This is a genomic window from Thalassospira xianhensis MCCC 1A02616, from assembly GCF_003326475.1.
GTDB lineage: Bacteria > Pseudomonadota > Alphaproteobacteria > Rhodospirillales > Thalassospiraceae > Thalassospira > Thalassospira xianhensis.
In genome coordinates this window covers 1-57,671 of the sequence record NZ_JPWA01000021.1, presented here as the reverse complement: position 1 = coordinate 57,671, position 57,671 = coordinate 1, and the positions used below count along the sequence as shown (strand labels likewise).

Genomic DNA, 57,671 nt, shown 5'->3' with positions numbered 1-57,671 from the left:
CTGATTGATTTCGTAGGGATGCTTGCCGGTCAGAACTTCATTGCCCAACAACACCCGCCCGCGATTTGGCGCCAACCGGCCGACAATGACGTTAAGCAGGGTTGATTTACCCGCCCCGTTCGGGCCAATGATGGCATGAACCGTTCCCTCCTTGACCCGAAGATTGATGTCGGACAGGGCACGCAGGCCACCGAAATTCTTGTCGACATCGGTGACATCAAGAATGTAGTCGGACATCGATCAGACCTCCCTCGTCGAAGGTTGTTGTTCTTTTTTATTGCCATCAAACGATGTCGTTCGGCTCCGAACCAGACGCCAAAGACGTGTGATCCCCTCCATCACGCCACCCGGCAGGAAAATCACGATCAGCATGAAAACAAGACCAAGGGTCAGGTGCCAGCCGTCCCCAACGAACAGACCTGCAACCGATGCCACCGCATGGCCAAGCCAGTCGGGCAGGAAGGAAAACGCATTTTGCAGAACCTGATCGTTAAAGGCCGAAAAGATGTTTTCGAAATACTTGATGATCCCCGCACCCAGAAGCGGCCCGATCAGTGTTCCCGCACCACCAAGAATGGTGATCAGAACAACCTCGCCCGACGCCGTCCACTGCATGCGCTCCGCCCCGGCCAGCGGATCGGTCACCGCCAGAAGCGATCCGGCGAGGCCGGCATACATGCCCGAAATGACAAAGGCGGTCATCAGGTAGGGCCGGGTGTTATATCCGGTATACCCCATGCGGTTCTGGTTCGACTTAATCGCGCGCAACTTCAACCCGAAGGCGGATCGGAAGATACGCAGATAGATAAAGAACGAAATGATCAGAAGAACCGCGCAGATGTAAAAGCCGGAATATCCGATCCCCTCTATTCCGAACAGGTTCGGGGTCGGCAATGCCGCCGATGCTTCGATCCCGGCCATTCGGTCAAGAACTCTTGCATCACCCTGCGTCAGTTGCAGGCCGGTTTCACCGTTCGTAATCGGTGTCAGAACCGAATAGGCCAGATTGTAGGACATCTGCGCAAAAGCCAGCGTCAGGATCGAGAAATAAATCCCCGAACGACGCAACGAGACATAGCCGATCAGAAGGGCAAACAGCCCCGAAAGTGCAACGGCAAAGATCATTGCCGGCAGGACATTCATCGACAGCAGCTTGAATGACCAGACGGCGGTGTAGGACCCGACGCCCAGAAACGCCGCGTGACCGAAGGAAAGATAGCCGGTCAGGCCAAACAGGACATTGTAACCGATGGCAAAGATGCCAAAGATCATGAACTTCTGCATCAGATCGGGATAGGCCGCACCGAAAGGCTGCAACCAGATCGGCATGGTCAGGACCACGACCGACAGAACCACCATATAAATCAGGTCCTGCTTGGGCGAGACGATTTGAGTATTTGACATATCAGCTCTCCATCACGCCCCGTCGACCCATCAGACCACGCGGACGGGTCAGCAGAATCACGACGGCAACAAGGTAGATGATGATCTGGTCGATACCGGGAAAGATGTCTTTCACTTCGGTCATCGACGAGAAGGATTGCAGGATACCAAGCAGGAAACCCGCCAGTACCGCTCCGGGAAGCGACCCCATGCCGCCGACAACGACGACGACAAAGGACAGGACAAGGAAGTCCATCCCGAGATGGTAATCAGGCGGCAAGACAGGTGTGTACATCACACCGGCAAGCCCTGCGACCACTGCAGCCATGCCAAACACGATGGTAAAGCGACGTTCGATATTGATGCCAAGCAGCTCGACCGTTGCACGGTCCGCCATACCGGCCCGCACCACCATTCCATATGTCGTGAAATGCAGGAACGAGAAAACAAGACCGATGATAATCGTCGAGAACAACAGATAAATCAGACGCCACCATGGATAAACCACAGATTCTCCAAGGCCGATCCATGCCCCGATATTGGCGGAACCGGCAACAATTTCCGGTGCACCTTGCGGGATCGGGTTTGCCCCGAAGAAGGATTTGATCAGTTCCTGCAACACGATCGCCAGACCGAATGTCACAAGGATCTGTTCGGCGTGGGAACGTTTGTAGAAATGCCGGATCAGTGCGCGCTCCATAATCACGCCAATCGCCAGCATCACCGGAATGGCAAGGATGATCGATAACGGTACAGACCAGTCAATAATCGCCGTGCCGGTATCGCCAAACCAGACTTCGAGATAAGGCGTTTCCTTGTAAGCGTCAAAGAAGGTGACTGACTCATCCTTGACCCGGACAGACAGCGTCAGGATTTTTTCCAGCGTCACCGCACAAAAGGCGCCGATCATGAAGATGGCACCATGGGCAAAGTTCACCACGCCAAGCGTGCCGAACACCAGGGTCAGACCAAGGGCAATCAGCGCATAAGCGCCCCCCTTGTCCAGACCATTCAGGATTTGAAGAAATATAGCGTCCATTGATTATCCGCCGCGTGTTCAAAAGGGCTTAACGAACAGAAAGCCAAAGCATTGGCCAAAAGCATTGCCCATCGGGGCAGTTGGGCCGACCGTCAGATGACAGTCGGCCCAGCCTGTTACGTTACAAGGGGATCAGACCTGATACGGACCGAGTTCCCCGCCGAACATGTCGGCCGGATATTCGACCTGTGCGCGCGGAACCTCTTTGACCACTTCAAGAAGGTCGAAGTTGGACTGCGGCTCCTGCTTGCCACGCACGACCAGAACGTCTTTGAAGCACTGGTGATCTTCTGCGCGATACAGGGTCGGGCCGTTGCCCGCACCATCGAACTCGAAACCTTCAAGCTGCTTGATGACTTCCCAGGGCGCGAAAGTACCGGCCATTTCGCAGGCATTTGCATAAAGCAGCGCCTGGACATAGCAGGTGTGTGCAGCCTGTGACGGCGGGAAGCCGTATTCCTGACCGAACGATTTCACAAACGCCTGCGAACCGGCATCCTGCAACGACCAGTGCCAGTTGGTGGTTCCTAGAATGCCTTTTGCGGCATCACCGGCACCCTGCGCCATCAGACGGGAATACAGCGGAACGACGATCTCGAAGTTCTTGCCGTTCACCTGCTTGTCACGCAGACCGAACTGAACCGCCTGCGTCAGCGAGTTGACCATATCCTTGCCATAGTGGTTCAGGATCAGGACATCCGCGCCAGAGTTCAGAACCGGCGTGATATACTGCGAGAAGTCACCCGCACCAACCGGGGTCCGGACCGTGTTGACGGTTTCCCAGCCGATATTCTCGGTTGCGGCCTTGATCGATTCTTCCTGGGTCCAGCCCCAAGTGTAATCGGCCGTCAGGTGATAGGCACGACGATCGGTGCCATATTCTTCCTTCAGGATCGGCGCAATCGCCTGACCGGACATGTAAGCGTTGAAGAAATGACGGAAGCCATAACGTTTTTTGTCCTTGCCAGTGGTGTCATTCGAGTGGGTCAGACCGGCCATGAAGATCACGCCCATTTCCTGACACAGCCCCTGAACGGCCACCGCCACACCGGACGATGAACCGCCGGTGATCATTGCGACATTGTCTTTTTCGATCATGCGCTTTGCCGAAGCACGCGCCGCATCGGATTTGGTCTGGGTGTCACCGGTCACGAATTCGACCTTCTTGCCCAGAACGCCGTTCCCCTTAAGCTCCAGCGGCTTGATGGTATTGAGCATACCGCCATCGCCTTCGCCGTTCAGGTGTTTCACAGCAAGCTGATAGGCGCGCAACTCATCGGCACCTTCGTCAGCATACGGACCGGATTGCGGAACGTTAAAGCCGAACTTGACACTGCCCGAGCTACCCGGGTCGCCCCGGAAAGTCTGTGCATGTGCATTTTTGATGAAATGCATCGGGAATGATGCGCCGATCAGCGCAGCCCCTGTCGTCGCAGCCGTTCCTTTAAGAACCGTACGACGGGATACATTTCGGGTGTTCTTGGTCTCCGACATGGTTTTCCTCCCCAATGTCTTGGGATGCGTTTCAGAAAAATCTGAGGCCGCGTTTTTTGATTAATGTTTTTGTCGACCTGTCAAAACAATGGGGACTAGTTGAAAATGAATCAATATGTGATTGAACAAGAACAGTTTTTTTGTAAATATATGAACAACTCAAATGAAAATTTGTAAATTTTGTCAAGAAAAGGGCACACCATGTCCCGTCAGGCACCCATCGGACACCGTATTCGCGGACGCCGCAAAGATATCGGTCTGACGCAGAATGCCCTGGCCAAGGCCGCGGGGATTTCTCCCTCGTATCTCAATCTGATTGAACATAACCGCCGGGCGATTGGCGGTGGATTGCTGCTGCGTTTGGCAAGCGCGCTTGAAATTCAGCCCCACGCCCTATCAGGGTCGGAAGAAAGCCGCTTGCTTGCCGATCTCGGCGAAGCTGCAACCGATCCGGTATTTCGTGAAACGCCCCTGATACCGCGCGAATTTCCGGCAATGATCGCCGCAGCACCGGGCATGATTTCCGCCTTCCTGTCGCTTTATCGTGCCTATCGCAACGGGCTTGAGGAAATCGACAATCTGTCCGAACGGCTCAGCCACGATCCGTTCTTGGCCGAGGCCAGCCATTCAATCCTGACCCGCATCACATCAATCCGGACAGTTGCCGAAATCTTTGACGATTACGATGACCTGCCTGCCGAACAACGGGCGCGCTTCAACGCCACACTGGTGCGGGAATCCCAAAGACTGGCAGAATCAGCAACCGAGATTTTCAGCTTCCTTGAACGCGGTGATGCCGGGCGCCCTGCCGCCAGCCCCGCCGAGGAAGTCGACGACCTGCTTTATGACAATGCCAACTATTTCCCGACACTCGAAGATCGGGCGGATGAAATGCGGGCTGTCATTGATCCTGCAGGCGGGTTGTTTCTGACCGACCTGATCAAGCATCTGGAACGACGTCATCAAATCCGGGTTGATCGTTTGCCACCCGAAGATTTGCCCGCATCGGGGTTCGACTGGAACCGCGCGGATTCCCATCTCAGATTTTCGCGCGCGATGCCGATCACCTCGACACGCTTTCATGCTGCACGGATCATTTGCCGACTGGAAGGCGAGGATACGGTCAATGACATCCTGGACCGCGCCAACCTTGGCACCGATGCCGCCCGCCAACGCGCAGGCGAGGCCCTGATATCCTATTTCGCAGCGGCCCTTCTGTTCCCCTATGACAGCTTCCGGGCCGAGGCCCAGATTTTGCGGCATGACATCGAATTGCTGCAGCAACGCTTTGCCGCAAGCTGGGAACAGGTCTGCCACCGCCTGACGACCTTGCGCCGCCCGGGTTCAGAAGGCATTCCTTTCCATTTCATGCGCACCGATATTGCCGGCAACATTTCCAAACGCTTTTCGGCATCCGGCCTGCAATTGCCGCGTTATAGCGGCGCCTGCCCCCGTTGGGTGGTCCACGAAGCCTATTTGACGCCAGAACGGGTAATACCGCAATTTGTTCGCCTGCCCGATGAAAGCGAATATCTTTTTATTGCGCGTGCGGTGCGTACCGGCGCCGGAGGGTATCGGGTGCCGCAATCGGTTTATTCCGTTATGATCGGTTGCGACACGGCCTTTGCCCGTGACATTGTTTATGCGGACGGATTGCCGCTTGATACCCCGCAGGCAGCCGTTCCGGTTGGCATTGGGTGCCGACAATGCCCACGTGAAGAATGCATGCAGCGCGCCTATGCGGTTGCCGATACAGGGCACGAGATCCATACCACCCCAAAGTAGCATTAAAACTCGCGCAATAACCGGTTAGGATCGAATATATAATAATTCGAATATTGGGGAGAACGTCCGTGACGGAGAGACCGAAGGTCCTGATAGCCGAGGACGAGGAAACCATCGTCGAATCGCTTAGCTTTCTGATGGAAAAGGAAGGCTATGACGTCAGCGTTGCAACCGATGGCCAGATGGCCATCGCAATGATTGTGCGCGACCTTCCTGACATGGTTCTGCTTGATGTCATGATGCCGGGCTGTGACGGCTTTGATGTTGTCCGCGCCGTTCGCGAAAATCCGCAAACCCGTCCCGTTCCGATCATGATGCTGACGGCCAAAACCCGTGAGGTCGACCGACGCAAAGGACTTGAGCTTGGCGTTGACGACTTTGTCACCAAACCGTTTTCCACCCGCGATGTGGTTTCACGCGTCAAAGCCATGCTGGCTGGCGACCGGAACTAGGCGCAAAAAAGCGGGAGCTGGCCAATGACCCCACCCCGGAAACTTACCGAACGCGCCTTTGTTCTTGCCCTTGTTGCGTTCTTTGCATGGATCCCGCCTTTGGTCGGGGTCTTTTCGCTCGAAGGAACGCTGTTCGGGTTACCCATCCTGTTCGTTTATTTCTTTGCCGGCTGGGCCTTGCTTATCGGCTGCTGTGCGCTCATCACACGCGCCCTTCGTCACAGCATCCAGGCGGAGGAAAGGGAATAGGCATGCTGTCCTCCGAACTGGTGATCACGGTTTCGCTTGCTTATGTCGGATTGCTTTATGCCATCGCATGGTGGGGGGACAAACGGGCACGCGACGGACGATCATGGGTGCGCAATCCGACTGTCTACACCCTGTCCATTGCGGTCTATTGCACATCCTGGACATTTTATGGCGCGGTCGGGTCGGCTGCACGAAACGGCCTTGAATATCTGACGATCTATCTCGGACCGACAGTCATTTTCCTTGGATGGTGGTTTTTGCTGCGCAAGATGCTACGCATCTCCAAGGCGCATCGCATCACATCCATCGCCGATTTCATTTCATCGCGTTATGGCAAAAGCACGCAATTATCGATGCTGGTTACCCTGATCACGGTGATCGGAACAACGCCATATATCGCGCTCCAGCTTAAGGCGATTGCCACCAGTTACACCGTTCTGACCGTCTGGGGCGGGGCGATGACCGGCCCGGTCGTCAATCAGGTGCCCATGCTTGCCGATAGCGGCTTTTGGGCGGCCCTTGGTCTTGCCCTGTTTGGCATTCTGTTTGGCACCCGGTTTATTGACGCGGATGAACATCACGAAGGCATGGTCGCAGCCATCGCCTTTGAAAGCCTTGTCAAAATGTTCGCCCTGCTTGCTGTCGGCATTTTTGTCTGCTTTTTCATGTTTGCCGGATTGGGCGATCTGTTTGATCAGGCCGCGGCAAATCCACAAACCGCATCCTTGCTGCAACTGCCTGAAAACGGCAGCGCACGCTGGATGACGTTGATGATGCTGTCCATGGCGGCAATCCTGACATTGCCGCGGCAGTTTCAGGTCATCATCGTCGAAAATGTCGATGAACGCCACCTGTCGACCGCAAGCTGGGCCTTTCCGCTTTATCTGCTGGCGATGAATTTGTTCGTCCTGCCAATTGCCTTGGCGGGCCTTGGCGTTTTGCCAAGCTGGGCCGATCCGGATTTCTTCGTGATTTCCGTACCCCTTTTTGAGGGCCATTCGCTACTGGCCCTGATTGCCTATGTCGGTGGATTATCCGCCAGCACCAGCATGGTGATTGTTGCAACGATTGCGTTGTCGACCATGGTCTGCAACGACCTTGTCGTTCCCGCGTTGCTGCGCATTCGCTGGCTGCGCGTCACCGAACGCGATGATCTTACCGGCCTTCTGATCTTCATCCGGCGCGCTTCCATCGTGCTGGTCGTGTTTATGGGCTTTGCCTATTACCGGTCAGCCGGGGCCAGTGATGCATTGGCCGAAATCGGCCTGATATCCTTTGCCTCCACCGCACAATTCATCCCGATCATGATTGGCGGCCTTTATTGGAAGGGGGGCACCAAAACCGGTGCGCAAGTTGGCCTTGTGATCGGTTTTGCCATCTGGGCCTATACCCTGCTGCTGCCATCGCTTGCCGATAGCGGCTGGATGAACCCGACACTGATCGAACATGGCGCTTTTGGTCACCCCTGGCTTCGACCGGAAAGCTTGTTTGGCTTAACCGGGTTCGAGCCACTCACCCATGCCCTGATCTGGTCAATCACACTCAATACAGCGGCCTATGTCCTGATCAGCCTGTTCACATCGCCAAGCGCGTTGGAACGCATTCAGGCCACCCTGTTTGTCGATGCGTTTCTGCGCAAAGGTCAGGAAACAGTTATCTGGCGGTCATCAGCAACGATTGACGATCTATATGAACTGGTTGAACGTTTTCTGGGCCGTGAACGTGCGTTTCATTCCTTTCGCGATTTCGGCTGGACGCGCGAAACGCCCTGGCGCGGCAAAGGCGAAGCCAATGCCGACATGATCGCCTTTACCGAACGGCTGCTTGCCGGGTCCATCGGGGCGGCGTCTGCGCGCGTAATGGTTTCCTCTGTCGCCAAGGGGGAAATGGTCAGTCTTGATGAAGTCCTCGAAATTCTCGAGGAAACGTCGCATGTGATCGAATATTCCCAGCGCCTTGAACAGAAATCGCACGAATTGGAACGTGCAGCGGCCGAACTTCGCGCTGCCAATGAACGGCTTAAGGAACTTGATCGCCTGAAAGACGAATTCCTGACCATGGTCAGTCACGAATTCAGAACACCGCTGACCTCGATCCGGTCCTTCTCCGAAATCCTTGTCGATACACCGGAACTCGATCCGGAACGCGCCGAACATTTCATGGGAATTATCGTACGCGAAAGCGAACGCCTGACCCGTCTGATTGACGACCATCTTGATCTTGCCAGGCTTGAGGCCGGTCATTCCGACTGGCGCCCGGAAAATGTTGATCCGCGGTCCGTCCTTGACGAAAGCGTCGAAGCAATCAAAGGGTTGCTCGACAACAAGGGGGTTGATCTGGAACTCGACTTGTCGCCCGCGACTGTCACGCTGCATGTGGATCGCGACCGGCTTACACAGGTCTTTATCAACCTGTTGTCGAACGCCGCAAAATTCTCCGCAGCCCGTGATCCCAGCGTAACGGTCCGCGGTGAAGTCATGGATGGCGGTTATCTTGTTTCGATCACCGATAACGGAAACGGCATCACCAAAGACGAACAGGCGGTAATCTTCAATAAATTTGCCCGTGGCGGCAAATACCCCGATGACAAACCCCGCCCGTCCGGTTCCGGCCTTGGTCTGGCTATCGCCAGACATGTCGTGGAACACTGCAAAGGCAAGATCTGGGTTGAGAGTCCACCGGGTCGTGGTGCGACCTTCAGGGTGTTTGTTCCCGCCGCCTGATTGCCTGCCCACCCCTCATTTTAACCATTCCAATTGGCGTTTACCCATCGGTTACCCCCGCTCATCAGAAGATAAATCACTGTTTATCGAGAGAGATGAGGCGGTCATGCAGTATCAGCTAAAAATAAACGGAGAATCCCGTACCGTCGAAGCAGAACCTGGCACCCCGCTATTATGGGTTCTGCGTGACGGACTGGAACTTACCGGCACCAAGTTTGGATGTGGCGTTGCCTATTGCGGCGCCTGTACCGTTCACATTGACGGGTACCCGACCCGTTCCTGCCAGACCTTTATTGAAGACGCTGTCGACAGCGAAATCACGACGATTGAAGGCGCAACCGACAAGATCGCCCAAGCGGTTCAGGCCGCATGGCGCGAAAAGGACGTCGTACAATGTGGCTGGTGTCAATCCGGACAGATCATGTCGGCCATCGGCCTTCTGACCGAAAATCCGAAACCGACGGACGATGAAATCAAGGAATACATGTACGGCAATGCGTGCCGTTGTGTGACCTATGTACGCATCAACGAAGCCATCAAACTGGCCTCTGAAAAGCTGGAGGCATAAGTCATGACAATCAATGTATCACGTCGCGGCTTCATGATCGGATCAGCCGCCGGTACCGCCGCCCTTCTGGTCGGCGTCAATGCCAAAGGCGTTCTTGCAGCAGGCAGCGGTGTGGCTGCCGCAACCGACCTTAACCCGTTTGTCAAAATCGATGCCGATGGCACGGTAACCGTCATCATCAAACATTTTGAAATGGGCCAAGGCACGACCACCGGCCTGACGACACTGGTTGCCGAGGAACTCGACGCCGATTGGGCGACGGTTCAGACGGCATTCGCCCCTGCCGACAATGAACGTTATGCCAACCTGTTCTTCCATGCACAGGGAACCGGTGGCTCAACATCCATCGCCAATTCCTTCATGCAATATCGCGAAGCCGGTGCTGCAGCGCGTGATCTTCTGGTCCGTGCGGCTGCCCAGAACTGGGGTGTCGATGCCAGCAGCATCACCGTTGAAAACGGTATGCTGAAATCCGGTGGCAATTCCGGTCATTTCGGAGAATTTGTTGCGATTGCAGCAACCCTTGAGGCGGTTGAAAAACCAACCGTTAAAACCCCGGATCAGTTCAAGCTGATTGGCAGCGACAAACTGCATCGCAAGGACAACACCGACAAGACGAACGGCACCGCAATCTTTGCAATGGATGTCAATCTGCCGGGGATGATCTATGCCGCGATCATGCGCAGCCCGAAATTCGGTGGCACCGTCACCTCCTTTGACGACTCTGCGTCCAAAGATGTTGCAGGGTTCATTGCTGCACAAATTCTGCCGAACAAGGCAGGAGTTGTGGCGTTTGGCAAAAACACCTGGGCTGCGTTTCAGGCACGTGATGCCCTTTCTGTTGAATGGGATTTCAGCCAGGCCGAAACACGCAGCACGGATGCCATGATTGCCGATCACAAGGCACTGCTTGATGCGCCGCAGTTTGACGCCAATCATGAAGTCCCGCTGGCATCCGTTGAACCGCTTCTGGCCAATGCCACCAAAACCATTGATGCAGAATTCACCTTCCCGTTTCTGGCCCATGCACCGCTGGAGCCGGAAAACTGCATCATCGAGCCAACCGAAAATGGCGTTCGCCTACATGATGGCTGCCAGTTTCCGACCCTGACCCGGCCAATGGTCGCAGCCGCCCTTGGACTGGAACCGTCACAGGTCGAGATCAGAACGCTTTATGCCGGCGGTTCGTTCGGTCGTCGTGCCAACGGCGCCTCGGACTATAATGTCGAAGCCGCCATGGCCTTTGCCGTTTCGGGCCGCAAGGTTCCGGTCAAACTGGTCTGGAGCCGCGAAGACGATATTCGCGGCGGTTATTACCGCCCAATGGCCGTACACCGGGCAAAAATCGGTCTGGATAGTGATGGCAAGATTATTGGCTGGGATCACCGGATAGCTGTCAAATCCATCATGAAGGGTGGCCCGATGGAAGGTATGGTACAGGATGGCATCGACCCGACATCGGTCGAGGGTGTCACCGAAAGTCTTTATACCATCCCCAACCATGGCATCGGGTTAAGCGACTTCCAGACCCCGACCCCCATATTGTGGTGGCGTTCGGTGGGACATACCCACACCGGATATGTCATGGAAACACTGATGGATATGCTCGCAATCGAAACGGGGCAGGACCCGATCGAAATGCGCCTTGCGATGCTTGATCCGGCAGGCACCAATCAGGCCCGCATGATCGAAGCCATCAAGCTTGTCCGTGAGATATCCGGATGGGAAAAGGGCGACAAACGTGGTTTTGCCGCGCACCTTTCGTTCAATACCTGCGTTGCGGTTGTTGCCGACGTCACAGTCGAGGACACCAGTGTGCATGTGAACAAACTGTTTATGGCGGTTGAATGCGGGGTAGCAGTTAACCCCGATGTCATCCGCGCACAGATGGAAGGCGGTGCTGGTTATGCATTATGTGCCGCCTTCCGCAACGAAATCACCCTGACGGATGGTGAAGTCGACCAGTTCAACTTCCCGGATTACGAACTGCTTCGAAATGCCGAAATGCCTGCCATCGAAGTGGCAATTGTTCAATCGAACAATGCCCCTACGGGCGTTGGCGAACCGGGCGTCCCCCCGACCGCTCCGGCTGTTGCCAACGCCATTTTTGCCAAAACCGGAAAACGGATCACGGATCTTCCGATGACCAAAGCCGGTTTCGACTTCGTGTAAGGCATGTTGCCCGGGGGGCATTTTCGGGTCCCCACCCGTCCCCCGGGCAGCCCCTTTTGCGGGAGCACATCATGAGTAACCAGTTATCGGCCATGCTACGCGTCTGGCAAGAAAACAAGACAGATACTGAATGGGTTTTGGGTACGGTTTATCGCACCGAGGGTTCGGCCTATCGCAAGGCCGGGGCCATGATGCTGATTAACGGGAATGGCCAGCAGTTTGGCCTACTGAGCGGCGGCTGCCTTGAAGCCGATATTATCCGCAACGCCCGGCGCGCCATGGTAACCAACAAAACGGTCATGCTTGTCTATGACGGCAATGACGAAGACGACCTGTCTTTCCGGCTGGGCGTTGGTTGCGGCGGCAAGGTATTCATCATGCTGCAACCCCTTGACCACGCAAACGACCTTGGGCTTTCCGATCTTTGCGATGCTTTGATGGTGCGCCAAAGCGGTCTGTATTTTCAGAAAGTCGGCGATACCCGCGGATATTTCAAACGTGCGGACCATACCGGCCAGCGCACCGGCTATATCGAAAACCGGTCTGATGGTGACTGGCTTGTAACCCCGATTGTGCCTGAACCCCACATCCTGATCGTCGGGGGTGGATTGGATGCGCGGCCTGTCGTCTCCATCGCCCATGAAATGGGCTGGAAAACCACATTGGTGGACCCGCGCCCGGCAAATGCCCGCCCGGAACATTTTCCCAAGGCAGGCACCATCCTGCGTCAGATCGACACAACATTGGTTGATTATGTTGCGCAACATCGCGTCGATACGGCAATCCTGATGTCGCACAGCATTCATATCGATACCAAGGCGCTTCAGATTCTGAAATCCAGCCAGCTGCGTCATGTCTCCATGCTTGGCCCGCGGCATCGTTTTGTCGATGTTCTTGAACGTGCGGAAATTGCCGAGCCTGCCCTGCCCTTCCCGGTAGCCAGCCCCGCCGGGATCGATATTGGCGGACAACTGCCGGAAAGCATCGCACTTTCAATGTTATCGGGTATTCATGCGGCACTTTACAAACTTGATGCCGCCCCGGCACTCGCTCAGGCGGCTGAATGATGAAAATTGCCGGTCTTATCCTTGCAGCGGGTGGAAGCACACGATTTGGCGGACGCAAACAGCTTGCCGATATCGATGGCAAGCCGATGCTGGAACACGCCATTGATCAGCTTCGCCCCATTTTCAACGATGACCTCTATGTCGTGCTGGGTGCATTTCGCAATGAAATCCTTTCGGTGATCGGCAATCGCGCAAAAACCATCGCCAACGACAACTGGCAATCCGGTATGGGATCATCGATTACAGCAGGCATTGCCGGAATTTGCGCAGCCGGTACGTATGACGGCGTTCTGATCGCCCTTTCGGATCAGGTCGGGTTAACCAGCAACGACTATCAGAAACTTCTGAATGCCTTTGACGGAAGCCATATCATTGCGTCGCGGTATAAGGAAATGAACGGCGTCCCCGCCCTGTTTCCCAGCGCATATTTCCCGAAACTTTCCAAATTGGACGGCGCGCGCGGCGCACAACAGGTGCTCAATAGCAGCAGTCACGATATCAGCGCGATTGCCATGCCAAATGCAGTGTTCGACATCGACACCCAGGATGATCTGAAACTGTTTGCCAACCGGCTTTTCGAAGCGGGCTGACCTTTGGCCGCTTTTAGGGCAATCTGGTATCTTCAGCATCTGGCAAAAAACGCCGCAACCGGAACCACATGCACATGAAATCAACCGCCAACATCATGGTCCTTCTGGTTGAAGACAACATGGATATTGCCGGAACAATAAGCGATTACCTGACGATAGAAGGCATCGAATGCGATCATGCCTTTGACGGGGAAACGGGTTTTCAGCGCGCACTTACTGGCGAATATGATGTGATATTACTTGATATCATGCTGCCGTTTCGCGATGGCATAAGCATTTGCAACGCATTGCGCAACGAGGGTATCGACACCCCGGTTCTGATGCTGACAGCGCGCGATACGCTTGCCGACAAACTTGAAGGTTTCGGCGCCGGGGCAGATGACTATCTGGTCAAGCCCTTTGCGCTTGAAGAACTGCTGATGCGCACAAGGGTTCTGTCGCGACGCCGCAGCGGCGAAATCCGGCGGTTTTCACTTGGCGATCTGGTTGTTGATTTTGAAAACAGGCATGTCGCACGGTCTGGGCAGGCAATCAGTCTTTCGCCAACAAGCTGGACCATTCTGGAAGTTCTTGCCCAGAACAGCCCGCATGTTGTGACACGATCACGACTGTCGATGGCGCTGTGGCAGGGAGACCCGCCAGATACCAATGCGCTCAAGACACATCTTTACAAATTACGGATGCGCATCGACAAACCGTTTAATCAGAATTTAATCCATACCGTCGCCGGCCAAGGCGTGGCCCTTCGCGAGTAGAATCAATGCATGCCTGTACACCGATCCAGAAAACCTTTTCCCGCTTTGTGCGGAACTACGTTTTGCTGGCACTTGTCATTACGCTGGTGATCTATACCGGTGTGGTTAATTTCTACATGCTGTATGGCAAGTGGATGGTTGCGAGTTTCCAGTTGCAGACCATCGCGGAACAATATGATGAAATGCTCAGCAATGACCCAACGACCCCACTTCCCAACGGCTTTAACATCCAGACCTTCACTGATTATGACGCTTTGCCGGAACTGCTGCGCGACCGGTACAAACCCAACGATATCGACCCGGGCGAGCTTTACTATCTGAACACCGATAAATATGCCGCGCAAAAAGACCCCGACAATCCGGTCTTTCTGGTGTTTCCTCATATTCTTGCGAACGGCACGCAAATCCTGCTGTTGCAGACCTATCACGCGGGGGACGAAGACAGCGTCTATTTTGCGCGCCTACATAAACTGGCCCTTCTTTCCATCCCGTTTGCGCTTGGCGTTGTTGCGATATTTGCCTATGTGCTTTGGCTGATCGGCAGGCGCATGACGCAGCCATCGGAAAACCTGCAAAGCTGGGCGAAAACTTTGTCGCCTGAAAACCTTGATCAACCGGTGCCGGATTTCGGCTTTACCGAACTAAATGATGTTGCCAGCGAACTGCATCAGTCATTGGTAAGGGTCGACAGGTTCGTTACACGTGAACGCGAATTCCTGCGTCAGGCCAGCCATGAATTGCGAACCCCCGTCACAATCGTCAGCGGCAATGTTGAATTGCTTGATAAAACACCGTTAAACGAAATCCAGGTTCGTCTGGCCGCGCGGATCAAACGCGCCAACCGCAATATGCAGCAACTGATTGAAACCCTGCTTTGGCTCGGACGCGAGGCAACGCCAAACGGCATACATGAAAAGATCGACTATCCGGCTTTCGTGCGTGAGGCTATCGTTGATCTAGCCTATCTGACAGACGGCAAAAACCTGACCTGTGAATTCAGTGCGGACTTAGAAAGCGGCGAGATCAAAGCATCACCTGCCGCCCTGATGATTGTCGTATCAAACCTGATCCGCAATGCGTTTGAACACACCCCCAAGGGGCAGGTTACTGTTCGACTTGAAGCCAACAAACTGATTGTCGAAAATAACCTGATGACCTGTGCCGGGGATTGTGCCCGCGATCAGGGCGAAGGCATCGGCCTGCATCTGGTGCGGCGGATTTGCGAACGCTGCAACTGGCATTGCGATACAACCTTCCTTGCCTCGGGCGGCATGCGCGCAACCTTCACCCTTGCAGACGCCTGATTTCCTCACCTTCAAGGGCGCAGCAATTTTGGTACTGGATGTTCGAACGTTACCCGGCCGTCCTTCATGCCCCATATGGGACGGGAAATTTCCGAAACGACCTGCGCCCGACTGGTTGCAGGTAATGCAATAAAGGTCGCCGACCCGCCAATCGCGATTTCAGTTGATCGCCCCAAAAGCTTTGCCGGGCTATCGGCAACCATAGCAAAGCACATTTCAAGTTCTTCGGTCGTGCTCAGCTGGCTGACATTGGCATAAAGATTTGCCATCCGTGACAACGAGCAATCCCCGAACGGCGTGAACGGGTTCAGGACATTGTTGGTTGCGATGGTACAGCACACACCGGCATGCGCCAGACTGTGCGCTGGCGCAACGCCGCGCGGGACCGAATGTTCGCAATTCCGTCCGGTCAGGAAAAGGTCGGTCGATGGCAACACCGTCAACCCGACCCCGGCCTGTCGCATCAGGGCCGTGGTGTTGGTCAACTGATCCTTGGACAAAACAGATAATTTTGTCACATGGCCAATCATCACGCGCCCCTGCCAGCCAAAGGCAACCGTCTGGCGCGCGACTTCATCGAGATGACGCCATGTCGGGTCGAGATCGAAATCAAGATGGAAATCCAGATCGACATCATAATCGCGAGCCATTTGAAACAGGCGTTCGATCTGCCCGACCGGATCGCTATCCATATAGGGACAGCCCCCCAAAAGATCCGCACCGTTATCAAGCGCTTCGCGCAGAAGTTCCTCAGTCCCCGGATAGTTCAAAAGACCTTCCTGCGGGAAAACGCAAATCTCGACATCCATCGCCCAGGCATAGTCACGTTTCAGGCGTTTGATCGCCCGAAACCCGGCCAAACCGATACCCGGATCAATTTCAACGTGGGTCCGTATGGCGTTGGTGCCCTGGGTTATGGCTTTCTCGATGACTTTTGCCCCGCGGGCATAAACATCATCTTCGGTAAAGCCGCTTTTGGCCTTGGCAACAGCGCTTATTGCACCTTGCAACGTGCCGCTTTCGTTTTTCGCACGATCAAGAATGCAGGCCTTGTCGAGATGCAGGTGACTTTCAACAAAACCACCGGTCAAAAGATTGCCACCGGCGTCAAAGGACGGCGCCTCACTTGCAATCGACGCCCCAATATCGGCGATTTTTCCACCCTGTATCGCAATATCAAGAAGACCGGTTTCGCCATGCAGGCAGGTATTCCTCACCACATAATCAAGCATGTTCGCTGATCACCTTTTCATTTTTGGACTGATCCGCACCACCGAGATACGCATCGATCAATCGCTCATCTTTCAAGAGGTCTTTGGCGCTGCCTTCAGCAACGACCTGCCCCTGTTCAAGGACATATGCATAATCGGCAACCGATAGCGCCATGGTTGCCATCTGATCCACCAGAAGGATCGTGACCCCGTCATCGCGCAATTCACCCAGAATGGTGTAAAGTTCTTCGACCATGGCCGGAGCCAGACCAAGGGATGGCTCATCCAGAAGCAATGCCTTTGGCTTGGCGACAAGGCCGCGCGCGATTGCCATCATCTGCTGTTCCCCGCCCGACAGAAGACCAGCCTGGCTGTTGATCCGGTCACGCAGTCGCGGGAAACGGTTCAGAATGGTTTCAAGTTCTTCACGGCTGACCGGTTTGGGTTGCTTGTATGCACCCAGTTCGATGTTTTCACGCACTGTCAGCTCGGGGAAAACCTGTCGTCCTTCGGGTACCAGGATCAGTCCCTGTTCGACGATCTGATGCGGGGCCAAATTATGGATATATTCGTCATTAAGAATGATGCTGCCCGAAACGGGGCGCAGCAATCCCGAAAGCGCCATCAGGAAGGTCGATTTACCTGCCCCATTGGCGCCAAGCAAAGCCACCATTTCGCCGGGTCGAACCTTGATATCAACAGACTTCAATACCGGTGCCGCCCCATACCCCGCTGTTAATCGCAGTGACGCGATAACCGGTGTTTCACTAGTTACAAGTGGTGTGGGTCTTGGATGGGTCTTGCTATTGCCATCGCCAAGATAGGCTGCAATGACACGCGGATTTTTCTGAACGTCCTGCGGATTGCCAAGGGCAATCGGTGCCCCGGCATCAACCGCCAGGATCAGGTCCGAAATGCCCATGACCATTTCCATGTCATGTTCGACCAGAACCACCGCGATTCCGGCACCTGCCAGCTTACGCAGCAATCTGGCAAGTGCAACCTTGTCCGCATGCATCAAACCTGCAGCGGGTTCATCAAGCAGAAGGACACCGGGTTTGGTCGCAAGCGAGCGGGCGATTTCGACCAGACGCCGGTCCACATGCGGTAAATCACCCGCACGTGCATCAGGATCACCAAGATATCCGCAAAACTGCAAAAGCCCCGCCGCAAAATCGCGATTTTCGTCTGATGCGATGCGTGAAAATGGTGCCCCGAACCGGCCCAATGAAATACCGGCAATCACATTGTCGACCACCGACATGTTTTCAAAAAGACGTGTCGCCTGATAGGTGCGTGCAATACCGTTACGCGCGGCAAAATCTGTAGCCTTGCCTGCGATATCACGATCACCGATGCGAACGGCTCCCTCGGTCGGTTTGTAAAACCCGCTGATGATGTTCAGTAACGTCGTTTTACCGGCACCATTCGGCCCAATGATTGATGTCACCTGCCCCGGTCGGGCCATGAAGGACACCTGATTAACTGCCTTAACACCACCAAAGGCAATCGATACATCATCGACCAGCAAACCTTCGGATTTGGGATAATCGGCCAACCCGGCTTCGATCTTTTCGGGGGGAACCGGTGTCACCTTCTGCCGCGCCAACGGTATGAAACGGGCAATCGTGCCGACAATGCCGCGCGGCGCAATCAGCAGAACCGCAACAAGAAGTGCACCGAAAATCAGCAACCGGTATTCGGCGAAGTCCGAGAGCAGCTCCGGCAGCAGGACGGAAACAGACGCCCCAACCAACGGCCCCAGAACGGTTCCGGCTCCGCCCAGAATAACCGCAAACAGATACAGGATGGATTGGCTGAGCGGGAAGTTTGACGGTGCGATAAACATCATCAACGGTGCAAACAACGCCCCCGCCAATCCGGCCATTGCCGCCGCAATGGCAAAGCCCGATGCCTTGACCACAAAGGCATTATAACCAAGCGAACTTGCGGCGATTTCCGCATCCCGCATGCTGGTCATTGCCATGCCCCAGCCACTAACCGCCAGACGCCGGAATGCCAGAAGAGCACCCCCGCCGAGCAACACGCACAACATCACCAGATCACGTTCGGAAAAGACATATGATCCGATCTGCGGCATCGGAAAACCCATCAAACCGTTTTGCCCGCCGGTCAGGTCACGCCATTCAATCGCGCCATGTTCAACGATGAAGGCAAAGGCAATCGTGACCATCGCCAGAAACGGCCCCGCCATCCGCACGGCAGAAATCGCCAATAAACATCCGGCAATCCCGGCAATGACGGTGGCCGCCAGCAAACTGATCCAGAAGTTAAGCCCGGCAAGCGTCAGGATCGCACTCGCATAAGCCCCGATGGCAAAGAAACCGACCTGCCCCAGCGACACCAGCCCGGTCAGGCCATAAAGCACGTTCAGGCCCACCGTCAGAATGACGGTCATCGCCACCAGCCCAATAATGAACTGCGTATAGCCGCCAGTGAACAATACGGCGACAAGTCCCCCGGCCATCGCCGCAACAATGACGCTGTCGAGTGCTACCGGCTTGTTTAGTTTCGGGATCGGATTTTTGAATTTCACGGACAGTTTCATCCCTACACCTTCTTGATGGCAGCACGGCCAAACAGGCCACTTGGCTTGATCGTCAGAACCGCGATCACCAGTGCAAAGACAACGATGAAGGTATAGGACGAACCGAGATAGGTGGTCACAGCGGCCTCGACCATCCCATAGATGAACCCCGCCAGCATGACGCTATAAGCCGATGTCATGCCGCCCAGAATGGCAACCGCAAAAGCCTTCAGGCCAAACAGCGTTCCCATGTCTGAATGCACGGAAAAAAGCGGTGCGATCAAAAGTCCGGCACACCCGGCCAGCATTGATGATATGGCAAAGGATCCGGTCACCATGACCGTGGTGTTGATCCCCATAAGCTTCGCCGCTGTCTGGTTTTGCACAACTGCCAGCAACGCCCGGCCCTGTCGGGTATGACGAAACAGCGCATGCAATCCCAATGCGACACCAATTGCTGCAATCGGGATCAGGATTTGTTGCGGATAAACCCCGCTGCCAAGAATATTCCAGCTGTCTTCCACAAGAACCGATGGCAAGGTTCTGGGTTCATTTCCGAAGGTAAACAGCACCGCGTTATCAAGCAAAATACCGCCTGCCACGGTTGCCATCAGCCACGCTTCGGAATTGCGAACCGCAAACGGACGGACAAGGAAAAATTCAACAAGAACACCCATCACGCCACAGCACAGAATGGCCAGCGGATAACCCAAAATCACCGGCATTCCATACTGCTGACAGAAAACAAAACCCAAAACAGCCCCAAGCATGACCATGCTGCCCTGGGCAAAATTGACTTTGGATGAAACCGAATAAGTGATCTGAAAGCCAAGCGCGATCAGGCCATACATGCTGCCCAAACCGATACCGGTAATCAGGGCGGCCATTAACAAGGTCATTGCAAATTATCCTTCGCACGAAACCGCAGCAAAATGGCACGCGGTTTCCCTGCGGCCACAACAGGTAAGGCAGGGCCGCAGGGAAAATCGGAATCAGTCAGTGATCGGAATGATTTCGCCTTCGACAAACTTCGCGAAGGTGTAGTCTTCCGGACCAAGCGCATCCTGATCATCCGGGGTGAATGGCTTGTCATAGGTTTTGATCATGCCTTCGATCCCGCTGATCTCGTACATTGCCTGCCGAACAGCCGGGCCTTCAGTCGAACCAGCCTTTTCGATAGCTGCGGCAATCAAAAGGGTCGCGTCATAGGCATTAGCGATACCGGTCGCCGGGGTAACGTCGGCCAGCGTTTTGATTTCCGGGAATTTTTCCTGAAGCTTCACGAACATCGGGCTTGAGGCATCGGTAAAGAGATAGGTCTGGATGAAATGAACCTTTTCGCCACTGGCACCGGCAAGTTCGGTAAAACGACCACCAGCCGGGCCCCAATGCGATGAAATCGGAACATCCCAGCCCATGCGATCAAGCGATTTAACGACCTGCGCGGTCGGGGCCACGTTGGCAACCACAAACAGGGAATCTGCTCCGTTTTCCTTAAGGCGTGTCAGCTGCGGGACAACATCAACATCATTTGATTCAAACTTTTCAATCCCGGCATTGGGCATGCTGCGTTTTTCTAGCGCCTTTAGAAGCCCCTTCTCATTAGACTCCCCCCATGGGTTGTTGATCAGGATCATGCCCGGTTTTTTGGCACCGTATTTCTTCACCAGATATTCGGTGATCGCTTCGTCGACATATTCATCCACGGCGGAGACACGGAAAACATAGTTTTCTTCCGCACCGTTTTTGGTGATCGGCGTACCGGCCGCCCAAGGACCAACAAACGGAATTTTCTGCTGATTAGCAAACGGCACGATGGCGAGCGATACAGGCGTATCAAGACCACCGATCAGGGCAGCAACCCCTTCGCGCTGCGCCAGTTCACGCGCCGCGACAAGACCCTTCCCCGGGTTGCTTTCATCATCGCGCGATACAAGTTCCAGCGGCTTGCCAAGAACCCCACCCTCGGCATTGATCTTGTCGATCGCAAGGGTAATGCCGCGCGTGATGGCCTCCCCCGACTTGGCCGACTGGCCACTCAGGGCTGCGACAAGACCAAGCTTCACGGTATCCTCGGCACGTACAGCGGTAACCGGCAATGCACTGGCAAGCATCAGCACAGCAGCAGCCCCCAAAAGCGCGGCACGCCGTGTCAGTTTCGGGATAGGCGAATAAGCAGACATGTGAGACTCCCTGATTATTTTGAAGTGCCTGTTGGCCTTCGCAGTGCAGCAAGCCACGTGCCAAGAATCAAAATCGTTTTAATTCAAGACACTATCAGTTTTCACACCAGACTTCCGACTTGGATTGCCTCATGTATACGCAAATTGCATGCAATTATTGCATAAAATTAGTGCATGCAAAAAATCTGCCGCCGTATTATGCTGATCAAAGATCAATCGCACGAAACGAGGATACAAGATGACCGCCGCACTTGCCCCGGATGCCCCGGAACTATTGTCACCCGACGCCCAAATTGTGCGCGATTTTCTGGACGCATCAATGAAGCCAGATCCGGAAAAGGCCGCAACCTATATGTCGGACGATGTTGTCATCACCTTTACCGACGGCGCGAAATACGACCATCCGTCGGGTACGACCGCCTTTAACGCGGCACGCTATAAATGGGTGAAAAAGAAGTTCGGACAGTTCGACGTTGCACCGGGCAAAGACGAAACCGTGGTTTATAGCGTGGGCACGCTATATGGCGAATGGCCGGATGGAACACCGTTCGACGGCAATCGTTACGTTGACCGCTTTGTCATTCGGGACGGCAAGATCGTTAAAATGGATGTCTGGAATGAAAGTGCGGAACGCATTCTGATCCGCCAAGGCACTCGAGCCTGATCTGGTGTCACGGCTCTTACCGTCGGACTCACCTCAGTGTGACGGTCTATTCCTGACCGTCACGCACTTTGCGGGCATAGGGTTCAAGCGCATCAAGATACACAAGCGGCCCTGCTTCCTTGCGCGTGATCAACGCCCGGTCGGCAACTGCCGTCAGGTGCGAACGCATCAATTCACGCGCCTTTTCCTCGTCCCCACGGGCGAGGGAATCAATAATCTGGCGGTGTTCCTGTATGCCGCAATCGGTCGAATGCGGCCGCGCATAAAGCGACAATGTCAGCCCGCAGCGATAGCCGATTTCTTCGACGTAACGCAACAAAACCGGGCTTCCGGCCAGCTTTGCCAGAAGGATATGAAACTCGGTCGCAAGCCGGATCGAAATCGGTTCGGACGCGTGTTCCGCCTCGATCTCTTTGGCAAGATGGGCTTCAAGTTCAACCAGCTTTTCCGGGGTCATCTCCTTGATCACGCGGCTGATCACAAGGTCCTCGATCTGGGTACGCAACTCGAATATATCTCGGGCTTCTTCAAGGCTTGGCTTCGCAACCATCGCCCCGCGATTGCGCCGAAGTTCCACAAGCCCCTCGGCTGCAAGCCGTTCAAGCGCCTGACGGATCAAAGTACGGCTGACGCCGAAGCGTTCACCAAGGGAATCTTCGGGCAGCTTCATACCGGGCAGCAGAACACGTTCAAGAATTGCGGACCGCAATGCCGAACTGATCAGTTCATTGCGATGCTTTGCTTTATCAGAAGCCTTCATAAGATCCCGGCAACAATAATGATGGATGCAACTCTGTATAGTCGATTGCATGCAATTGCGCCACCGTCGATCCACACAATCTGATCGTTCATTTCCAACCCAACCATCTATTACGGAAGATGCCGATATGCGTGCTGCCAACATTTCCACACCCTATCGCGCGATGGTCACAAGCCCGAGTATCGCCGCCAGTGAAGCAGGCGCCCAGGTCCTGCGTGACGGCGGAACCGCGATTGAGGCTGTTGTGACCACCGCATCGGTTCTCGCCGTGACATATCCGCATTTTTGCGGCATCGGCGGCGATGCCGTCTGGATGGTTGCCGACAGAACCGGCAAGGTTTCATCGTTCCTTGGCATCGGACAGGCCGCACTTGATGCCAGATACGATGCAGGCGTCCCTATTCCTTTGCGCGGTCCGGCATCAACCCTGACCACCGCCTGCACGGTCGATAGCTGGCAACACGCGCTTGATCATTCCGCACGTCACTGGGGCGGAACGCGCAAGCTTGCCGATCTGATCGAACCGGCGATTGGTCTGGCCGAAAACGGCTTTCCTGTTAGCAAGTCGCAATGTTTCTGGCTGAATTTCCGAAAAGACGATTATCGCAACTGGCCGGGCTTTGCCGAAATCTTTGCCCCGAACGGGCAGCCCTACAAAGAAGAAGAAATATTTGTCCAGTCGCACCTCGCCAAAAGCCTGAAACTGATTGCCAAAAATGGCGCACGTGATTTTTACGAAGGCGATCTGGCTGCCCGCATTGCCAAGGGCCTTGAAGAAGCCGGTTCTCCGATCCGGGCCCGCGATCTGGAATTGACCCGCACCCGGACGGCGGATGCCGTTTCGCTAGACTATGGGGATGTTACGCTGTTTGCCCCACCTGCGCCAACGCAGGGGCTGGCAACATTGATGACCATGGGCATCCTGCGTGAATTGGGGATCAAGGATTGGGACGAAAGCAATCCGGATCATTTCCATCTGGTGATCGAAGCCATCAAGCGCGCCTTTCTTGAACGCGACCGGATTGGTGACCCCGACGGTACGAACCTTGATTTCAGCGATATGCTGGGTGCTGAAATGCTGCGCAAAAATGCCGCCGATATTGCAATAGACCAAGCGATGGAATGGCCATATCCCTTCCGCCACGGCGATACGGTTTTCCTTGCTGCAACGGATGCGCAGGGGAATTGCGCCAGTGTGTTGCAAAGCACCTATTTCGATTGGGGGAGCGGCGTTGTTGCAGGTGACACCGGCATTGTCTGGCAAAATCGCGGCGCGGCATTCAGCACAATCGACGGCCATCCCAACCAGCTTAAACCGGGCAAACGACCATTTTATACATTGAACCCCGGTCTGGCGTTGCGGAACGGCAAACCCTGCCTGCTTTACGGAACGCAGGGGGCTGACGGGCAACCCCAGACGCTGGCCATGCTATTAACCCGGTTGACTGATTTCGGATTATCTCCGGCCGATGCGCTTTCCCGCCCCCGTTTCCTTCTGGGGAAAACATTTTCTGATTCCCGTGACAGCCTGAAACTCGAAGCAGACGCCGGACCAACCGTCTTTGCCGAACTGGAAAATCGCGGGCATATCCTGCGTGAAATCGAGGCGCAAAGCGCGCTTGCCGGACAGGCAGGCATCATCCGGATCGCACCTGACGGCAGCGTTGACGGTGCCCATGATCCACGCAGCGACGGGGCTGCCATCGGCATCGTTTAACCCCCCGCAAACCTGCCCCTGAAACACATCCCGACCACGCCGGGGCCGGAAATTTTCCGCGCCCGGGTTTTTCGCCTTGTTTCAAAGGCTTCGCATAAATGCCGTTGCTTTGGCATGATCCACCTACGGATATTGTATAAATTTATCCTCGACTCTTTAAAAAGAGTCCAGTAGCGTATGATTAATCGATTAACCAGTTAGTCAATGTTGCCAGATCACATCTTTTGGGTGTTTGACGGGGGTATTAAGTGGCTTCACCGCGTTCCGGACCTAATATGAGCATGATTGCCGACGCCTTGGGCGTGTCTTCGGCAACCGTATCGAACGCGCTGTCAGGAAAAGGCCGGGTGTCGGCCGATCTGGTTGATAAGATCCGCAAAAAGGCTGACGAGCTTGGTTATGTTCCCAGTAATGCGGGCCGCGCACTTCGCACGGGTCGATCAAATGTTCTGGGGCTTGTCCTTCCCGATATTTCCAATCCGCTATTCCCGCAAATTGCGCAAGCCATGGAAACGGCGGCATCAAATGCCGGATATGGGGTTCTGATTGCGGACTCCCGCGGTAAGGTCACCACCCAGACACAGGCCATCAGCCGCCTGATCGAACGTGGCGTTGACGGTCTGGTCGTCATTCCGCGTCGAGGCACACGGATCGGCGATGTTGGATGCCCTGTTGCAATGGTCGATACCCCGTCGACACCGGGCAACACCGTTTCGGCGGACCATTGGGAAGGCGGGGCGAAGGTCGCGCGTCATCTGGTCGATCTGGGTCATCAGAACTTTCTTCTGATCGGGCATGATCCGGCATCGAATGTGCAGAATGACCGTATAGGGGGCATGAAATCGGCCCTTGGTCGCAATACCCGTCATACAACGATCTGGCTTGAAACATTGATGCACGAACGTGGCGAACGGGCATCGCTTGGCCTGATTGACCACGTTCAAAACGGGGTCACAGCAATTGCCGCCGTTTCGGATTTGCATGCCCTTCGCGTTCTGACCGAATTGCAGACCTCCGGGATCAAGGTCCCGCAGCAAGTTAGCGTAACCGGTTTTGACGATCTGATTTTTTCCCCTGTTGTGACCCCTTCGCTAACCACCGTGCATATGGATATGGCCCGGATTGCCGAACTGGCCATCGCCGCCCTTGTCCGTGAAATCGAACAGGGCAAATCCACCGTTCAAAATGGCAAGGCGGCAAAACAGACCGTCACTGCTGATACGTCCAAGGTTTCGATGGAACTGATGGTCCGCGCGTCAAGCGGCCCGGCAGCTTCCCCTGACGCACCCTTCCCAACCGGAGAAACGCTGTGATTCCGATGAAAAAACTGCTTATGGCTTCTGCTGCCCTTTTGCTGTCCGTAAGTGCGGTAAAGGCCCAGGAAAAGACGTTGACCATTTCGGTCTATGGTTTTGCACAGGATGAATTCAAGAAAATCCTGTATGACCCGTTCGAAGAAAAATGCGGTTGCGAACTGGTTGTTGAAACCGGCAACTCGGTCGAACGTCTTGCCAAAATCGAAGCCAACAAAGCCGATCCGGTAATCGACCTTGCGGTTATTTCCATGCGTGATGCGCTGGCGGCTGCCAAGGACGGCCTGACCGACAAGGTCGATACATCAAAACTGTCGAACTTTGACAAGCTTTATGACATTGCCAAAGATCCGAACGGTGATGGCATGAGCATCGGTTACACCTTCTATGCCAGCTCGATTGCCTATCGTTCTGACAAGATGACAGTCGAAAGCTGGTCCGATCTTCTGGCGGATGACGTGGTTGACCATGTCGCGCTTCCGAACGTCACGACCACACAGGGCCCGCTGACCCTATACATGCTGGGCAAAGCACTTGGCGATGAAGATCCGTCGCTCAAAACCCCGATTGCCGCCGTTGGCGAAAAGAAGGACGAGATCGTCACCTTCTATGTCCGTTCTTCCCAACTGGTGCAGTTGATGCAGCAGGAAGAAATCTGGGCCGCCCCCATCGGGCGCTTTGCATGGTCCGGCTTTTCGAAAATGGATTTGCCAATCAAATGGGCAACCCCGAAAGAAGGTCAGTCGGGCGGCATGAATGTCATGGTCCTGACCAAAGGCAGTAAGAACCGCGATCTTGCGCTTGAATTCATGGATTTCTGGCTTTCGACCGAAATCCAGACGGCATTGGCAGAAAACCTTGTCGACAGCCCGGCCAACAAGGACGTCAAGGTTTCCGACAAGATTGCCGAAAACCTGACCTATGGGGCCGATACCGTTGCCAACCTGCATCTGATTCCGTCACAGGTTGCCATCGACAATCAGGAAACCTGGCTGTCGGAATGGAACAACAAGGTAGGTCAGTAACCGACACCAAACCCATCATCGGATCGGTGCATATCGCCACTTGCCCCGATCAGGCGGGCCCTGCTCGCACCTCCATTTATTGACTTAACCGACGACAAGGTTGCCGAGATGTTTCAGAACCGGGCCGAAGCCTTTGCGCTGGTCCTCCCTGCCGCGATCTTTGCCGCTGTGGTCTTTCTGGCCCCGGTTCTGATTCTTCTGTCCGAAGGCTTTCGGTCGGGCGATAGCTGGACGATACAGGCCTATATCGATTTCTTTTCCCAGTCGCTTAATCAGACCGTCTTTTTGCGCACGCTCAAGCTTGCAGCACTGGTAACTGCCGCCTCCGCCGTGATCGGCTATGCTGCGGCCTTTGCAATCGTGAATCTGCCGCCGAAGGGTAAGGGCCGGATCACCGGGCTTGTTGTGTTGCCGCTGATGATTTCACCGGTGGCGCGGACCTATGCGTGGCTGGTGATCCTTGGCCGGACCGGATTTGTGAACAAGGCACTGGTTGCCGTCGGGCTATCGGATGAACCGATCCGCTTCCTGTTCACCGAAACCGCCGTTTTCATCGGCTTGCTGCAACTGTTCCTGCCACTCATGATCATTTCACTGATCAGTGCGCTTGAAAACATGCCGCGCGATGCGGTGCCGGCCGCCCGCGTTCTTGGTGCCAACTGGTTACAGGTTTTCACCAAAGTCATCCTGCCACTAACCAAAGAAGGCCTTGTGATCGGTGGCACACTGGTCTTTACCGGATCCATGACCGCCTATATCACCCCGGCCATTCTCGGCGGGTCCAAGGTCCTGATGCTTGAAACCCTGCTTTATCAGCGCGTGACCGTGGCCAATGATTTCGTATCGGCCAGTGTGATCGCCCTGATCCTGATCGTCATGGCGTTTGCAGCCAACCTTCTGCTCAAACGCCTTGCCACCGCGAGGAACAAGCGATGACCAACAAGCTGTTTTCCCCGATCATTCTTTTGCTGGTACTGGCCTTTCTGATTGGTCCGTTCCTGATCATTATCGCGGCATCGCTGTCGGCTGGTGAAACGCTTGCCTTCCCGCCACAGGGCCTGTCCCTGCGCTGGGTGCTGAAAGTCTTCGAAGTCGAAAGCTTCCGCGCCAGTTTCGGTATCTCGATGTTTCTTGCCATCGGCGGTACGCTTGCCGCCCTGATCCTTGGTATTCCGGCAAGTTATGCACTTTCGCGCTACAAGGTCCCCGGTGCGGAAACCATCAGGACCATCGTATCATCGCCGATCATTGTGCCGGGCATTATCGTCGGTCTGGCTCTACTGCGTTATTTCGTCGTACCTTTCAATTTCGGCATTCTGTTTGCGCTTTTTCTGGCGCATACCGCACTGATCCTGCCCTATGCGGTGCGCGTGGTGTCGGCCAGTCTTAACAATTTGCGATCTGACATCGAAGAAGCCGCCGTGCTTTTGGGATCATCGCGGATTGGCGCCTTTTTCCGCGTGGTGATGCCCAATATCCGTGGTGGTATTCTTGCTGCCTTCATTCTGGGCTTTGTCACCAGCTTCAATCAGGTTCCGGTTTCCCTGTTTTTGTCGGGCCCCGGCGTCCGAACTCTTCCCATCGACATGCTCGCCTATATGGAAATCACCTATGACCCGTCGGTCGCAGCCCTGTCCGCGCTGCTGGCCTTCATGTCGCTGGGCATTGTCTTTCTGGCCGAACGTTTCCTAGGATTTTCCCGCTATGTCTGATGCCCGTTTTCTCTGTCTTGAAAAACTGACCCTGTCTTACGGCAAAAATGTTGCCGTACCGGAAATGAATCTTGATATCGGCAAGGGTGAACTGGTTGCCCTGCTCGGCCCGTCGGGCTGCGGCAAAACCACCACCATGCGCGCAATCGCCGGCCTGATGGAACCGTCATCGGGTGCGATCATCCTTGATAGGGTTGACATCACCCGGACCCCTGCCAACAAACGTCCGGTCGGGTTGGTGTTCCAGTCCTATGCCCTGTTTCCACACCTTAATGTCTATGAAAACGTCGCCTTTGGCCTGAAGCTGATGGGGATTCGTGGCAAGAAACTGGACGACAAGGTGCAGGAAGGCCTTCGGACTGTCGGGCTGTCCAAATTCGCGACACGCAAACCCGCCGAGCTTTCCGGCGGCCAGCAGCAGCGCGTCTCGCTGGCGCGTTCGATGGTGATGGAACCCAAAGTGCTGCTGCTTGACGAACCGCTCTCAAACCTTGATGCACGACTACGCCTTGAAATGCGCACCGAATTACAGCGCGTACAAAAGGAAAGCGGTGTCACGATGATCTTTGTCACCCACGATCAGGTCGAAGCCCTTGCCATGGCCGACCGGATTATCGTGATGCTAGACGGTCATATCGAGCAGATCGGCACGCCAGAGGATATCTATAACCGCCCTGTTTCCGATTTTGTTGCGGACTTTGTCGGCTTTGAAAATGTCTTCGCACTTGAAGGCCGCAAACTTAAAACCCCAACCGGAACTGTCGAACTTTCGGACACGCCCCCGCGTGATGCCAAAGGCCTTGCCTGGCGCCCGTCCATGGTCACCCTTGGCGATGGGCCGTTCGAGGGCACGATACGCGGTACGTCTTTTGCTGGAGGAACACGGGAATATCTGCTTGATACCCCGCTTGGCCCGATCAAGGCGGAATGCGATGCCAGCCTTCCTGCCCATGAATTCGGTTCTGTCCTGAAATTCGATCTGCCTGTGACAAAGGCAGCATCCCTTTCCCGGGTCGGGAGCCTCTGATGGGGCTTTGGATCGACACCGATATGGGCTTTGACGATCTGGCCGCGGTGCTGATTGTCATCCATGCCGGAAAGCAGATCGACGGGATGTCGCTGATTGCCGGGAACTCCCCTCTTGAGCGCGTGCGCATTAATGCTGCCAGTGCCGCGCGCCAGTTTGACTGGGATTTCAAAATCTATACCGGTCGCGAAACGGCGGTTATGGGTGAGCTTGAAACCGCCGAACGGATTCTTGGGCCCCTTGGCATGCAATCAAGCGGTGTACATCTTCCCGATTGCCGCCCGATTGCAGAATGCAGCTCGTTCGACGGTCTTTGTAACTGGCTTGAAAGCAAATCCGGACCGAATGACGAACGCCATATTCTGGCCCTTGGTCCGCTTGGCAATATTGCATCGCTGGTTCTGGCCCGGCCTGATCTGGCGCGCAAAATCGACCGTGTGACATGGATGGGGGGTGCCGTAACGCGCGGCAATCACACCGCCCTCGCCGAATATAATGCCTTTGCCGACCCCGAAGCGGTCGCCATTACCCTGTCCCATCAGGTGCAATTGCGCATGGTTGATCTTGACCTTTGCCGGCAGGTGCTTGCCACCCCAGATGATGTTCCACCTATCCGCAATGCTGGCGGGAAAAATGCAGGGCTTCTGGCCGATCTGACCGAAGGATACATCAATATCGCCCTGTCACGCGGGCGCGATGCGATGGCGGTTTTCGATCCTTGTGCGGCAGTCGCGGTGATTGATGAAGATGCGATCAGCTTTGCCGATGCACATATCGAAATTGATACCAGCCACAGTCCTTCGCGCGGACAAACCATTGTTGCCCCAAGCCCGACCGTGATGAAAAACGCGCAATATGCCGTTTCTGTTGACACAAAACGCGCGCGCGACCTGATCTTTTCAGCCCTCAAGGCGGAAGCAGCGAAATGAATAACCGCACGACAGAACCCGGTGATCTGACCTGCCATAAATTGCGCACACGTGCCGTCGCCGCCGCACGCGGCGATGAACCGTTCGATATCCTGCTTACGGGCGGCAAGCTTGTCGATATGGTGACCGGTGAAATCCGCAAGGCCGATATTGGCCTGATCGGTCCAATGATTGCAAGCGTCCATGAACCGGCAACCAGAAGCGACGCCCGCAAGATCGTCAGTGCCCGGGGCGGTTATGTCAGTCCCGGCCTGATTGACACACATATGCATATCGAAAGTTCGATGGTCACACCGGCGATCTATGCCGAAACGGTCGTCCCCCGCGGCGTCACCACAATCGTCTGGGATCCGCATGAATTTGGCAATGTTCTGGGGCTTGATGGTGTCCGCTGGGCGATTGATGCGACACGTGACCTGCCATTACGTGTTCTGGTTCTGGCACCGTCCTGCGTTCCCGCCGCCCCCGGCCTTGAACTGTCCGGTGCTGATTTTGATGGTGATGCCATGGCCGAAATGCTCTCCTGGCCCGAAATCGCCGGGGTTGCTGAAGTCATGAATATGCGCGGCGTGATTGATCGCGATGCACGTATGACCAATATCATGCAGGCAGGACTTGCTTCGGGGAAACTTGTCTGCGGTCATGCCCGTGGCCTCGAAGGAACCGATCTTGCCGCCTTTATGACGGCCGGGGTCAGTTCAGACCACGAACTGGTTTCAAACGATGATCTGATGACCAAACTGCGTGCCGGTCTTGCGATTGAAATGCGCGGATCGCATGACCACCTGCTGCCGGGCTTTGTCGAGACGCTTAATGAATTGGGTTTCCTGCCGCAAACCGTCACGCTTTGTACCGATGACGTATTCCCCGATGACCTGTTTCATGCCGGCGGGCTTGATGATGTAGTCCGTCGCTTGGTCCGTTATGGCATGAAGCCAGAATGGGCGTTGCGGGCGGCAACCCTGAATGCCGCGATGCGCCTTGGCCGTTCCGATCTTGGTTTGATTGCTGCCGGACGGCGTGCAGATATTGTCATCTTTGACGACCTGACCGATTTCAGGGCACGCCAGGTTATTGTAAATGGTGAAATCGTCGCCGGGGCCGGTGAAATGGCATCACGGGCGGTTTCGATTGATCCCGCCCCCCTATCTGACACCATGAAGATGGATGTCCTGTCCATCGATGATTTTCGTGTTCCCGCATCCGGGGATCGCGTCCGGATCGCCACCATTGACCGGCCACGCTTTACTCGCTGGGCAACAGACGACGCCGATGTCAAAGACGGCTATGTGGTGCCGCCTATGGGCACGACCATGATCGCCGTTGCCCATCGCCACGGAAAGGCAGACAACAAACCACGCGTCGGCTTCCTGACCGGATGGGGTGACTGGAAAGGTGCCGTTTGCACCACCGTCTCGCATGACAGCCACAATGTTACGGTATTTGGTGGCAATCCACACGACATGATGGTCGCGGCCAATGCCGTCATCCGTGCCGGTGGAGGCATGGCGGTCGCATCAAACGGCAAACTTGATGCGCTTCTTCCGCTGCCACTTTGCGGGTTGGTGTCAGACGCACCGATGGATCATGTTGCGCAGCAATTTGCCGATATCCGAACCGCGACGGATGCGATTGTCGACTGGCAACCGCCCTATCTGGTTTTCAAGGCCCTGTTCGGCGCAACATTGGCCTGCAACCCCGGCCCGCATCAAACCGACCGTGGCATCGGCGATGTCACGACGGGACAGCTTTTGACCACACCGGTTCTGGAAATCATTTAGACCGCAAAATACCCCGCCATATCCATCGTGATATAGCGGGGTATTACCGTATTACTTCGCTCCGCTCAATGACGCAAAATAGCCCGGCTGATAATCGATCGGCAGGAAGCGATCATGAAGCTGGCGGAATGTTTCGTCGGGATCAAGGTCGGCAAACAGGTCCGGATGGAACCATTTTGCCATCTGCTGGATCGCGACGAACTGATAGGGGCTGTTATAGAACTGATGCCAGACAGCGTGGAAAGCGTACGTTTTTTGCGCCGCAATTCCAAGATAGGCCGAACGTGTCGGATAATATTCCAGCTTTTCCTTGACCAGTTGCGCATCCGCCCCAGGCCCGACTGGCACCCATTTTCCGCCCGGTACATAGGCATCCCACGCGGCACTGGTGACGATCACATGATCGGGGCTTGAAACCAGAACCTGTTCGGCATTGATTTGCCCGAATGTTCCCGGGATCAGGTCCTCGGCGATATTATCGCTTCCCGCCATTTCAACCATCGCACCGAAATTGCCATCCCCGAATGAATGGCAGCAATCCTCGTAAAAACCGGCAGCCCGATCAATGAAGACCTTTGGTCGCAATGGATTGGCTTCCGCCAGTTTATCCGTCACGCGGGCAATTTCAGCAGCGCGGAATGTGATGAACTCTTCTGCGCGGGCTTCCTGATCAAACAGTTTGCCAAACAGCCTGATTGATGGCTCGGTATTCTGTTCCGGATCATGCCGGAAATCGACATAGATCACCGGAATACCAAGCGCACCAAACTTTTCAACATAGTTTGCCTCGTCCACGGCCTGTTGTGTTTCAAGGTTCAGGAACACAACATCAGGCTTTTGCGCAATCGTGGTTTCGATATCAATCAGGCTTTGTTCCAGCCCGGCGAATGCCGGAATATCGCCAAAGGCTGGGAACTTCGCCAGATAGGCCTGATAGGTGGCCGGGTCTGCCTCGATCAGATCCTTGCGCCAGCCAACAATCCGCTTCGCCGGATTTTCACGATCCAGTGCCGCAATGATATAAATCTGCCGCCCTTCACCCAAGACAGCCCTTTGGATCGGCGCATTGACCTCGAACTCGCGTCCGGCAATGTCCGTGACGGTGATCTTTTCGGCCAAGGCCGTCTGAATAAAAAGCAGGCTTAAACCGACGGCTGTGATCAGGCGCGATATCGTTTTTACGATCATTATTATTCTCCGGGAATTTCTGAGGGTCGGGCAATCGTGTCTGCACGCGCACGTGCAAAAACGGTCAGGACAAACCCGATGGCGTAAACAAGACCGACAAGGAAATAGATATTTGGAAGACCGGCGGCCTGGCTGAACCAGCCGCCAAGGGCGATGCCAGCGATAGATGCAAATTGCGCCGTACTTTGCGCAAGGCCAAGCACATGCCCCTGACGATGATCACCCGCCTCGCGGGACACAAGGGCGGTCAATACCGGTGTGGTCGCGCCCAGCAACACACCCCAGATGAAATACATTGCGGTAAAAACAAAGATCGACCGGGTCATACCGGCCAGCAAAGTCACCACAACACATCCAGCAATCACCAGACACATGCCACCCAGAACATCGCGCGCAGCACGCCCTTCGAAATAGCGCGCCCAAAGGGATGCCGAAACGACAAAACCAAGTGCCAGCAAGCCATAGCAAAGACCGACAACCCAGTTGCCGACGTCAAAGATGTTCAGCACATAAATCGAAAACGGCGATTGAGTTACCATTCTGCCGAGTAGCAAAATGCCCAGAATGGTCAGCAGGGAGATGATCTGTGGAGATCGCAAAATACTGATCTTTGCAACGGACGTTGCATCCGGGGCGGCATCACGGTTTTTACCTTTTGGCGTTACAACCGGCAGCAATCCCCAGACCGAGATCAAACAGATCGTGCAAAGAATAGCGGCGGAAAAGTTGATCCAGAAGAAAGCCGCATGATCAAGGATCACACCACCGACCAATGCGCCGCCAAGCGACCCGACATTGGTTGAAACCTGAAGATAGGCAAAAAGCTTTGCCCGTCTTGCCGGACTTTCGATGCTGACGCCATAAGCCTGTGCTGGCGCAATATAGCCCGCACACGCCCCTTGCAGGAACCGCAACATCAGGATCAGCCACACGTCATTGGCATAGGCAAGCGCAAGCTGGGTAATCGCAAGCCCGAAAAGGGCCCGCATCATCATGGCCTTATGACCGAACCGATCCCCAAGCCGCCCCCAGAACGTGCTGGTCAGCATGATGCCCAGCATCGGCCCGACATAGACCGCAATACTGGCAAATGTGAACAGGTCGTCCGAATGGCTTAATGAATGTAAATGAACGGGCCAGAACGGCCCGCTCATCTCCATCGCGCCCATCGAGACCAGCTGGATGATAAACAGAAGATGTATCTGCCAGCGAATGGACATCAGACTAGAAGTCAGCCGTTACAGACAGCAGAGCCGTACGAGGTGCCCCGACAGAGACCATACTGAATTCGTTGACACCCGCCCAATAGTCCTCGTCCGTTACGTTTTGGATTGTCGCTCGGAAAGTGACCGGCATTTCGGCAACAATGGTTTTATACCGAAGACCTAGGTCCAATGTCGTCCAATCAGGAATATCTTTAGTGTTCTCTGTATTGATGTATTGTTCCGAAACATGGTTGACTGTGCCACTCAGCGTCAGCCCCGGTGCAAATGGTGTGTCCCATTCGGTTGTCAGGTTGATTGACATTTCCGGTGCGCCAACCGCCTGATTTCCCTTTGTCGTCGCACTATTGGTTTTGGTCAATTCCGCTTCAAGGAACATGACGCCGCCAAGCAACCGCACATTGGGCATAACTTCACCGAAGACACCAAGCTCAATGCCACGATTTCGCTGTTCTGCGTCGGAGTTATAAACGTTGTTTACCAATTGCCCTGACGGTTTGGTGATCTGGAATATCGCCACAGTAGCACCGAAGTTGCCGTAATCAAGCTTCACACCTGTCTCAATCTGCTTGGCAACGTATGGTGCCATTACTTCGCCGGCATTGGCTGCTGAATCTGGCGCGATAGTTCCCCGGCTAAGTCCCTCAAGATAGTTTGCATAGATCGACAAGGTGTTAGTTGGTTTAACAACAACGCCCACCATCGGTGTTACGACGCTCTCATCGTAACTGGAAACAAAAGCACCGGTTACATTGTTAAAGTTGTCCGTTTCAATCTGCTGATGACGAGCCCCCACAGTCAGTTGGAGAAGGTCATCCCACATTGACAACGTATCCGCCAGAGCAATCCCGGTAAGATCAGTTTCAGAAGTTTTGATACGGCTCTCAGGTGCCGCAACAGCATCTATAGGATTAGCAACAGGCGCATAGATGTTTGAGTTCAACGTATCAGTTCCATTTCTGAAACCTCTCCGGAACTCGTCAGAATAACGGCTTAATTGGAATGTCGCCTCGTGATTAACTGCACCGGTTTTAAACTCACCACGTATACCAGCGTCGGCCGTCCAACGCTTGGTTTGAAAACGTGCATACGACACTGTATCTGTCGTATCCCCAGCTGCATTCTCGATCATAGGATACCCAAACAAACGATCAACTTCGGACTGTCCACCGCCGACACTGCCAAATACCATCAAGTGATTTGTAAGGTCATATTCTCCTCCCAAGAGAGCCGACTGATCCGTTACATCAGACCACTCCCACTCGTTAGCAACATTCGTACTGCCATCAGGAGCATCTGGCATTACAGGTGTATCGATCGCCTGTAACTCACGGAATGGCGCATTCAGATTTTCTCTTTGGTCAATAAGATCAAGAGTCGCGCGAAAATCATCTCCGCGATAATCAAGTGCGAGTGCCCCCAACGTCGCCTCACGTTCCTGATGATCAACGTAGGTGTCACCGGTGTGGTAACCACCATTGAAACGCACCCCTAGTTGGCCCTCGTCACCCAAGCGACGGCTAAAATCAATATTGCTCCCTGCCTGCTCACCAAGTCCATAATCGGCACTAACACGATTAAGGTCTTCGTCGCCGGCACGTTTGGGAACGATGTTGATCACACCACCAACACCGCTATTAGGTGCCATACCCCCCAGCAGCGCAGCTGGTCCTTTAAGAACTTCGATGCGCTCGGCATAGCCGGTCTGCGCCCGATATGTTGGCGCGACACCGTAAACACCATTGAAGGAAACTTCGCCAGAGTTGCCGGTATTCATGTTGAAGCCACGTATCTGATAAGTATCAAGCATCCCGCCACTACTGTTTGGTGCCCGAACGGATGGGTCATGCTTTAAGACATCCGCAATGGTCTGGGCCTGCTGATCGGCAATCTTTTCGCTGGTATAACTCGTGATGCTGACCGGCGCGTCCATGATGTCCGTGTTACCCAGCATGCCAAGACGGCCACCGGTTGCAACCTGGCCACCGGCATAGGCGGGTGGCAGATCGGATTGCGTGCTGTTGGCTTCAACGCGGATCGGATCAACAACCGCCGCACCGCTTTGCCCGGCTTCCGCCGCCGGGTCGATCAGGATCAGGGAATTTTCCCCGGCTTCACGATAGGAAAGTCCGGTACCGCGCAGCAATGCATCTATCGCGGCGGGAACGGTCATATCGCCGCGAATATCGCGCGCACCATCGATAGACGGCAGATTGATCGTATAGGCGATCCGCCAGCCTGATGCGGCACCGATTTCAGCAACCCCTGCAGCAAGGGAGGAAACCGAGATATCAAATGAATAGGTCGCCTGTGCAATTTCGGTCTGCACATTTGCCGCCAGCGCCCCCGATGTTGCTGGCACGGCCATTGCGGTTGAAACCAGCAATGCCGAAATCAGAGAGTATGTTCTTGTTCTTGCTTGTTTGAATTCCAACTTCCCGCTCCATAAACGTCTTTTCTGTCAGGCAGGTCCCCCCCTGCATCTAAAAAGACAAACGAACGGGAAATAAGAGTCCTCACATCGGAGAATGATTTTTTGCGAATTTTTCGCAATCTCAATAAATAACTGTCAACCATGGCGAGGTTCTAACGACCTTTGCGCCAATTGCGTCGGCAACAGTTTCAAGCGATCCGGGAATATCGGTCGTCGGGAAACTGCCGGAAATGCTGCGCGTTCCTACATCGCCAATCACAACTATGCGGCCTGCATCAAAGTTTTCCAACCGGGCAGTCAGCTCTGAAACGGGCATGTTGTGCACACTAAGCCGCCCCTTCATCCAGGATAGTGCGAGTCCGACATCGCCGATTTCAGATGGCGAGAGGGTTCCGTCATTGACAACAACCTGCTGCCCCGGTCCCAGCAGAACACCGTTTTCATTCAGCCCGCTTGATACGCGAACAGCTCCATCCTCGACAACCACAACAGTCTGTTGTGAAAGGCGATCCACATTGAATCGAGTGCCAACGACCTGTACCGTGGCATCGCCGGTCCGCACCCGGAACGGATCGCCATTACGGTGGACAACTTCAAAAAATGCCTGTCCCCGCAATAATTGTATTTCCCGGTGGCCTTTATCGAAGTCGGTCGATAACGCACTGTTGGCCGCAAGCCGCACAACCGAACCATCAGGCAATGCAATTGCAGTGACATTTGACTGCCCGGTAACGATATCGGCCTGGATGTTATCGATGAAATCGGGATGAAGGAAAAAGACCGCGCCCGCGACAAATACCATTCCCGCAAGGGCGGCAAAAGAGCGCCGCGGGCGGAACCATGAGAGGAAACCGGAAAGTGCTGGCTTCCTTCGGGTTTCAGAAAGACGTCTTGCCGGCTCCTCGATCCGGGCCCAAATCACGCGCATCTGATCGAAGGCCAGCCGGTTATTGCGGTCTGCATTCAGCCATTGTTCGAACTCGTATTCCTGCTCAGCCGACAGCGAACCACCTGCCCGTCTTGCGTGCCAGAGTGCAGCTTCGTCCTTTTGCTGTTCAGTCGGTTCAAAAGCGCCTTGCATAGGTTCCCGGTTCGCCCGTCATGATCTGGCGTTCATATCAGTAAATGATGTGATCCGCCAAATTCCCTTTCTATAAACAATAACGGATGACGATAAAATATCCTCATAGCACGTATGGGATTTATAAGACGTCGTCGCGATAGGCTGCCAGCCGTTCCTGACAATGGCGCATGGTCCGGGCCAGTTGTTTTTCCACCGCACTGACGGAAATGCCATACTTTTTCGCCAATTTCGCGTTGGATATGCCATCGACACGATGAAGGATGAACATCTCGCGCGCCTTTGGCGAAAGTTCCAGCAAGGCACGGTCAAGCGCGGAAAGCGCCTGACGGGCTTCGGCATGATCGTAAGGAGACGTCGTTTCACACTGCCATATCTGATCCGGAAGGACCCCGTTCATGGCCTTCGCGCGGCCAAAGGTGCTGCGGTGATGATCAATGACGGCATTGCGTACTGACGCATAAAGCATCTTGGTATTGGCTTCCGGCTCGCCGCAATCACCGGACTGCATCAGACGCGCATAGACATCCTGCACAAGTTCGGCCGCAACTTCACGATCACGTATGCGCCGGACAACCATCGCGACAAGCTGGCGCCGATGGTCTTCGAACAGCTTTGCAAGTGTGTTCCGCCAGAAACTCATGCGTATGTTCTATCATTGCCTATGAAACCCTGTCCAACGGCTCGTTTCCCGCGCCCGGACAGACAGCCCCCACTAAGGTGACGAGCGGAACCTATCAGTAATGATAATCATTTTCAATATTGTTGATGCTTTTTGTAACCGCACCAATCAAAACATGCTAAACATCGACAAGTGGCGATGCCTTAGCTGATCAGATGTCCTTTCGATCGCTCATTCACCGACCGCGATCAACGATCGTAAAGTCACTCATTAATCTCGTACGTGATGGCAGCGTCGGCACCGCTCGACAATAATATGGATAGACGTTCAATTACGGCTTCACGCCAGAACGAACTATCCTGCAACTGTCTGGGCATCCAGCCCGGAAGCTTCGAAAGGTTTTCATATATATCTGCGGCATCCTGATAAACGGCCAATGCATCTATTATTTCGTCCGCACGCGGGTCATTTAGAAGTTCGGCAGCCGCGTCTGGCGCAGTATTGACGCGCTGACGCATCACAGCCATCCAGGCAGCAAAACACAGGGCGAATGTGCCGATCTGCTTGCTTTCCTGTGGCAGGTCGCAGGCCGGGGCAAAAATCCGCTGCGGGAGTTTTTCGGTGCCATCCATAGCGATCTGACGGGTTTCATGTGCGATTTCCGGGTTGCGGAAACGCGCGACCAGTTCGGCCCCATAATTCGAAAAATCAATCCCGGCAAGCGGTGCCATCGTTGCGGCAGCATTTTCCATATGCTGCGCAACAAGTTGCGAGAAAGCCTCGTTCGCCATTGCGTCGCGGACATAGCGATAATCACCGACTTGCCCCAAATAGGCGATCAGGGAATGGCTGCCATTAAGCATACGAAGCTTCATAAGCTCGTATGGCTCTACATCGTGAACCAGAATTGCACCGGCTTCTTCCCAGGCGGGCCTGCCATCGGGGAAATCATCCTCGATAACCCACTGTGAAAAGGGTTCGGTTTCAATTGCCGCCGGGTCGTCGATCCCGGTTAAACGCTTGGCATCCGAAAGCGTTGTCGCTGTTGCAGCCGGGGTAATCCGGTCAACCATCGTCGAGGGAAACGACGCATTCTCCTTGATCCACCCTGCAAGGTCCGGATCGCTTCGCTTGGCAAAGTCAATCACACCGTTGCGCAACAACACCCCGTTCGATGGCAGGTTGTCACAGGAAACGATTGTAAATGGACGAATGCCGGCCTGTTTGCGGCGCTTAAGCCCGGCAACCAATATCCCGAGAAGCCCGGTTGGCGTGGCGGGATATGCCAGATCATGTTTTACAGCCGGATGTTCCGCCTGAACCGTCCCCGACACCCGATCAATGCCATATGCCTTTTCGGTGACCGTGATGGTAACAATCCGGATTGCCGGATCGGCAAGTGCATCCAAAACCGGTGCAACATCACGCGAAGCCGCTATTGCCTTTGACAGGCTGGTGATCCTGCGGGCCCTGGGGCCATCCGGATGACGTTCAATCACCGTAAAGGCGCAGTCCTGGGCATTCAGGGCATCTACAATATCAGTGCTGCGCAAACTGACCCCGATGATGCGCCAGTTCCCGCCTTTGGCCTGCATCGCCACGTCGGTATAAACCGCCTGATGGGCGCGGTGAAAAGCACCAATACCGATATGCACGATACCGGCCATTGCCATATCTGCATGGGGGGCAGCAGCGGAATTATCAGAAGGTGTCATTTTTGGGCCCCAAGCAAATCAAACCTTGCAGAAAGTGCCATCATTACCCCCCGCAACTCGGCAAGGCCCTTGAGACGCCCGATCGCCGGATAACCCGGCTGTCCCTTCCGGTTCAGGTCATCAAGAATATCCTGCCCGTGATCCGGACGCATGGGGATGTTCCAGTCCACACGTCCCGCAGCCTTCCGGCGTGCTTCCTCTCGCAGGATTTCCTCGATCAGATCGACCATATTGGTGTCACCGTCCAAGTGCTCTGCCTCGTGGAAACTGCACGGCAAGCCTTCGCTTTCGCGTTTGGTATTGCGCAAATGGATGAAATGCACGCGATCCCCCCAGCGCCTCATCATCCCCGGAAGGTCATTTTCAGGACGGACACCAAGTGAGCCGGAACACAACGTAATACCGTTCTCCGGAATATCGATAGCACGCATGATAAAGGCGTAATCGTCTTCGGTCGACATGATCCGCGGCAACCCCAGAAGCGCGAAGGGCGGATCATCGGGATGGCAACACATACGAATACCAACCTCGCGCGCGACCGGAACAACTTCTTCGAGAAACGCGACCAGATTGGCCCGCAGCGTATCGGCGTCGATCACGGCGTAGGTTTCAAGCAGAGCACGCAGATCATCCAGAGAGAGGTTTTCAACCGACCCCGGCAAACCAAAGGCAACCGTTCGTTCCAGCTCGGCACGGCGTTTGTCCGTCATTTCGGCAAAACGGTTTTTGGCTTCGGCAACGATTCCGGCGGGATAGTCATTTTCCGCACCGGCACGGTTCAGGATGAACAGGTCAAACGCGACGAAATCGGTCAGGTCAAAACGCATACAGGTCGCACCGTTGGATAGTCGCCAATTCAGATGCGTGCGTGTCCAGTCAAGAACCGGCATGAAGTTGTAACAGACAATACTGATGCCGGAATCGGCAAGGTTGTGAAGGCTTTGCTTGTAAGCTTCGATGTGATCACGCCACGGACCAACCCGACGTTTGATCGATTCGGAAACCGGGAGACTTTCAACAACATCCCAGGTCAGCCCCGACGGCGCACCATCTTTCATGGTCGCGATTTCGGCATGACGCCTGGCAATTTCATCGGAAGTCCAGACAGCGCCACTCGGCACATGATGAAGGGCGGAAACCACACCATGTGCACCGGCCTGACAAATATCGTCAATGCTGACCAGGTCACTCGGGCCGAACCATCTCCAGGTTTGTTTCATGTGTTTCTCTCTGTATTGGCGTGGTGTCTTCAACACCGACTATAACGGTTGTGAACAGTATCACGACATAATTTTGTTGACTAGTATGGTAGTATGCATCATGACTCAGAAAAGCAAGGAGAGATTGATGGGCGATCCCGAACAAAACGACTGGGAAATCACGCACGATCAGGCTGTCGGCCCACAGATCCATCGCATCATACGCGAACGGATCGTGTGTACCGACCTGCTTCCCGGTGTGCGCCTGTCCGAAGCAGAACTTGCAAAACATTTTAATGTCAGCCGCCAACCGGTCCGCGAAGCTTTCATCAAGCTTGCCGACGAGGGTCTTTTGGAAGTTCGTCCGCAGCGCGGAACCTATGTGCGGAAAATTTCTGTTGCCGCTGTTCTTGACGCACGATTTGTCCGCGAAGCCATTGAAGCCGACATTGCACGCTTTGTTGCAAAAGAACCTAACGATGCGTTTCTTGCCCGCCTCGAACAACTGATTTCCGATCAGCGCAAAGCAATGAAAGGCGATGCACGGTCGTTTCTGAAACTGGATCATGATTTTCATCACTGCCTGGCGGAGGCCGCCGGAAAAACATATGCGTGGAAGGTCGTAGAAGATGTCCGCGCCCAACTCGACCGGGTACGGTATCTGAGCTACTTCCAGTTTCCGATGGACGAAATCATCGAACAGCATGTCCGAATTGTTGCGGCGATCACAGCCCGTGATCCCGAAACAGCCAGCGCAGCCATGCGTGAACACCTCCGTGAAATCCTGCATACGCTGCCTGATATTGCCCGCTCCAAAACGGAGCTTTTTGATGACGCCAATTCTGCGTTGTCATCCTGAGACGTCAACCGAACTGGGAGGAAAATATGCTTAAAAAAACGACCAAAAAACTTATGATCGCTGGTGTCGCAGCCATGATGATGAGCAGTTCTGCGATTGCGGCTGAAATGACCCTCAAACTTGGCCATCTCGCCAATGAACAGAATTCCTGGCACAAGGCTGCGGTCAAATTCGGCGAAGAACTCTCAAGCCTTACCGACGGCCGTATCGATGTGCAGGTCTTCCCCAACGAAACACTCGGCAAGGAAATCGACCTGATCAACGGCATGCAGCTTGGTTCGGTCGACATGACCATTACTGGTGAAAGCCTGCAGAACTGGGCTCCGATGGCGGCCCTTCTGGCTGTTCCGTATGCCTATCAGACACTCGAAGACATGGATGCCGTTGCCAGTGGCGAAATCGGCGACAAGATCGAACAGCAGATTGTCGAAAAAGCCCGCATCCGCCCGATTGCCTATTTTGCCCGCGGCCCGCGCAACCTGACGTCAAACCGCGAAATCAAAAGCCCGGACGATCTGAACGGCCTGAAACTGCGCGTTCCGAACGTTCCGCTTTTTGTTGATGTCTGGAAATCGCTTGGTGCGCAACCGACACCGATGGCGTTCTCGGAAGTCTTTACCTCGCTTCAGGCAGGCACCATCGATGCACAGGAAAACCCGCTGGCACTGATTGATTCGGCAAGTTTCAACGAAGTGCAGAAATTTGTGAACAAGACCGAGCATGTCCGTTCATGGATTTATCTGACCATTTCGGAAATCACCTGGGGCAAACTGTCGGATGACGACAAGGAAGCCGTTATGGAAGCCGCAAAACGGGCGCAGGCATATGAACGCGACCTGTTTAGCGCTGATGAAGAACGTTTGACGAAAGAACTTCAGGCAAAGGGCATGACCTTCGTTGAAGTCGATACACAGGCCTTTGCCCAGAAAGCAAAAGACGCTGTTCTTGCAAATGTTTCCGACGAAATCCGCCCTGTCGTCGAAGACCTTTTCGCAAACTGATTTCTACCGGTTCGGTTGCGTACGCGTGACCGAACCTTTTTTCGACGGGGAAGTAACGTGCTTTCTGCCAGATTATACGCATCCATCATTGCACTTTGCCGGATCGGAACCGGTGCCGCTTTCGGCATTCTGATCGGCACGGTCCTGATACAGGTTGTGTCGCGAACCTTTTTGACCAGTTCACCGGTATGGACCGAAGAACTTACGCGTCATGCGCTGCTGTTTCTTGCGGCTTTTGGCGTCGGGCTGTCTTTTCGCAATGGCGAACTGGTTAATGTCGACATCGTTTGCGAAATGCTGCCTTTGCGTATCCAGCGGGCATTGATGTTCATCTCGGCCGGACTGACGGCTGGATTTTGCCTGATATTACTGTCCCCTGCGTGGATGTTTGTTTCAATCGGTGTTCTTCAAACTTCACCCGCATTAGGCGTCCGGATGGATTTCATTCACGCCACCGTTTTCATTCTTCTTGCCGTTCTCGGTCTTTTCGCGGTCCTGCGGATGATACGTGTCATCGCCGGGGTTTCTGATGGAAAAGCTGAAGATACGACGAAGGACTTCCCATGAGCCTCGCAATTTTACTTGGCGTTTTTGCCCTCGGCCTCGTCATCGGCCTTCCGGTAGCCGTGACACTGGGTCTGTCCTCGCTGTGCTATTTGCTGCTGGAAGGCATTCCTCTTGTTGTGATCCCGCAAAAAATGTTTGCCGGGATGGATGTGTTTGTCCTGCTTTGCATTCCGGGCTTTATCCTTGCCGGGAACCTGATGAATGGCGGGGGGATTACGCCGCGCATTGTGCGGTTCGCCAACGCGATGGTCGGATGGATGCGCGGCGGCCTTGGCCTGACCAACGTCACCGGTTCCATGCTATTTGGCGGCATTTCCGGAACCGCTGTTGCCGACGCGGCATCAATCGGCGGCATGATGATCCCCGGCATGATCCGTGCGGGCTATACGCCGGCATTTTCTGCTGCCGTGACGGCCGCCTCGTCAACCGTTGGCCCGATCATCCCGCCAAGTATGCCGATGATCATTGTCGGTGCGTTGTCTGGCATTTCTGTTGGCAAGATGTTCATTGCAGGCGCCATTCCCGGGATCCTGATGGGCCTTGCGATGATGGTGACCTGCTACATTATCGCGGTCCGCCGCAATTTCCCGCACCAGCCATGGCAGGGATTTGGTGAACTGGCCCGATCCTTCGTCGGTGCCTTCTGGGCGCTTGCCATGACGGCCCTGATTGTCGGCGGTTTGCTGAGCGGCATCGTCACTCCGACTGAAACCGCAGTCATTGCCAGTATCTATGCCCTGATCGTCGGCTGTTTCATTTATCGCGAACTGCCGCTACGCAAGGTTCCGAAAATCATCATCGACAGCGCGGTGACTGCCGCCGCCATTCTTGCGCTTGTTGGTCTGGCAAACGTGTTTGGCTGGATCCTTGTTTCCGAACGCATCCCGCAGATGATTTCAAACGCGGTATTGTCCTTCACCGACAACAAATATGCCGTGATATTGCTGATCAATCTGGTTCTGCTCATTGTCGGCATGTTCATGGAAACGATTGCGGCATTGATCATCCTGTTTGTGCCGCTTCTGACCCTTGCCACCAATGTCGGTGTCGATCCGATCCATTTCGCGGTGTTTGCGGTTCTGAACCTGATGATCGGTTTGACGACCCCGCCGGTAGGCATTTGCATGTTCATCTGTGCGAACATCGCCAAAGCCCCCGTGACCACGGTTATCAGGGCGCTGATGCCGTTCCTTCTGACCAATATCCTGATCCTGTTCCTTGTTTCCTATATCCCGGCGCTGTCAACCTGGCTGCCGTCCCTGATGGAGTAATCGATGCAAACACGTGTTTGCCGCCTGTATGGCCAAGACGATCTTCGGATCGACACCGAAGCAACCACCGCCCCTGTTGGTGACGAAGTCCTTATCCGTGTTGGTGCCGGTGGCGTGTGCGGTTCGGATATGCATTACTATTTTGAAGGCGGGATTGGTCAAATCCGCGTGCGCGAGCCTATCATCCTTGGACATGAAGCCGCGGGTACCATCGTTGCACTTGGCCCGGATGTAACCGGTCTGACTGTCAGGCAAAAGGTTGCAATCAACCCAAGCCATCCGTGTGGCACGTGCCGTTATTGCCAACAGAACCTGCAGCAGCATTGCCTGAACATGAAGTTCTTTGGATCAGCAATGCCGATGCCCCATATTCAGGGTGCGTTCCGCGATCTGGTCAATGTGCGCGAAGGCCAGTGTTTCCTGATCAGCGATCAAACCGACATCGGCAAGGCCGCCTGTGCTGAACCCCTTGCCGTATGCCTGCATGCAGTTGCACGCGCAGGTGATCTTGCGGGTAAAAAGGTCCTGATTACCGGTGCCGGTCCGATCGGCAGCCTTTGTGCAGCAGCCGCCAAACTTGCCGGAGCCAGCGAAATCGTTGTGACCGATTTGCAGGATTTTGCATTGAATGTTGCAAAGCAGATGGGCGCAACCCGCATCATCAACATCGCTACGGCAGCCGAAGACCTTAAACCTTACGAACAGGATAAGGGACAGTTTGACGTTTGCCTGGAATGCTCAGCCGCCCCGGCGGCCTTGCGGTCCGCCATCAGCGTTTTGCGCCCGCAAGGCATCCTCGTTCAGGTCGGCGTTGCCGGCGAAATTCCGGTACCGTTCAATCCGCTGGTCGCCAAGGAAATCACAATCACCGGCACCTTCCGTTTCCACGCGGAGTTTGCCGAGGCCGTTCGCATGATCGATAGCGGTAAAATTGACGTAAGCCCGATCATCACCCAGACCTTCCCGCTTGAAACCGCCACAGAAGCCTTTGACGTGGCACGTGATCGCAGCAAATCGGTAAAGGTTCAGTTGTCTTTCGCCAACTGAGTACGCTTCAGCACGCACAAAAAGGCTGCGGCACTACACGGTGCTACGGCCTTTTTGTTTACGACACGGAAAACCCTTTCACAGACATGTTGCACCGCGACAGGTCAGTCCAGCCGTCATATTCTAGCGCGAAAGCTCGTACAGAACCGCCCGGTCAAGGGTGCGGAGTTTAGGGCTGGCGGCAATTTCACCTGTCGCCTCGAGCTTGCGAAGCGAGCGCGAGAATGTTTCTAGTGTAATGCCAATCCGGCTTGCGATCTGGCGTTTTTCCGGGAAGTTCGTCTGGTCCTCGCCTCCGAGGTTCTCACCACTTCTTTCTTCGAAATCGATCAGGAACGATGCAATACGCTGGATAGGTTTGGTGTGGCGAATTTTGAATATCTCTTCGAGGAAGAACCTTTCCCACCGCGAAAGTCCGGCAAGGTCAGTGGCCCCTTGGGCAAATCACACAATTCACGGGCAATCAGATCGCCTATCTTGCGATGGACCAGATTTGCTGAATTGGCAGGATCCTGATCATGTGTGAAATCGGATTGCATGCTGGCGGACCTCCATTCCCGGATGTTGATCCAACCAAGTTTAGGCACCTTCCCAAAAGCCACGTTGACGATGGTCAAGTAGCCCTGCCCGGAATTTTGTGATCCCCCCTGCCCAATACTCTCTTTCAAAAGCAGAACCTTTCCGCCTTATCAAGAACCGTAATAATTCAAATCTTTCAGTGATTTGACGGACATCAACACCTTAAAACCCAAACATGACAATACTTCCGGCACCAATTCGGTCCGGAGTCCGCCGTGTCAATCAAACGCCCGTCATTTACACCCTTTCTGCTGATGAACCCCATCGTTCGGAATGTTCCGACATTCGCGCTTGAACGCCTGTGTCTGCACGCCATGGCAACCATGTATCGCCGACACAAACCCGTTTTTGAACGGGTCACCGAACGCGAAACATTTGCCCTGCTCGTATGCCCGACGGATCTTGATCTCGACCTTTTCGTTGCCCTTGATCCTGAGACCCCCATCCTGCGCCCGGCCCATGAGGGGGATGACAATATCATCGCGGCACGGATCATCGGCCCGCTTCCGGCCCTTCTGGAACTGCTCGAAGGAAAATCCGACGGGGACGCGCTGTTCTTCTCGCGCGCATTACGAATAGAGGGCCGGACCGACCTTGTCGTTGCCCTTCGCAATGCCCTGGACGGCGAAGAAATAGACCTGCGTTCAGCCGTCATTGAAAGTTTCGGTGCATTGGGCCCGGCGGCACGTCTGGCACTGCGCGCCGCCGAAGCGGCATATCGTCAGATGCAATCGGACATGGACCGCATGGCCGATACCCTAATTTCCCCGATTGAAAAACGTCTGGGCGGAATTGACCGGCGTCTTGGCGAACATGCGGAAAACATTTCAGGGCTCCAGAAATCCGTCAAACGTCGCACGCCCCGCACCGGTCAGACCGTGCTGGCAGGTGATGATTTCGCCCTGCCTGATCCTTTATAACCGACAAACAGATACAGGGATTTCATGGAACTAGTTTGCCCGGCAGGAACCCCCGCCAGTCTGCGTGCCGCCGTCGAGGCCGGTGCGGATGTTGTATATTGCGGTTTCCGCGATGCGACCAATGCCCGCAACTTTCCGGGGTTGAATTTTTCCCGACCCGAACTGGCCGAGGCCGTTACATTCGCACATAAACATGGCGTGCATGTCTATCTGGCCTGCAACACCTATCCACAGGCCGGTGCCGAAGACATCTGGCACAAGGCCGTCGATGATGCGGTTGCAATTGGTGTTGATGCGGTCATTCTGGCCGATATCGGATTGCTGCGATATGCGCGCGATAAACATCCCGATGCGCGCCTGCATCTGTCGGTACAGGCATCCGCCTCGAACGAGGAAGCAATTCGTTTTTACCACCGCGAATTTGGCGTACGTCGTGTGGTTCTGCCGCGTGTCCTGTCGCTTGAAGAAATCCGGATGTTGAACCGGCGCATTTCGGTGGAAACCGAAGTTTTCGCCTTTGGCGGCATGTGTGTCATGGCCGAAGGTCGCTGTTCGCTATCGTCCTATGCCACAGGGGAAAGCCCCAATATGAATGGCGTTTGTTCACCCGCGGCCCACGTCCATTACGAGGAACGCGGCGACAGCACCGTTTCCCGCCTTGGCAATTTTACAATCAATGTTTACGGCAATGATGAAAAGGTCGGATATCCCACCCTTTGCAAGGGCCGGTTTCGTGCCATGGACAAGGCCGGTTACCTGTTCGAAGAACCCACCAGTCTTGACGTTACCGCAATCCTGCCTGAACTCGCCGACGCCGGTGTAACCGCGCTTAAGATCGAAGGGCGACAGCGCGGCAAGGCCTATATCTCACAGGTGGTCGGCGCGTTCCGCGCATCCCTTGACCGCATTGCAAACGGGCAAACCGGCGCACGCGGCAATCTGGCCGCCCTTAGCGAAGGTCAGGCAGATACGACAGGCGCCTATCGGAGAAGCTGGCAATGACGAAATCAAGACTGGTCATGGGACCCATTCTTTTTCACTGGGATGAAAACCGCAAACGGGATTTCTATGCCCGCATTGCCGATGAAATCGATGTTGATACAGTCCATGTTGGTGAAGTCGTCTGTGCCAAACGCATGCCGTTCTTTGACAAACATCTGCCCGACATCATCGAACGGCTTCAGAATGCCGGAAAGGAAGTCGTCTTCTCGACACTCGCCCTTGTGATGAACGAACGCGAGATCGCCCAGCTTCGTGAAATTGCCGAAATGCCGGACCTTCTGATCGAAGCCAACGACATATCGTCCATCGGCCTGCTTTCCGGCCACACACACGTCGTCGGGCCGTATATCAATACATATAACGAAAGCACCCTGGACTATCTGATTTCCAAAGGTGCACACCGCGTATCGCTTCCCTGGGAATTGCCGATATCATCGATTGAAGCCCTTTGCAACGCGCGTAAAACAGCCGAGATCGAAGTCCAGATATTCGGTCGTGTCCCGCTTGCCATATCAGCCCGGTGTTACTCTGCACGCGCACATGGCTTGCACAAGGATGGCTGCCGATATGTCTGTGGCGAGGCCCTTGATGGCATGGATGTCGAAACGCTCGATCACACACCGTTTCTTGCCGTCAATGGTCTGCAAACCCTGTCCAGTCACTATCTGGAATTATCAACCGCTATTGATGATCTGAAAGATGCCGGTGTTAAAGCCTTCCGGATTTCACCGCACACTCTTGATATGGTGCGTGTTGCCAATCTCTACCGTCGTCTGATTGATGGTGAAATCTCGCCCGACGAGGTAAGGCAATCGTTGCTGGAAATACAAAACGATCTGGCCTTCGCGGATGGCTTTCTGCACAGCCTTCCGGGTGCGAACCTCAAGGAAACGCTTGGTTCTCGGGCAGAATGATTTTCCCCACCGCGCAAATATCCCGATCCGGAATACAGATATGAAAAGGGCCACAGCCTGATAAACTGTGGCCCTTCGATACATTGTGCAGGGGAGTGAACAGCTCAATGTATTGACGATGGCTGGAGTATAATTGATTTGCCTTGCTACTCCTTGACGGTCGTCAATCAGGACTGCCTCATCGTTTTCCTGCTTGCTGATCACAGAACAATTTGTATTTCAGTCGCCTTACCAAAAGGCACAAGAAGGATTTTCCGAACTGGCAGATGACGCGCTGCATGCCGAATTTCCCCGTATCCAATCAAGAACCTCAGCGTCGGGATTTTGCCGTGAACTGCGTCTTCAAGTTGATTATGACATTGACAGAAACTGCACACTTGATTATACGCTTAATCATCAAATTAAGCGCTTAATCATTTTTGTCGGAGATTATTTCTGTGACCAACAGGCAAGGCCGTGTGAAACGTGCGACCCAAAGTGATGTTGCAGTAATGGCAGGCGTATCAACTGCTGTCGTCTCTGCGGTGATCTCTTCTAAACCCGGCAAAACAATCCGTGTTGGCAAGGATGCGGAAAAGCGCGTTCGTGATGCCATGGAAGCGCTGGGTTATGCGCCAAACGTCGTTGCCCAGTCCCTTGCTGGCGGTAAACGCAACATTATTGGTGTCTTCACCTATGAAGCAATTTTCCCATCCGACAGCGAGAACTTCTTCTATCCGTTCCTGCTTGGTATCGAACGCGGTGCAATGCAGCTTGGGCAAGACCTGCTGCTGTTTACCTCGTCCTCATTCGAACAGGGTCCACGAAGCATTTTCCCTAACGGGGCCAACAGGATGGGTGTTGCGGACGGTGCGATCCTGCTGGGAGAAGAACCGGATAAGAGCGAACTCAAACAACTCCATGATACCGGTTTCCCATTCGTCACCATCGGACGCCGCGATACCAAGGACGCGGACCTGAACTGGGTTGCTGCTGATTACACTACAGCGGTTTCCGACGTAGTGGACCTCTGTGCTGAATATGGTCATCGCACGCTTAAATTTGTTGGCGCGACCAAGGTTCGTGAACAGAATGCCGACCGCGAAGCTGGTTTCCTTAAGAAACAGGGTAACGGCTTGAAGCTTTCCGTCGAACGTTTGACTGCAGAAGACATCAATTCCGACTGGCTTCGCACATGTCTTGATGACGGCAACACAGTCGTTCTGACCGAAACATTCAAACATGCCGTGGCACTGGAACAGCAGGTCGCCGCGCAGCATGGAAGCATCCCGGAAACCATTTCCATTGTTGCGCTTGCTGCACCTCTGAACCGGTCAGCCGATGTTGAACGCTGGACGCGTATTTCGGTTCCGCGTGAAGAAATGGGTGAACTGGCCGTTCGCAACCTTATTTCGCGGATCAGCAATCCGAATGGCGCCGCTATCAAAGCCACACTTCCATGTGGCCTCGTCCCAGGCACTACGCTTACAAAAATCTAAATCCAACGATAATCGGGAGGAAGTAGGATATGTCTGACTTTGTGATTAAGCGCTTAATTTACTCGGCAGCAATATCGGCGTCGCTCGGATTTGCTGCCAACACAGCCATAGCTGAAGAACTGAGGTTTACGGTTTGGACCGGAAGCGAGGCCCACCTCCAGATGCTTGGTGAAATTGCCGATAGTTTCACCGCCACGCATCCGGATGTAACCGTGCGTTTCGACACGATCCCGTTTGGTGATTATGTTCAGAAAATCACCTTGCAAATGGCAGGTGGCAATCCCCCTGATCTTGGGTGGCTCCTGGAAAATTCCGCACCTGCCTTTGTTGAAGCGGGAGCCCTTGCCGACGTAGCCGAAACGCTCAAGTCGACAGATGGTTATGATTACGCTGACTTTTCCCAGCCAGCCATGGGACTTTGGGAAACAAGCGATGCGACTTATGGCATTCCCTTTTCGACCTCGCCGTTTCTGATCTATTTCAACAAATCGCTCTATGATGCAGCTGACCTCGAAACACCCGACCAGCGAGTAAAGGACGGTACGTGGACCTGGGAACAACTCAGAGCCGATGCCAAGGATCTACGTGATGCATCTTCGGGCATCTGGGGCTTTGAAACCTTTGACGGCCAGGGATATGGAAGCCGTGTCTGGCATACCCTTGTCCCGATCATTCGCGCATATGGCGGTTCGGCCTGGGAAGGTGACAGCTGTAAACTTGACAGCTCTCTTGCGGCCCAAGCCGTACAGCTATTCCATGACATGGTTTACGCAGATGGCTCTACGGTCCCGCCTGGTGAACAGGGTGATTTCTTCTCGGGAAATGCCGCTTTGACCATGACCCAGATTTCGCGCGTCTCCAAACTGTCTGAGGCAACCTTTGAATGGGGCCTTGCTCCGCTCCCATTCGGTCCGGCTGGCGATGCCTCAACAGTCGGTCAGGCCGCAGTGGTCGCCTTCGCACAAGGCAAGCACAAGGAACTGGCCGCCGAATTCCTTGCCCATATGACCAACAAGGAAAACGTTGCGAAAATGGCTGCCTTCTTCCCGCCAGCACGTAAATCGGTTCTGGAGGCGAACAGTTTCCTGACAAGCAATGCAGCAGTCGCACCCGAGCAGATGACCTTTGTTGCACAGGGAATTGAAAACGGGTCGGTACTGCCTAGCCATCAGCGTTTCCCGCAAATCGAAGCAGAAGCAAGGCCCAACTTTGACGCGCTTTGGTCCAAGGATGCCGATGTTCCTGCAACCCTGAAAAAGCTCTGCAGCAGCATTTCGCCGCTTCTCTGACCACAGGCGCGTCCCACAACCTTTGCCGAAGCCTGCCATCGCTGCCCGCCAGTACTGCAGCGATGGCACGGCAACCACCCAACCTCCCTTCTAAGGAAGCGAACATGTCCGCTGTCCGCAAGGGGCCATCCCTCTCACTCAAGACCAGAGAGGCCATAACCGGATGGCTCTTCGTAAGTCCGATCCTGACGGGGTTTCTGATATTTTTTGTCGGTCCGCTGATCGCCGTTTTTTATTACAGCACGACCGAATGGAACCTGCTTAGTCAACAGTCACGGTTTGTCGGTATGGCAAACTATGTCGATGCATTGACCCGCAATGAAACCTTCTGGGATGTTCTTGTGAACTCTCTGGTCTTCGCCGCTGGACTGGTTCCGCTCAACATGGCCATGGCACTGGGCTTGGCACTTGCCCTGTCAAAATCGCGACCCGGTGCGGTATTTTTCCGAACAGTCTTTTTCGCGCCTGTCATCACATCAGCTGTTGCCTGGGCCATTATCTGGACTTTTCTGCTTCAACACGAAAGTGGTGCGGTCAATCAGGGGCTTTCGATTTTTGGCATTGATGGTCCCAACTGGCTGCATGAGCCTGACTGGGCAATGGTATCGGTCATCTTCACCCGTGTTCTCAAGACCGTTGGCCTGAACATGATTCTCTATATCGCGGCCCTGCAATCGATCCCCCGTGATTACGAGGAGGCCGCAAGGCTTGAAGGTGCAAATGGTTGGGAAATTTTCCGCCGCATCACCTGGCCGCTCCTCGCTCCGACCACGCTTGTCATCATGGTGATTACGGTTGTCGGGTCGCTCAAGGTTTTTGATCACATCTACCTGATGACCGGTGGTGGCCCGCAGAACGGCACGATGGTTCTGGCTTTTTACATATACGAACAGGGCTTCAAGTTTTTCAACACCGGCTACGCCGCAGCTCTTGCTGTTGTCCTGTTCGCTCTGATTCTGATGCTTACGATCGTGCAGATGCTACTGAAGGCCTCCCGCAAATGAACTACAGAACACAGCAGAAAATTACGCGCATATGCTGGATTGTTGGCCTTTGCGCACTTGCCATCCCTTTTGTGTTTCCCTTTCTGTGGATGCTTTCGGGGGCACTTAAGGGACAGACTGATGTCTTTGCATCCTCGTCGCTTGTTCCGGCGAAGATTCACTGGTCAAATTTTTCGGAGGTCTTCGCCTATCAACCTTTCGCAAGACAGTATTTCAATTCGCTCTATATAGCGATTGTTGTCACCATCGCGACATTGTTCATCTCGTCGATGGCGGGATATGCGCTGGCACGCCTGCGCTTTGGCGGCAGCGCCTTCATCTTGCTGGTCCTGGTATCGGCCCTGATGATGCCAGAAGAAGTCACCATCATTCCCAACTTCTTTCTGATGAAAGAACTGGGTCTGATGAACAGCCATATGCCGCTTATCCTACTGCCGCTTTTTGGGTCTCAGGGCGTGATGGCGACGTTTTTAATGCGCCAGTATTTTCTGGCTCTGCCCAAGGAGCTTGAAGAAGCCGGACGCATGGATGGCCTTTCACGGTTTGGCGTTTACTTCAAGATTGCCCTGCCTCTGTCCAAACCAGCCCTGTCGGCAGTTGGTATCATCACCTTCCTGTTCTCTTGGAACCTGTTCCTCGAGCCGCTGGTTTTTGTGAACGACATTGAATTGTTCACCCTTCCTTTGGCGCTCGCAAACTTCACCGACACATACGGCCTACCGCTTTGGCATCTGCAACTCGCAGCAACCGCGCTTGCCGTTATTCCCATGCTCATCGTCTACGTGCTGGCCCAACGCCAAATCGTTGAAAGCTTCGCCATGTCTGGCGTGAAAGGTTAATGAAATGAAAGAACTTCACTCTGATATCGTTATCATCGGAGGCGGACTTGGTGGTGTGTCAGCAGCACTTTCAGCACTCAAATTGGGCCGCAGCGTCATCCTGACCGAAGAATTCAAATGGCTTGGCGGCCAGTTAACAACCCAAGCCGTACCGCCAGATGAAAATCCCTGGATCGAGACTGACGGCTCGACCGCAAGCTACAAGCAACTCCGGCATGAAATCCGTGAATATTATCGTCGGAACTATCCGTTGACCGACGCAGCACATGCGTCTGAAAACTTTAACCCGGGAAGCGGCAATGTCTCGCCGATCTGTGCAGAACCGCGTGCCGGTGTTGCGGCGATTGATGCCCTGCTTGCCCCATGGTTTGCAACGGATCGGTTGACCGTCCTTCTGAATACCAAGCCGATCGCGGTTGAGAGCAAAGATGACAGCTTTAAGTCCGTCACGGTCATATCGGCCGAATATGGCGAAATGCTTTTGACCGGTGATTATTTCGCCGATGCCACCGAACTCGGTGATTTGCTTGAGCTCGGGGATGTGGAACATGTCATCGGTGCTGAAAGCCGGGCGGAAACCGGTGAACCATCCGCCCTTGAAGGCGATGCGGATCCGAATGATCAGCAGGCTGTTAGTTGGTGCTTCGCCATGAGCTACCACCCGGACGAAGACCACACCATCGAACGGCCTCGCGATTACGATTACTGGCGCAATTACAAACTCGACTTCTGGCCGGACAAGCAACTGTCATTTGTTGGGCCAAACCCAGTCACGCTGGAACCAGATAACCGTCCGCTGTTCGTTGGTGACAGTGATGCTGAGTTCGCCCCGGACAACTGGCACTATCGCCGGATTTTCTATCGCCGCAATCACACAGGCGATCAATACAGCTCAGACATATGTCTGGTGAACTGGCCACAAATTGACTATTGCGACGGGCCGATTGTTGGCGTTTCTCCGGAAGAAGCAAAGATGCATCTAGAAGGCGCGCGTCAACTTTCTTTGTCCATGCTTTACTGGATGCAGACTGAAGCCCCCCGTCATGACGGCGGCTATGGTTATCGAGGCCTGAAGCCAGCGGGCAATGCAATGGGTACACTCGATGGTTTAACCATTGCGCCCTATATCCGCGAAAGCCGCCGCATCAAGGCCCTGTTCACTGTAACCGAGAACCATGTTGGTATTGATGCCCGCGAAGGTCTGGTTGGTGCTGAACAGTTCCATGATTCGGTCGGGGTTGGCAGCTATCGCATAGACCTGCATCCTTCCACCGCCCCACGCAACTATGTCGATATAGCAAACTGGCCGTTCCAGATTCCGCTGGGAAGCCTGATCCCCCAACGGGTCAAAAACCTGCTTCCAGCCTGCAAAAACATTGGCACGACCCATATCACCAACGGCTGCTATCGCCTCCATCCGGTTGAGTGGAACATTGGGGAGAGCGTCGGCGCCCTAGCTGCCTATTGCCTTGAGAATGACCTTAGCCCGCGCGCGGTACGTGAAACAGCCGACAAGCTGAAAGACTTCCAGAAACTCCTGACCTCGCGCTTTGACATCCCGCTTTCATGGCCAAAACATATCCGTGAAACACCAAGGCTCGAACTGTTCGGGCGCGTGGAGTAAGCCATGGCGAAACTTGAACTAAAAGATGTCAGAAAATCCTATGGTCCGGTCGAAGTTATCAAAGGCATTGATCTAACCATCGAAGATGGAGAGTTCTGCGTTTTTGTCGGACCTTCGGGATGCGGAAAATCGACCTTGCTGCGTATGATTGCGGGCCTTGAAGACATTACTGTCGGAACGTTCGAGATTGATGGCGACCGCATGAACGATATAGCACCGGCAAAACGGGGCATTGCGATGGTCTTTCAGTCCTACGCGCTTTATCCGCATCTGACGGTCCGCGAAAATATTGCCTTTGGCCTGAAAGTTCGCAAAACGCCCAAGGCAGAAATCGACAGCCTCGTAAATGAGGCTGTCACAATGCTACAGCTCGACAAGCTCACCGAACGATTTCCTCGTGAGCTTTCTGGTGGTCAGCGACAACGTGTGGCCATTGGCCGGGCGATTGTTGGTCAACCAGAAACGTTCCTTTTCGACGAGCCTCTATCAAACCTTGATGCCGAGCTTCGCGTGCATATGCGCACCCAGATATCGGAACTTCACACCCGGCTGAGACGCACCATGATTTATGTCACCCATGATCAGGTCGAAGCCATGACCTTGGCAGACAAAATCGTCCTGTTACGAGGCGGCCAAATTGAACAGATAGGCTCTCCGCGTGATCTGTATGAAAGACCGAAAAACCTCTTTGCCGCGCAGTTCATCGGTGCACCAAAGATGAACATCTTCGAGCTTGAGGGAGATTTTGTTTCTCTGCGTGATCAGATGCAACTTCCCGCCGACGCTCAATACTGCGGCATTCGCCCGGATAGCTTTGATATTGTTCCGGAAGGCAACGGCATTATGTCGGCAACGGTGCGGCTGGTGGAGTATTTAGGAAACACCTGTCTTGTTCACGCCCAGATCGGCAGTCATGCCCCGATCATCGTTGAACAACCTGTTGGCTCAAAACTGATTGTTGGCGACCAGGTTGCCTTGAAGACCATGCCAAATGCGCTGCACCTGTTCACAAAAGATGGCTGTCGCATCAACTAACAACTGTATTTCTTAGTGGTTTGATAAATACGGTCCCCGTAACGGAACCCTTGTTTCATATTTCATGACAAGGGTTCCTTGCGTTATCGCACTACTGAACCTTTGTCGCGCGCATGATCAAATCTGAATGACAATAAGTCCTAGCCCTAGGACCACTTGGCGCCTATCTCACGAACCTTCGATTCAGAATGGAGAGGAAGCGACACGATTATAGAACCGCTTTGCCCAAGACAAAAGCGATGGTGCCCCCGGGGAGATCGGGGATAGCTCCTACACACAGCAGAAAACTTCTTTTGATTGCCCGAGTGATACACAACAGGTGGTACACG

General features: G+C 54.4%; 51 protein-coding genes (1 of these 51 running past the window's edge). 33 read left to right on the top strand and 18 right to left on the bottom strand.

Going from position 1 to position 57,671, the window contains the following annotated elements; translation table 11 throughout:
* The 4 genes from TH5_RS16400 to TH5_RS16385 form a co-directional block, all read right to left on the bottom strand.
* On the bottom strand, positions 1-237 hold the 5' end (the start) of the coding sequence (locus TH5_RS16400) for an ABC transporter ATP-binding protein (RefSeq protein ID WP_114122741.1). The gene continues 525 nt to the left of window position 1, outside the view; 237 of the gene's 762 nt are visible here — the first part of the coding sequence; it begins with the start codon at positions 235-237; its stop codon lies beyond the left edge, outside the window.
* A gap of 3 nt (positions 238-240) precedes the next feature.
* Positions 241-1,404, bottom strand: a complete 1,164-nt coding sequence (locus TH5_RS16395) for a branched-chain amino acid ABC transporter permease (RefSeq protein WP_114122740.1) — start codon at positions 1,402-1,404, stop codon at positions 241-243.
* A 1-nt stretch (position 1,405) separates the two neighbouring features.
* Positions 1,406-2,422, bottom strand: coding sequence for a branched-chain amino acid ABC transporter permease (locus tag TH5_RS16390; protein WP_085642205.1), 1,017 nt, complete (start codon positions 2,420-2,422; stop codon positions 1,406-1,408).
* 132 nt (positions 2,423-2,554) lie between these two features.
* On the bottom strand, positions 2,555-3,916 hold the full coding sequence (locus tag TH5_RS16385) for an ABC transporter substrate-binding protein (protein ID WP_062951498.1): 1,362 nt from the start codon (positions 3,914-3,916) through the stop codon (positions 2,555-2,557).
* A 201-nt stretch (positions 3,917-4,117) separates the two neighbouring features.
* On the opposite strand from TH5_RS16385, the gene TH5_RS16380 reads away from it, so the two are divergent.
* From TH5_RS16380 to TH5_RS16335, 10 genes are all read left to right on the top strand, one after another.
* Positions 4,118-5,701 carry a helix-turn-helix domain-containing protein gene (locus TH5_RS16380; RefSeq protein ID WP_114122739.1) on the top strand — a complete coding sequence of 528 codons (1,584 nt, stop codon included), beginning with the start codon at positions 4,118-4,120 and terminating at the stop codon, positions 5,699-5,701.
* Positions 5,702-5,769: 68 nt separating this feature from the next.
* Positions 5,770-6,153, top strand: a complete 384-nt coding sequence (locus TH5_RS16375; protein ID WP_231858231.1) for a response regulator transcription factor — start codon at positions 5,770-5,772, stop codon at positions 6,151-6,153.
* A gap of 24 nt (positions 6,154-6,177) precedes the next feature.
* Complete coding sequence (locus TH5_RS16370) at positions 6,178-6,402, top strand: hypothetical protein (RefSeq protein WP_062958700.1); 225 nt, start codon at positions 6,178-6,180, stop codon at positions 6,400-6,402.
* Between the two features lie 2 nt (positions 6,403-6,404).
* Entirely contained in the window at positions 6,405-9,125 is a 2,721-nt protein-coding gene (locus TH5_RS16365; protein WP_114122738.1) for a sensor histidine kinase, read from the top strand.
* A 106-nt stretch (positions 9,126-9,231) separates the two neighbouring features.
* Positions 9,232-9,693, top strand: a complete 462-nt coding sequence (locus TH5_RS16360) for a (2Fe-2S)-binding protein (protein ID WP_062951502.1) — start codon at positions 9,232-9,234, stop codon at positions 9,691-9,693.
* 3 nt (positions 9,694-9,696) lie between these two features.
* Entirely contained in the window at positions 9,697-11,865 is a 2,169-nt protein-coding gene (locus TH5_RS16355) for a xanthine dehydrogenase family protein molybdopterin-binding subunit (RefSeq protein WP_114122737.1), read from the top strand.
* Positions 11,866-11,936: 71 nt separating this feature from the next.
* Positions 11,937-12,932 carry an XdhC family protein gene (locus tag TH5_RS16350; RefSeq protein WP_114122736.1) on the top strand — a complete coding sequence of 332 codons (996 nt, stop codon included), beginning with the start codon at positions 11,937-11,939 and terminating at the stop codon, positions 12,930-12,932.
* Complete coding sequence (locus tag TH5_RS16345) at positions 12,929-13,522, top strand: nucleotidyltransferase family protein (RefSeq protein ID WP_114122735.1); 594 nt, start codon at positions 12,929-12,931, stop codon at positions 13,520-13,522. Before TH5_RS16350 ends, TH5_RS16345 begins: the two co-directional genes overlap by 4 nt.
* 74 nt (positions 13,523-13,596) lie before the next feature.
* Complete coding sequence (locus TH5_RS16340) at positions 13,597-14,277, top strand: response regulator transcription factor (RefSeq protein ID WP_114122734.1); 681 nt, start codon at positions 13,597-13,599, stop codon at positions 14,275-14,277.
* Positions 14,278-14,282: 5 nt separating this feature from the next.
* Positions 14,283-15,581: a sensor histidine kinase gene (locus TH5_RS16335; protein WP_244204950.1), complete on the top strand. Its 1,299-nt coding sequence runs from the start codon at positions 14,283-14,285 to the stop codon at positions 15,579-15,581.
* 11 nt (positions 15,582-15,592) lie between these two features.
* Here TH5_RS16335 and TH5_RS16330 read toward each other — a convergent pair whose 3' ends face one another.
* From TH5_RS16330 to TH5_RS16315, 4 genes are all read right to left on the bottom strand, one after another.
* Positions 15,593-16,813, bottom strand: coding sequence for an amidohydrolase family protein (locus tag TH5_RS16330; protein ID WP_114122733.1), 1,221 nt, complete (start codon positions 16,811-16,813; stop codon positions 15,593-15,595).
* A complete protein-coding gene (locus TH5_RS16325; protein WP_114122732.1) occupies positions 16,806-19,361 on the bottom strand; it encodes a branched-chain amino acid ABC transporter ATP-binding protein/permease in 2,556 nt (851 codons plus the stop codon). The genes TH5_RS16330 and TH5_RS16325 overlap by 8 nt, the downstream gene beginning before the upstream one ends.
* Before the next feature lie 2 nt (positions 19,362-19,363).
* Positions 19,364-20,239, bottom strand: coding sequence for a branched-chain amino acid ABC transporter permease (locus tag TH5_RS16320; RefSeq protein ID WP_244204949.1), 876 nt, complete (start codon positions 20,237-20,239; stop codon positions 19,364-19,366).
* 93 nt (positions 20,240-20,332) lie between these two features.
* Positions 20,333-21,523, bottom strand: coding sequence for an ABC transporter substrate-binding protein (locus TH5_RS16315; RefSeq protein WP_062951510.1), 1,191 nt, complete (start codon positions 21,521-21,523; stop codon positions 20,333-20,335).
* A gap of 238 nt (positions 21,524-21,761) precedes the next feature.
* Between TH5_RS16315 and TH5_RS16310 the strand changes: the two genes are divergently transcribed.
* Positions 21,762-22,187 (top strand): nuclear transport factor 2 family protein, encoded by a 426-nt coding sequence (locus TH5_RS16310; protein WP_114122731.1) that lies wholly within the window; start codon positions 21,762-21,764, stop codon positions 22,185-22,187.
* 46 nt (positions 22,188-22,233) lie between these two features.
* On the opposite strand, the gene TH5_RS16305 is transcribed toward TH5_RS16310, so the two are convergent.
* Positions 22,234-22,947 (bottom strand): GntR family transcriptional regulator, encoded by a 714-nt coding sequence (locus TH5_RS16305; RefSeq protein WP_114122730.1) that lies wholly within the window; start codon positions 22,945-22,947, stop codon positions 22,234-22,236.
* A gap of 127 nt (positions 22,948-23,074) precedes the next feature.
* On the opposite strand from TH5_RS16305, the gene TH5_RS16300 reads away from it, so the two are divergent.
* The 8 genes from TH5_RS16300 (at position 23,075) to TH5_RS16265 (ending at position 32,451) form a co-directional block, all read left to right on the top strand.
* Positions 23,075-24,664: a gamma-glutamyltransferase family protein gene (locus TH5_RS16300; RefSeq protein WP_208638466.1), complete on the top strand. Its 1,590-nt coding sequence runs from the start codon at positions 23,075-23,077 to the stop codon at positions 24,662-24,664.
* A gap of 275 nt (positions 24,665-24,939) precedes the next feature.
* Entirely contained in the window at positions 24,940-25,977 is a 1,038-nt protein-coding gene (locus tag TH5_RS16295) for a LacI family DNA-binding transcriptional regulator (RefSeq protein ID WP_114122729.1), read from the top strand.
* Positions 25,978-25,982: 5 nt separating this feature from the next.
* Positions 25,983-27,002: an ABC transporter substrate-binding protein gene (locus TH5_RS16290; RefSeq protein ID WP_114122768.1), complete on the top strand. Its 1,020-nt coding sequence runs from the start codon at positions 25,983-25,985 to the stop codon at positions 27,000-27,002.
* 108 nt (positions 27,003-27,110) lie between these two features.
* Positions 27,111-27,938, top strand: a complete 828-nt coding sequence (locus TH5_RS16285; protein WP_037990615.1) for an ABC transporter permease — start codon at positions 27,111-27,113, stop codon at positions 27,936-27,938.
* Positions 27,935-28,714, top strand: a complete 780-nt coding sequence (locus TH5_RS16280; protein ID WP_037990613.1) for an ABC transporter permease — start codon at positions 27,935-27,937, stop codon at positions 28,712-28,714. The genes TH5_RS16285 and TH5_RS16280 overlap by 4 nt, the downstream gene beginning before the upstream one ends.
* Positions 28,707-29,741, top strand: a complete 1,035-nt coding sequence (locus TH5_RS16275) for an ABC transporter ATP-binding protein (protein ID WP_114122728.1) — start codon at positions 28,707-28,709, stop codon at positions 29,739-29,741. Before TH5_RS16280 ends, TH5_RS16275 begins: the two co-directional genes overlap by 8 nt.
* On the top strand, positions 29,741-30,670 hold the full coding sequence (locus TH5_RS16270; RefSeq protein ID WP_114122727.1) for a nucleoside hydrolase: 930 nt from the start codon (positions 29,741-29,743) through the stop codon (positions 30,668-30,670). The genes TH5_RS16275 and TH5_RS16270 overlap by 1 nt, the downstream gene beginning before the upstream one ends.
* The gene (locus TH5_RS16265; RefSeq protein ID WP_114122726.1) at positions 30,667-32,451 is read left to right on the top strand and encodes an adenine deaminase; all 1,785 of its coding nucleotides are present in this window, start codon (positions 30,667-30,669) and stop codon (positions 32,449-32,451) included. The genes TH5_RS16270 and TH5_RS16265 overlap by 4 nt, the downstream gene beginning before the upstream one ends.
* Before the next feature lie 51 nt (positions 32,452-32,502).
* On the opposite strand, the gene TH5_RS16260 is transcribed toward TH5_RS16265, so the two are convergent.
* From TH5_RS16260 to uxuA, 7 genes are all read right to left on the bottom strand, one after another.
* Complete coding sequence (locus TH5_RS16260; RefSeq protein ID WP_114122725.1) at positions 32,503-33,639, bottom strand: ABC transporter substrate-binding protein; 1,137 nt, start codon at positions 33,637-33,639, stop codon at positions 32,503-32,505.
* 2 nt (positions 33,640-33,641) lie between these two features.
* On the bottom strand, positions 33,642-34,859 hold the full coding sequence (locus TH5_RS16255; RefSeq protein WP_114122724.1) for an MFS transporter: 1,218 nt from the start codon (positions 34,857-34,859) through the stop codon (positions 33,642-33,644).
* Between the two features lie 4 nt (positions 34,860-34,863).
* Positions 34,864-37,296: a TonB-dependent receptor gene (locus TH5_RS16250; RefSeq protein ID WP_114122723.1), complete on the bottom strand. Its 2,433-nt coding sequence runs from the start codon at positions 37,294-37,296 to the stop codon at positions 34,864-34,866.
* A gap of 121 nt (positions 37,297-37,417) precedes the next feature.
* The gene (locus tag TH5_RS16245; RefSeq protein WP_114122722.1) at positions 37,418-38,377 is read right to left on the bottom strand and encodes a FecR family protein; all 960 of its coding nucleotides are present in this window, start codon (positions 38,375-38,377) and stop codon (positions 37,418-37,420) included.
* 121 nt (positions 38,378-38,498) lie between these two features.
* Positions 38,499-39,020, bottom strand: coding sequence for an RNA polymerase sigma factor (locus TH5_RS16240; protein WP_114122721.1), 522 nt, complete (start codon positions 39,018-39,020; stop codon positions 38,499-38,501).
* A gap of 242 nt (positions 39,021-39,262) precedes the next feature.
* Positions 39,263-40,714, bottom strand: coding sequence for a mannitol dehydrogenase family protein (locus TH5_RS16235; RefSeq protein WP_114122720.1), 1,452 nt, complete (start codon positions 40,712-40,714; stop codon positions 39,263-39,265).
* Positions 40,711-41,934 (bottom strand): mannonate dehydratase, encoded by a 1,224-nt coding sequence (gene uxuA / locus TH5_RS16230; protein WP_114122719.1) that lies wholly within the window; start codon positions 41,932-41,934, stop codon positions 40,711-40,713. The genes TH5_RS16235 and uxuA overlap by 4 nt, the downstream gene beginning before the upstream one ends.
* 127 nt (positions 41,935-42,061) lie before the next feature.
* Here uxuA and TH5_RS16225 point away from each other — a divergent pair, with 127 nt between their 5' ends.
* The 5 genes from TH5_RS16225 to TH5_RS16205 are packed head-to-tail and all read left to right on the top strand — an operon-like array spanning position 42,062 to position 46,658.
* Positions 42,062-42,772: a GntR family transcriptional regulator gene (locus tag TH5_RS16225; RefSeq protein WP_114122718.1), complete on the top strand. Its 711-nt coding sequence runs from the start codon at positions 42,062-42,064 to the stop codon at positions 42,770-42,772.
* A gap of 26 nt (positions 42,773-42,798) precedes the next feature.
* Complete coding sequence (locus tag TH5_RS16220; RefSeq protein ID WP_114122717.1) at positions 42,799-43,773, top strand: TRAP transporter substrate-binding protein; 975 nt, start codon at positions 42,799-42,801, stop codon at positions 43,771-43,773.
* Between the two features lie 57 nt (positions 43,774-43,830).
* Complete coding sequence (locus TH5_RS16215) at positions 43,831-44,340, top strand: TRAP transporter small permease (protein WP_114122716.1); 510 nt, start codon at positions 43,831-43,833, stop codon at positions 44,338-44,340.
* On the top strand, positions 44,337-45,611 hold the full coding sequence (locus tag TH5_RS16210) for a TRAP transporter large permease (protein ID WP_114122715.1): 1,275 nt from the start codon (positions 44,337-44,339) through the stop codon (positions 45,609-45,611). The genes TH5_RS16215 and TH5_RS16210 overlap by 4 nt, the downstream gene beginning before the upstream one ends.
* Positions 45,612-45,614: 3 nt before the next feature.
* Positions 45,615-46,658: an L-idonate 5-dehydrogenase gene (locus tag TH5_RS16205; RefSeq protein WP_114122714.1), complete on the top strand. Its 1,044-nt coding sequence runs from the start codon at positions 45,615-45,617 to the stop codon at positions 46,656-46,658.
* Positions 46,659-46,781: 123 nt separating this feature from the next.
* On the opposite strand, the gene TH5_RS26155 is transcribed toward TH5_RS16205, so the two are convergent.
* Both TH5_RS26155 and TH5_RS25355 read right to left on the bottom strand, forming a co-directional pair.
* The gene (locus TH5_RS26155; protein WP_425275485.1) at positions 46,782-46,988 is read right to left on the bottom strand and encodes a helix-turn-helix domain-containing protein; all 207 of its coding nucleotides are present in this window, start codon (positions 46,986-46,988) and stop codon (positions 46,782-46,784) included.
* Complete coding sequence (locus TH5_RS25355) at positions 46,988-47,275, bottom strand: hypothetical protein (RefSeq protein ID WP_167443579.1); 288 nt, start codon at positions 47,273-47,275, stop codon at positions 46,988-46,990. The genes TH5_RS26155 and TH5_RS25355 overlap by 1 nt, the downstream gene beginning before the upstream one ends.
* Positions 47,276-47,452: 177 nt before the next feature.
* Between TH5_RS25355 and ubiT the strand changes: the two genes are divergently transcribed.
* The 9 genes from ubiT (at position 47,453) to TH5_RS16150 (ending at position 57,342) form a co-directional block, all read left to right on the top strand.
* Positions 47,453-48,157, top strand: a complete 705-nt coding sequence (ubiT, locus tag TH5_RS16195) for a ubiquinone anaerobic biosynthesis accessory factor UbiT (RefSeq protein ID WP_244204948.1) — start codon at positions 47,453-47,455, stop codon at positions 48,155-48,157.
* Positions 48,158-48,181: 24 nt separating this feature from the next.
* Positions 48,182-49,159: a ubiquinone anaerobic biosynthesis protein UbiU gene (ubiU, locus tag TH5_RS16190; protein WP_114122713.1), complete on the top strand. Its 978-nt coding sequence runs from the start codon at positions 48,182-48,184 to the stop codon at positions 49,157-49,159.
* The gene (gene ubiV / locus TH5_RS16185; RefSeq protein WP_114122712.1) at positions 49,156-50,073 is read left to right on the top strand and encodes a ubiquinone anaerobic biosynthesis protein UbiV; all 918 of its coding nucleotides are present in this window, start codon (positions 49,156-49,158) and stop codon (positions 50,071-50,073) included. Before ubiU ends, ubiV begins: the two co-directional genes overlap by 4 nt.
* A gap of 437 nt (positions 50,074-50,510) precedes the next feature.
* Positions 50,511-51,551: a LacI family DNA-binding transcriptional regulator gene (locus tag TH5_RS16175; protein WP_147250122.1), complete on the top strand. Its 1,041-nt coding sequence runs from the start codon at positions 50,511-50,513 to the stop codon at positions 51,549-51,551.
* 29 nt (positions 51,552-51,580) lie between these two features.
* The gene (locus TH5_RS16170) at positions 51,581-52,840 is read left to right on the top strand and encodes an ABC transporter substrate-binding protein (protein WP_208638465.1); all 1,260 of its coding nucleotides are present in this window, start codon (positions 51,581-51,583) and stop codon (positions 52,838-52,840) included.
* A gap of 104 nt (positions 52,841-52,944) precedes the next feature.
* Positions 52,945-53,844, top strand: coding sequence for a carbohydrate ABC transporter permease (locus TH5_RS16165; RefSeq protein ID WP_114122709.1), 900 nt, complete (start codon positions 52,945-52,947; stop codon positions 53,842-53,844).
* On the top strand, positions 53,841-54,683 hold the full coding sequence (locus TH5_RS16160; RefSeq protein ID WP_114122708.1) for a carbohydrate ABC transporter permease: 843 nt from the start codon (positions 53,841-53,843) through the stop codon (positions 54,681-54,683). Before TH5_RS16165 ends, TH5_RS16160 begins: the two co-directional genes overlap by 4 nt.
* A 4-nt stretch (positions 54,684-54,687) precedes the next feature.
* Positions 54,688-56,307 (top strand): FAD-dependent oxidoreductase, encoded by a 1,620-nt coding sequence (locus tag TH5_RS16155; protein WP_114122707.1) that lies wholly within the window; start codon positions 54,688-54,690, stop codon positions 56,305-56,307.
* Positions 56,308-56,310: 3 nt separating this feature from the next.
* The gene (locus TH5_RS16150; RefSeq protein ID WP_114122706.1) at positions 56,311-57,342 is read left to right on the top strand and encodes an ABC transporter ATP-binding protein; all 1,032 of its coding nucleotides are present in this window, start codon (positions 56,311-56,313) and stop codon (positions 57,340-57,342) included.
* The last annotated feature ends 329 nt before the right edge of the window (positions 57,343-57,671 follow it).

Excerpts from the sequence above, each read along its gene's own strand:
- TH5_RS16270 (WP_114122727.1), top strand. The coding sequence starts at position 29,741 with ATGGGGCTTTGGATCGACACCGATATGGGCTTTGACGATCTGGCCGCG.
- TH5_RS16165 (WP_114122709.1), top strand. The coding sequence starts at position 52,945 with ATGTCCGCTGTCCGCAAGGGGCCATCCCTCTCACTCAAGACCAGAGAG.
- TH5_RS16300 (WP_208638466.1), top strand. The coding sequence starts at position 23,075 with ATGCGTGCTGCCAACATTTCCACACCCTATCGCGCGATGGTCACAAGC.
- TH5_RS16290 (WP_114122768.1), top strand. The coding sequence starts at position 25,983 with ATGAAAAAACTGCTTATGGCTTCTGCTGCCCTTTTGCTGTCCGTAAGT.
- TH5_RS16275 (WP_114122728.1), top strand. The coding sequence starts at position 28,707 with ATGTCTGATGCCCGTTTTCTCTGTCTTGAAAAACTGACCCTGTCTTAC.
- TH5_RS16280 (WP_037990613.1), top strand. The coding sequence starts at position 27,935 with ATGACCAACAAGCTGTTTTCCCCGATCATTCTTTTGCTGGTACTGGCC.
- TH5_RS16245 (WP_114122722.1), bottom strand. The coding sequence starts at position 38,377 with ATGCAAGGCGCTTTTGAACCGACTGAACAGCAAAAGGACGAAGCTGCA.
- TH5_RS16380 (WP_114122739.1), top strand. The coding sequence starts at position 4,118 with ATGTCCCGTCAGGCACCCATCGGACACCGTATTCGCGGACGCCGCAAA.
- TH5_RS16240 (WP_114122721.1), bottom strand. The coding sequence starts at position 39,020 with ATGAGTTTCTGGCGGAACACACTTGCAAAGCTGTTCGAAGACCATCGG.
- TH5_RS16320 (WP_244204949.1), bottom strand. The coding sequence starts at position 20,239 with ATGACCTTGTTAATGGCCGCCCTGATTACCGGTATCGGTTTGGGCAGC.
- TH5_RS16150 (WP_114122706.1), top strand. The coding sequence starts at position 56,311 with ATGGCGAAACTTGAACTAAAAGATGTCAGAAAATCCTATGGTCCGGTC.
- TH5_RS16260 (WP_114122725.1), bottom strand. The coding sequence starts at position 33,639 with ATGATCGTAAAAACGATATCGCGCCTGATCACAGCCGTCGGTTTAAGC.
- TH5_RS16340 (WP_114122734.1), top strand. The coding sequence starts at position 13,597 with ATGAAATCAACCGCCAACATCATGGTCCTTCTGGTTGAAGACAACATG.
- TH5_RS16170 (WP_208638465.1), top strand. The coding sequence starts at position 51,581 with ATGTCTGACTTTGTGATTAAGCGCTTAATTTACTCGGCAGCAATATCG.
- TH5_RS16325 (WP_114122732.1), bottom strand. The coding sequence starts at position 19,361 with ATGAAACTGTCCGTGAAATTCAAAAATCCGATCCCGAAACTAAACAAG.
- TH5_RS16330 (WP_114122733.1), bottom strand. The coding sequence starts at position 16,813 with ATGCTTGATTATGTGGTGAGGAATACCTGCCTGCATGGCGAAACCGGT.
- TH5_RS16355 (WP_114122737.1), top strand. The coding sequence starts at position 9,697 with ATGACAATCAATGTATCACGTCGCGGCTTCATGATCGGATCAGCCGCC.
- TH5_RS16285 (WP_037990615.1), top strand. The coding sequence starts at position 27,111 with ATGTTTCAGAACCGGGCCGAAGCCTTTGCGCTGGTCCTCCCTGCCGCG.
- TH5_RS16335 (WP_244204950.1), top strand. The coding sequence starts at position 14,283 with ATGCATGCCTGTACACCGATCCAGAAAACCTTTTCCCGCTTTGTGCGG.
- TH5_RS16220 (WP_114122717.1), top strand. The coding sequence starts at position 42,799 with ATGCTTAAAAAAACGACCAAAAAACTTATGATCGCTGGTGTCGCAGCC.
- TH5_RS16395 (WP_114122740.1), bottom strand. The coding sequence starts at position 1,404 with ATGTCAAATACTCAAATCGTCTCGCCCAAGCAGGACCTGATTTATATG.
- ubiV (WP_114122712.1), top strand. The coding sequence starts at position 49,156 with ATGACGAAATCAAGACTGGTCATGGGACCCATTCTTTTTCACTGGGAT.
- TH5_RS16315 (WP_062951510.1), bottom strand. The coding sequence starts at position 21,523 with ATGTCTGCTTATTCGCCTATCCCGAAACTGACACGGCGTGCCGCGCTT.
- TH5_RS16255 (WP_114122724.1), bottom strand. The coding sequence starts at position 34,859 with ATGTCCATTCGCTGGCAGATACATCTTCTGTTTATCATCCAGCTGGTC.
- TH5_RS16235 (WP_114122720.1), bottom strand. The coding sequence starts at position 40,714 with ATGACACCTTCTGATAATTCCGCTGCTGCCCCCCATGCAGATATGGCA.
- TH5_RS16360 (WP_062951502.1), top strand. The coding sequence starts at position 9,232 with ATGCAGTATCAGCTAAAAATAAACGGAGAATCCCGTACCGTCGAAGCA.
- TH5_RS16205 (WP_114122714.1), top strand. The coding sequence starts at position 45,615 with ATGCAAACACGTGTTTGCCGCCTGTATGGCCAAGACGATCTTCGGATC.
- ubiU (WP_114122713.1), top strand. The coding sequence starts at position 48,182 with ATGGAACTAGTTTGCCCGGCAGGAACCCCCGCCAGTCTGCGTGCCGCC.
- TH5_RS16350 (WP_114122736.1), top strand. The coding sequence starts at position 11,937 with ATGAGTAACCAGTTATCGGCCATGCTACGCGTCTGGCAAGAAAACAAG.
- TH5_RS16225 (WP_114122718.1), top strand. The coding sequence starts at position 42,062 with ATGGGCGATCCCGAACAAAACGACTGGGAAATCACGCACGATCAGGCT.
- TH5_RS16305 (WP_114122730.1), bottom strand. The coding sequence starts at position 22,947 with ATGAAGGCTTCTGATAAAGCAAAGCATCGCAATGAACTGATCAGTTCG.
- TH5_RS16385 (WP_062951498.1), bottom strand. The coding sequence starts at position 3,916 with ATGTCGGAGACCAAGAACACCCGAAATGTATCCCGTCGTACGGTTCTT.
- TH5_RS16210 (WP_114122715.1), top strand. The coding sequence starts at position 44,337 with ATGAGCCTCGCAATTTTACTTGGCGTTTTTGCCCTCGGCCTCGTCATC.
- TH5_RS16265 (WP_114122726.1), top strand. The coding sequence starts at position 30,667 with ATGAATAACCGCACGACAGAACCCGGTGATCTGACCTGCCATAAATTG.
- TH5_RS16365 (WP_114122738.1), top strand. The coding sequence starts at position 6,405 with ATGCTGTCCTCCGAACTGGTGATCACGGTTTCGCTTGCTTATGTCGGA.
- TH5_RS16160 (WP_114122708.1), top strand. The coding sequence starts at position 53,841 with ATGAACTACAGAACACAGCAGAAAATTACGCGCATATGCTGGATTGTT.
- TH5_RS16310 (WP_114122731.1), top strand. The coding sequence starts at position 21,762 with ATGACCGCCGCACTTGCCCCGGATGCCCCGGAACTATTGTCACCCGAC.
- TH5_RS16370 (WP_062958700.1), top strand. The coding sequence starts at position 6,178 with ATGACCCCACCCCGGAAACTTACCGAACGCGCCTTTGTTCTTGCCCTT.
- TH5_RS16390 (WP_085642205.1), bottom strand. The coding sequence starts at position 2,422 with ATGGACGCTATATTTCTTCAAATCCTGAATGGTCTGGACAAGGGGGGC.
- TH5_RS16295 (WP_114122729.1), top strand. The coding sequence starts at position 24,940 with ATGAGCATGATTGCCGACGCCTTGGGCGTGTCTTCGGCAACCGTATCG.
- TH5_RS16155 (WP_114122707.1), top strand. The coding sequence starts at position 54,688 with ATGAAAGAACTTCACTCTGATATCGTTATCATCGGAGGCGGACTTGGT.
- TH5_RS16345 (WP_114122735.1), top strand. The coding sequence starts at position 12,929 with ATGATGAAAATTGCCGGTCTTATCCTTGCAGCGGGTGGAAGCACACGA.
- uxuA (WP_114122719.1), bottom strand. The coding sequence starts at position 41,934 with ATGAAACAAACCTGGAGATGGTTCGGCCCGAGTGACCTGGTCAGCATT.